Source organism: Agromyces mediolanus (assembly GCF_014648575.1).
In the GTDB taxonomy this organism is placed as follows: domain Bacteria; phylum Actinomycetota; class Actinomycetes; order Actinomycetales; family Microbacteriaceae; genus Agromyces; species Agromyces mediolanus.
Map to the genome: position 1 here is coordinate 1,605,758 of NZ_BMRJ01000001.1, position 50,951 is coordinate 1,656,708.

Here is a 50,951-nt window from a genome sequence, read left to right on the forward strand (position 1 = left end):
AACGAGACCCCGGCCCCGGCGTCCGCCGGCTGGGTCGCCCCGAACGCCCCCGCCGCGCCGCAGCCGACGCCGCAGGCCGCAGCGCCCCAGGCGTCCGTCCCGCAGGCCGCGGACCAGCCGGCCGCGCCGGCAACCGGCACGCTCTACGAGCCCGGCCGAGCGCCGCAGCCGTACCACGCGGCCCAGTACCCGCACCCGGCCGCCCCGCAGCCGACCCACCCCGCGACGCAGCCCACGCAGCCCCTGCCCGGCGCGCACCAGCCGCAGCCGGGCCAGGTGCCGCCGGGCCAGGTCCCGCCGGCGTTCGGCGGGCAGCCCGCCGCGGCGCCCGCGCCGAAGAAGCGTCCGGTCGGGCTCGGCATCGCCGCGGCCATCGTCGCGGCCGCCCTCATCGGCGGCGGCGCCGGCGCGGGCGTCACCGCCCTGGCCATGGCGAACCGCACGACCACGACCTCCGCGAGCGCCAACCCGCAGAACGTCGTCGTGAACGACACCGACTCCGTGAACCAGGTCACCGCGGTCGCGGCGAAGGCGAGCCCGAGCGTCGTCACCATCTCGGTGTCCTCGGCCGACGGCGCGGGCACGGGATCGGGCATCATCCTGTCCGACGACGGCTACGTGCTGACGAACACCCACGTCGTCACCCTCGACGGCGCGACCGGCACGCCCACGATCCAGGTGAAGACCGACGACGGGCACCTGTACACGGCCGAGCTCGTCGGCACCGACCCGCTGAGCGACCTCGCCGTGATCAAGCTGAAGGACGCCTCGGGGCTGACCCCGCTCGCCTTCGCCGACTCGAGCAAGCTCAACGTCGGCGACACCGCCATCGCGATCGGCGCCCCCCTCGGGCTGTCCGGCACCGTCACCGACGGCATCGTGAGCGCGCTGAACCGTTCGATCGAGGTCGCGTCCTCGGCGGCGCCGTCCACGCCGGACGACAGCGGCCAGGGCGACCAGCAGCAGGGCGGACAGCAGCCCTTCGACTTCTGGAACTTCGACATCCCGGGCCAGGGCGGTCAAGGGGGACAGGGCGGACAGCAGACGCAGCAGGGCGGCGGCAACATCTCGATCCCCGTGATCCAGACCGACGCCGCGATCAACCCCGGCAACTCCGGCGGCGCGCTGCTCAACAGCAAGGGCGAGCTCATCGGCGTCAACGTCGCGATCCTCGGCACCGGCGACTCGTCGTCCGGTCAGTCTGGCAACATCGGCGTCGGCTTCGCGGTTCCGTCGAACCTCGCCAAGCGGGTCTCCGACGAGATCATCGCGAACGGCTCGGCGACGCACGGCCTGCTCGGCGCGACCGTGACGGCCGCCCAGAGCGACGAGCAGAGCAGCACCGTCGGTGCGCTCATCACCGATGTTCCCGCCGGGGGCGCCGCGGCGAACGCGGGCCTGCAGAAGGGCGACGTCGTCACCCAGTTCAACGGGCTGCCGATCACCGACCAGACCGACCTCACGGCGCAGGTCCGTGCGCTCGCGGGCGGTGCCGAGGCGGAGATCACGTACCTCCGCGACGGCGAGGCGCACACCGTGACGGTCACGCTCGGCACCTTCGAGGGCTGATCCCGAGACCGACGCAGCATCCCGGCGAGTGGCCGGAGCCATCGCGGCTCCGGCCACTCGGCGTTTGCTAGGCTCGATCGACCCAGCAGCAGAGTGAGGAATCTTGCCCGATCAGCCCGACGGCACCACCCGGTCGACGCTCGGCGTCTCCTACGTGATGCCGGTGCTGAACGATGCCTCGCACGTCCGCGCCGCCGTGGAGTCGATCCTCGATCAGCACTACGACGGCCCCGTCGAGGTGCTCATCGCCCTCGGGCCGTCGATCGACGGCACGTCCGAGCTGGTCGCCGACCTGGCCGCGCGCGACGCCCGTGTCCGCGTGCTCGACAACGAGGTGGGCTCGACGCCCGCGGGTCTCAACCTCGGCATCCGCGCGGCCCAGTATCCCGTGGTCGTGCGCGTCGACTCGCACTCGATGCTGCCGGCCGACTACACCCGGATCGCCGTCGACACGCTCGAGCGCACCGGTGCCGACAACGTCGGCGGCATCATGGCCGCGCACGGTGAGACCGCGTTCGAACGGGCCGTGGCGCGGGCGTACACCACCCCAGTCGGGCTCGGCGGCTCCGCCTTCCACGTCGGCGGCACGGCGGGACCGGTCGAGACCGTCTACCTCGGCGTCTTCCGCCGTTCCGCCCTCGAACGCGTCGGCCTCTTCGACGAGACGATCAAGCGCGGCCAGGACTGGGAGCTCAACCGCCGTCTGCGGGCGAGCGGCGGCATCGTCTGGTTCACCCCGGAGCTGAGCGTGACGTACCGGCCCCGGTCGAGCCTCGAACGCCTCGGACGGCAGATGTTCTCCACCGGGCTCTGGCGCGGGGAGCTCGCCCGGCGCTTCCCCGCGGCGAACGGCGTGCGCTACTTCGTCCCGCCCGTCATGGTGCTCGGGGTGCTGCTCGGCCTGCTCGCGGGCCTCGGCGGCCTCATCCAGGCGCTCGCGGGCCAGACGCCGTGGCTCGCCGCGGGGCTCGTCGTCCCGATCGTGTACCTGCTCTTCGTTCTCGTCGCGGCCCTCCTCTACGGTCGCGGCCAGGGTGCCGCGTCATGGCTCTGGTTTCTCGTAGTCTTGCCGTGCATCCATGTCGCGTGGGGCGCCGGCTTCGTGCTCGGCTATCTCTCGCTGACACGGAACATCGCCAGTCATACGGGAAGGTAACGGATGTCGCACCCGCACTCGACGTCGTCGGAGCCGTCGAGAACGCACCCATCGAGCCTTGCCGAGTTGAAGGCGGTCACCCAGCCGCCGGAGGTCCGCGGGCGGCGCAATGCGGAGCACTGGACGGCATCGCTCTACCTGCGACGGCTCTCGCCGTACCTGACCTGGCTGCTGCTGAAGACGCCGATCTCGGCGAACGGCGTGACGGGGCTGATGATCCTGGTCGGCTGGTCGACGGCTGCGGCGCTGCTCATCCCCGGCATCTGGGGTGCGCTGCTCGCCGTGATCCTCGGGCAGTTGCAGATGCTCGTGGACTGCTGCGACGGCGAGGTCGCCAGATGGCGGCGCACGTCGTCGCCCGCCGGCGTGTTCCTCGACAAGGTCGGGCACTACTCGACCGAGGCGCTCATCCCGATCGCGCTCGGCATCCGCGCCGCCGCGTACCCGCTCGAGTTCCCCGCCGACTTCCTCTGGACGACCGTCGGCGCCCTGCTCGCGCTCGTCATCGTGCTGAACAAGGCGCTGAACGACATGGTGCACGTCGCCCGGGCGAACGCCGGTCTGCCGAAGCTCGCCGACACCCACGGCGAGACGGCGCCGCGCGGCGGCCTCGTCGCGAAGCTCCGCCGCGTCGCCCGCTTCGTGCCGTTCCACCGGCTCTACCACTCGGTCGAGCTCACGCTCATCGCGTTCGCCGCCGCCGTGGTCGGGCTCTTCGTCGGTCAGCCGATCGTGGACCGGGTCGTCGTGGCCGCCCTGCTGCCGCTGGCCGTGCTCGCCGTCCTCGGCCACTTCGTGGCGATCATGGCGAGCCGTCGTGTCCGCTCCTGAGCCGGCGGCCGGGGGCGTGACCCCCCGCTTCGGCGTCGTCGTGCTCACGATGGGCCGCCGTTCGGCGGAACTGCTGCGCGGCGTGCGCAGCGTGCTCGAGCAGCGCGGGGTCGCGGTCGACGTCGTCGTGGTCGGCAACGGCTGGGACCCGGCGACCGCGGAGCCGGCCCTGCCCGCCGGGGTGCGGACGCTCGCGCTCGCCGAGAATCTCGGCATCCCGGCCGGCCGCAATCGCGGGGTGCCTGAGGTCGAGGGCGAGCTGCTCTTCTTCCTCGACGACGACGCGTTCCTGCCGGACCCGGAGTTCCTCGCGAAGGGGGCGGCGCTGCTCGCCGCCCGGCCCGAGCTCGGACTCGTGCAGCCGCGGGTCGTCGACCCGACCGGACTCGCCTCGCCGCGCCGCTGGATCCCGCGGATCCGCAAGGGCGATCCCGCGCACTCGAGCGACGTCTTCTCCTGCTGGGAGGGAGCGGTGCTGCTGCCGCGCGCCGTGTTCGACCGGACCGGAGGGTGGGCGGACCCGTTCTTCTACGCGCACGAGGGGGTCGAACTCGCCTGGCGGGTCTGGGACACCGGGCATCGCGCCTGGTACGCGGGCGAGCTCGAGGCCGCCCACCCGGTCATCGACCCCGCGCGGCACTCGTACTACTTCCGGCTCAACGCCCGCAACCGCGTCTGGCTGGCCCGGCGCAACCTGCCCGCCGTGCTCGTCCCGTTCTACGTGGGCTCGTGGACGGCGATCCAGGTGCTGCGCTGGGCGCGCAGACCGGCGCAGCTGCGCGCCTGGTTCGGCGGCTGGCTCGCCGGCTGGCGCGAGGATCCGGGGGAGCGACGGCCGCTCCGCTGGCGGACGGTCTGGCGGATGACCCGCGCCGGTCGGCCGCCGATCGTCTGAACCGCTCTCGGATCGCTCGGTAACGATCGGCTCTCGGTGCGGCCGCAACGCTCGCCCCGGGGCATCCGCTCAGCCGGGCCTGGCTACCCTTGCCGAGTGGGATTGAAGACTGACGCTCGCCGTGCCGTGAAGCTCGCGAGGAACATCATCGCCTCGCGGCGCGCGCAGCGAGCGCTCGGCACGGCGCTCGCCCGGGTGGCGCCGCTCGAACCCGGCCGTTACCGGATCGGGGTGTACTTCGCCGACGGCAAGGTCAATCTCTACCAGCTGCGCCAGTGGTACAAGCCCCTCGCCGAGCTCGCGAAGACGCATCCCGTGGTGATCCTCAGCCGCGCCTCCGGTGCGGCGCTCGCCCTGCTCGACGAGTCGCCGGTGCCCGTCGCCTACGTGCGGCGCGTCGCCGATCTCGAGCAGCTCATCCACGATCAGCAGCTCCAGCTCATCCTCTACGTGAACCAGAACGCGAAGAACTTCCAGATGATGCGCTACGGGCGGCGCTGGCACGTGTTCATCAACCACGGCGAGTCCGACAAGATGTACATGACCACGAATCAGTTCAAGGCCTACGACTACGCCCTGATCGCGGGCGACGCGGCCAGGAGCCGGCTCGGCAAGGTGCTCTGGGACTACGACTTCGACAAGCGGGCGATCCCGATCGGCCGACCGCAGGCCGACCACTACCACGACGGGCGCGAGCTGCCCTACCCCGACGACGGGCGCGAGGTCGTGCTCTACGCCCCGACCTGGGAGGGCGACCGCGCGGCGGCCGCCTACGGTTCGATCGCCTCGCACGGCGTCGCGCTCGTCACCGCGCTGCTCGCGACGGGCCGGCACCGGGTGATCTACCGCCCGCACCCGCGATCCGGGGTGCTCGACCACGAGTACGCGGCCGCGAACCGGGCGATCATCGACGCCATCGGCGCCGCGAACCAGGCCGATCCGAGCGCGATGCACGTCTACGACGACGGCCCGGAGCTCGGCTGGCAGCTCGCCGCCGCCGACCTCGCCGTCGTCGACATCTCGGCGATGGTCTACGACCGGCTCGCGACCGGCAAGCCGCTGCTCATCACCCGGCCCCTCGCGGAGGAGGCGGAGATCGACACGGGCGGCTACCTCTCGGCGTGCGAGTGGCTGGTCGCCGAGCCCGGGAGGCCGCTCGCGCAGGCGGGCGCGGCGATGGTCGCGCGGGTCGACGAGGTCGCGCACGATCCGGCTGCGCTCGACCGACTCGGCCACTGGGTCGAGCGGTACTTCGGCGACACCGCCCCGGGTGCCGCGACCGCGCGGTTCCACGCCGCGATCGACCACCTCATGGCGGAGTGGGAGCGCTTCGCCGCCGAGCACCGGGACGACGAGGCCATCGACGAGCACGACGTCGAGGGCGAGCGGGCCGAGAGCCGGGCCGACGAGGACGCGCACGGCTGAGCTCCAGCGAGCCTTCGCGGTTCAGTAGAGCGTCGGCGCCCCGCCCGGGGTCGGCGCCGACAGCCGCTCCAGCTCGAGCAGCTCGCTCAACCGGCCACCACCGCGTCGCCAGGCGTCGACCGCCTCCTCGCCGAGCAGCACGTAGTGCCAGCGGCGACCGCTTCGTGCGGCGGCCGGCAGCCGGTTCAACGTCTCGACCCAGTCGAGCGCCGCGCGTCGCTTGCGCTCGACGTCCGGATGGGCGAGCGCGGACTGCGCCTTCGTCTCGACGACGTACACCGCCTCGGACGTGCGCACCAGGAAGTCCGGCGAGTACCAGGCCGGCAGGCCGTCGGAGCGGAGGTACGGCCGGCGCAGGAACGTGTGCGCGTACTCGTCGATCTTGATGAACGCCTCGACCCGGCCGTCCTGATCCGCCCATTCGATGAAGCGCCGTTCCAGCCCGCCGCCGCGGCTCGCGACCCGCAGCGCGGGGAAGACACATTTGCGGCTGGGCACCGCGTCGCGCGCCCGCATCAGCATGCTGCCGATCTCGGCGACGCTGCGCTGCTCGACGAGCGCCGTCGCGACGGTGCGGTGCTGCTGCGTCTCCACCAGTGCGGTCGAGAACACGCCGGCGACGTGCTCGGCGACGCCGGGGAGGAGGAGCACGCGCCATCCGTCCTCGAGCGTCGGGTCGAACGGCTCGCGGAAGAGCCGGTCGCGCACGTAGCGGTCCACCCAGGCGGCGATGCGGGCGCGGTGAGTGACGAGCAGCGGGTACCGGCTCGCCGCGCTGAAGCGCGCGGCCGCCGGCGTGAAGGCGCGCCCGACGACCGTGGCGATGCGCCGGGTGACGCGGGCGAGGAAGTCGTTGTAGCCGGTCGCGGTCATGACGCCGCCGTCGACCCGGTAATCGCCGTACTGCGTCCGCGTCTGCAGGTCGTGCGAGCTCCATCGCTCCCCGCGGCCGACCGCGCGGCGCAGGACCGCGAGCTCGAAGCGGCACGGCTCGAGCGAGCGGGGGTCGATCCGGGGCTCGACGAGCTCCTCCTCGTGCTCGCGCACGATCTCGGGCACGAAGAGGTCGTACTTCTGCCAGTCGGGTCGCAGCTCGACGCGCTCGAGGTCGCCGACGGCGGCGGTCCCGTCGTCGTCGACGATCGCGAGCAGGCCGTCGCCGAGCAGCTCGTCGTAGAACGCCTCGAAGGCCGGGTGCTCGACGATGAACAGCACGTCGAAGTGATTGGCCGGTTCGAGTCCGCGGCGCATGCGTTCTCGCGTCTCCCGTTTCAGCTCCTCCACCACGGGGTCGCCCCGCCACATCAGCCGGAGGCCGCGGCCGATCGTCTGTTCGAGCAGGATCCCAGAGCCCGCGGAGCGGAGCGGCACGACCACGCAGATGCTGTCGACGTCGAAGCCCTCGCGGAGCATCAGCACGCTGACGACGACGCGCGGCCGCGCCTGCCGGTCGAGGTCGAAGAGCCGGGCGCGGATCGGCTCCCACTCCTTCGGACCGAGCTCGCTGCGTCGGCCGCTGTCGACTCTGAGCACGTCCTCGGGGTCGAGCCGCTCGGCTTCGAGCAGGAACTCCTCGACGTGGCGGGAGACGATCGTGTCCTCGGTCACGATCAGGAGCTTCGGGCGCCGCTCGGGGTCGATCTCGGCGAACTGCGCCTCGAGGAGGGCGAGCTTGCTCAGCCCGGCGCGGATCATGGTGCGCTGGCCGGGGGAGAGCCCCACGACCGCGCCGTGCTCGTCGCGCTCGGCGGTGAAGTCGAGGGGGAGCGCGGCCAACTCGCTGCGCTTGTCGAGCGCGATCGCCTTGACCAGCCCCCTCCGCATCGCGGCGTGGAGGTCGAAGTCGACGACGATGTGCGGGAAGTAGCGACGGCGGGGCCGTCGACCGCCGCCAGTCTCGTCGAAGGGCGTCGCCGAGAAGTCGAGCTGGATGAATCGGCGGCCCTTCGTCGCGGCGATCGCCGTGAGGCTCTGCTGCCACTCCACGTCGCTCGCGTCCTGTCCGGCCCGCAGCGCGTGCACGTGGTGCGCCTCGTCGTTCAGGACCACGAGGTCGGGGAGGTCGACGAGCGACTGCAGCGGGCGGCCCCGCTGCGCCCGCCGGTCGAGCGCCTCCAGTGCGTGCCCGGCCGCGCCGGGGGAGAGCGGGAACATGCTCTCGACGGCGGCCCGCGACGGGTCGTCGGCGCTGCGCCCGCGGCTGCGCGTGCCGCCGTTCGCGTCGCCCGCGAAGTCGGGGTCCTCCGCGCCGGCGAGGAGGTGCCAGTTCGTCACGGCGATCATGCCGCCGGCGGGGACGCGGAGCCCGATCTCGTGCTTTTCGACGACGCCCGAGGCGAGCAGCGCGGCGATGGCGCGTTCGTGCCGGGGCGGAGTGAACAGCGCCCGCCTGGCGTGCAACTCGCTCGTGCTCGGATCCCGCACGCCGTCGACGCGTCGGCCGCGGAACGAGTCGAGGAGCCGTTCGTAGACGATGAGCCCGGGCGCCACGACGAGGAAGTTGCTGCTGAAGCGCGGGTCGGCGGGCGTCGCGAGATGGTTGAGGTGCTGCCAGACGAGCAGCGCGTTCATCACCCAGGTCTTGCCCGTTCCGGTGGCGAGCTTCGCGGCGTACTTGGGATGCCCGTGGCGTTCGTGCGCGAGCTCCTGGCGCTGGGCCGCCGAGAGCGCGCTCGGGGCGAGGCGCTCGTAGAGCTCGCGCAGATTCGACGCGCCCAGCACCTCGTGCGCGTAGACGATCGCGAGGATGGCGTCGCGCTGCCCCTCGTGGAAGGCATCCGGCCGCCCGGCGGAGAGCGAGGCGTCGAACCACCAGCGGAGCAGCTCGGCCGTCGTCGGGGTGACGGCCTCGAGGAGCGCCGACGGCTCGCCGGACTCGATCGCCCGGGCGTCGTCGGCCAGCCTGATCGAGATCTCCCTGGCGAGCGGCAGCTCCTCGTCGATCGGGATCCTCATGAGGCATCCGCCTCGACGGCGTCGAGCTCCAGCACGACCTCCGACTCGAAGCCGAAGACGTCGACCGCCCGGACGCAGATGCGACGGACCCCGGGGCGCCACGGGGCGCGCAGCGTCGCCGAGGCGACGACGCGCAGCGGGTCGTCGTCGTTCAGGGTGTTGCCGCGGTAGTCCTGCCAGGTGGAGCGGAAGAGCTCGCCGTCGTAGTCGGGGTCGACGGCCCAGTACTCGATGAGCGAGAGCGGGTCGCGGTTCATCAGCTGGAGCACCTTCTCGCGGTCCTCGGCGCGAAGGCTGATCGCCTCGGGGGAGAGCAGCACGTAGTTGTCGAGCCCGACCACGAGCTCGAGCTCGTCGCCGAGGCGTCGCGCCGTGCGGAGGCCCGCCTCGAGGTACTGGAGCGTGGAGAAGCGCACGCTGTCGCCGAGCCGCCCGCCCTTCTTCTTCAGCCGGTCGATGAGGTCGGGCGGGATGACGCGCACCTCGAGGCGGGCGTCGGCGAGCGCCTCGATGTCGTGGCCGATGCCGGCGGGGAAGTTCCAGCCGAGCACGACGACGCGTTCGAAGCCCCCGAGCGCCGAGTCGCGCTGCGACTGGGCGCGGCGCAGCGATTCGACGGTCGTGAGCCGGGCGGGGCTCTCCGCGACGACGAGCGTGCGGCCGCCCGGCAGGCTGCCGAGGGCGCCGTTCGGGTTCTGCGCCTCGGGCAGCGGCTCGGCGCCGTAGAGCCCGAGCACGGTGCGGGCGAGGTCGCCGACGCGGTAGCGGCGGCCCAGGCTGGAGCGCATCTGCTCGACCTGGTAGTCGCCGATCTCCTGGTAGAGGAACGGCCGCGCGTCCTGGTCGATGAGGCGCTTGCGGATGATCATCGCGGCCGGGCGGCCGAGGTCGCTGGTGATCCAGCGGCGTCCGGATGCCTCGGCCGCCGCGGCCGTCGTGCCGGAGCCGCCGAAGAAGTCGGCGACGAGCCCGCCCGGCGGGCAGGAGGCCTCGATGACCCGGTCGAGCAGGGCGCGCGGCTTCTGCGTGGCGTAGGCGACGCGTTCCTTGGCGACGGGGTTGATCATCGAGAGGTCCCAGACATCGGGCATCGCGACGCCCTTCGTGGCCTCCTCGCTCAGCACCGAGCGGCGCACGCCGTCATCGCCGATCGTGCTCACCCAGGCGCGGCCCTGCCCGCTCGACTTCTCGGACTTCGGGATGTAGAGCTGCTTGAAGTAGTGCTGCCCCTTGCGCTTCGCGTAGACGAAGAGGGTGTCGTGGTTGCGGGCGAAGCTCGTGCTCGCGATGTTCCAGCGCCGGTAGTACCAGACGACCTCGTTGAGGAAGTTCTCCCGACCGAACACCTCGTCGCAGATGAGCTTCACGTAGTGCCCGACGTGCCAGTCGATGTGGAGGTAGAAGCTGCCGGTGTCGGCGAGGAGCTCCCGCGCCAGCACGAGCCGGGGCGTCAGCATCGCGAGGTAGGAGGCGGTGCCGTCGGCCCAGGTGTCGGAATAGGCGAACTGCTCGACCGCCGTCGGCCGGGTCTCGACCTCGTGGCCGGGGAGGGTGAGCTTCGTGCGGTAGTCGGCCTTCGAATCGAACGGCGGGTCGAGGTAGACGAGGTCGACGCCGCCCGCCAGTCCCGGCGTCGCGTCGTCGCCGGCGAGGAGGGCCGACATCGCGAGCAGGTTGTCGCCGTAGATCAGCCGCCCGGACGGCTCGGGCTGCTCCAGCGCGGCGGCGTGGTGCAGCGGCAGACCGCTCGCCTCGCGGCTCGGCTGCACGAACTCGCGCGTGTGCAGGCGCACGCGCTGTTCTCCCGTGAGTTGCTCGAGCACCCGCGCGGCCTCGCGCTTGCCATCGGCGACGATCTTCGGCAGCTGATCGAGCAGCGATCTCATTGGTCTCCTCACGGCTGGATTGGCGGTGCTCTCAGAATAGAGGTAGAAACACTGGAGGTGAATGCACACTGGATCGGAGAACTCGGGGCGGATAGGCATGGAGCTATGCCTGAGCCTCAATCCCGTGCTGCGCAGATCCTCGGCGAGCGTCTGAAGGCGGTCAGGCTCGAGCGGGGCGTGAGCCAGGAGACGGTCGCGCATCTCGCCGACATGCACGTCACCAACCTCGGCAAGATCGAGCGCGGTCAGGCGAACCCGAGGATGACGACGATCGTGCGCATCGCCGGCGTGCTCGACGTCGATCCCGGCGAGCTGCTCGCCGGGATCGGGCTCGCCGAGCTCCCCGGCGTCGACCGGGTCAACGTGCGCGACCTGATCGAGGAGCTCAAGCGCCGGGGCAAATGAGCCGCGGTCGAGCGGCCCCGCGGCTCGACCGCCTCAGAACGCGATGCGCCAGAGGTACTCCTCGCCGCTCGCGCGGAACCACCGCAGCACCGCGACGCAGTCGCGGGCCGGGTCGTCGGCGCGGAGGACGAACGAGACGTGCTCGCCGGGTTCGACCCGAAGCAGCGGCTGCCAGAGCAGACGGCCGTCGCCGAAGAGCGAGAGGTGCACGCCGTGCGCCGCCTCGTCGCCGGCGTTGCGCAGCGTGTACCACGGGGCGCGGCCGCGATCGATGCGCCAGGGCACGCGGTAGGCGATGGGTGATGGGACGGGGTGGGCGTCGACGGCCACAGGCCGGGCCCCGTGCGGCATGGCTCCTCCTCGGGTCGGGATGCGGCACGACACCGTCACGGTACCCGGAACCACCGACGTCGAGCCGTCCGCGCGCCGCCGGCTAGCCGCGGTCGGAGGTGGACGCGTCGGGCGAGCCATCCGCGTCGGACGGGGCATCCGCGTCGGCCGCTGCATCCGCGTCGGCCGGGCCATCCACCGAGTCATCGGCTCGGTTCCGCGAGCGAGCGGCCGCCAGCCGGCCGAACGGCCGCCCTGCGGCGCGGCCGACCGCACCGACCGCGCCGGCGACGCGGCGACCGGCGGAGGAGAGCGTCGGGGCGTCGTCCCGCGGCTCGAGCTCGGACGGCACGACCGCCGGGGCCGCCCCGAACGCGAGCCTCGACTGCGCGAGCACCCGCCGGCCGAGCACGTGATTGCCGACCCCGCCGACGGCCGCGCCGATGCCGAAGGGGAGGGCCTTGCCGATGAACCCCGCGCCGCCGCGCACGGCGAACTGCTTCACGAAGGTGGCTCGCAGGCGGTCGACGACGGTGCCCATCATCGCCTTCGGGAGCGTGTTCGTGATGAGCTCGCCCCAGTACGCGCTGCGCGCGACGCCGCTGCCGCTCGCCTGCGCGGCGAACTGGCGCACGAGGTCGCTGCCCTCCGTGCCGAGCATGAGGGTCATCACGAGCGCGCGAGCCCGCTCCGGATTCTCCACCGGGATGCCGTGCACCTCGGCGACGGACTGGGCGAACAGGGCGGTCGCCTCGAGGAAGCCGGCGGTCTCGACGCCGGAGAGGGCCAGGGTGATCCCCGTGGAGATGCCCGGGATCACGGCCGTCGCGCCCACGGCGGCCCCGCCGGTGGTGACGGCGGCGAGGTAGCGCCGCTCCAGGATGCGCACGAGCTGCTCGGGCGTCGCCTGCGGGGAGCGACGACGGATGCTGCGCAGGTGCGCCACCACGACGGGGCGGTGGATCGCGAGGACGCGGTCGATGGTGCGCTCGACCCCGTGCGCCCGGCCTTCGTCCTGCGGCGCCGCGGCACCGTCGCCCGCGGGCGACTCGCTCGGGGCGTCCCGCCCCATCGAGGTGATCCGGTGCACGCGCTCGGGCATGCAGCGATTGTACGCACACCGGCCTGGACGGCCCCGGTGCGTGCGGCCTTCGAAGCCGCGCACCGCAGCGTCACGCATTCGTCCTGGTCCCGAGGGCCCGATACGATCGAAGCTCAGCGTCTCGTCGACCCGCAGGAGTCTCGTGAAGTACCGCTCGACCCGCGGCGGGCTGTCGCCCGCCCTCTTCACCGAGATCCTCATCGAGGGGCTCGCGCCGGATGGCGGCCTCGTCGTTCCCGAGGAGGTGCCCGCCGTCACCGCCGAGGAGCTCGAGGCTTGGCGCGACCTCGACTACGCGGGCCTCGCCGCCGAGGTCATCGGCCGCTATGCGAGCGGCATCCCCGCCGAGGAGCTCGCGCGGATCTGCCGGGCGGCGTACGATCCCGCCGTCTTCGGGGGCGACCCCATCGTGCCGCTCACCGCGCTCGGGGAGGTCACGCTCGTCGGGCTGTCCGAGGGGCCGACGCTGGCCTTCAAGGACATGGCGATGCAGTTCCTCGGCCAGCTCCTCGAGCACGAGCTCACCGCGCGCGGCACGACCCTGAACATCCTCGGCGCGACCTCCGGCGACACCGGCTCCGCCGCCGAGTACGCGCTGCGGGGCAAGCACGGCGTCGCGGTCTTCATGCTCTCGCCGCAGGGCCGCATGAGCGCCTTCCAGCGCGCGCAGATGTACTCCCTCACCGACGACAACATCCACAACATCGCCGTCGAGGGCGACTTCGATGACTGCCAGCACCTCGTGAAGGTCATCGCGGGCGACACCGCCTTCAAGCGCGAGCACCGGCTCGGCGCGGTCAACTCGATCAATTTCGCGCGCATCGCGGCCCAGCTCGTCTACTACTTCTGGGCGTGGTTGCGGCACAGCGACGCGGTCGCGCCCGAGCATCGCGCCGCGCACCGCGTGTCGATCACGGTGCCGTCCGGCAACTTCGGCAACATCTTCTCGGGCTGGCTCGCCCGCCGCATGGGGCTGCCGATCCACCGGCTCGTCCTGGCCACAAACGAGAACAACGTGCTCGACGAGTTCTTCCGCACCGGGGTGTACCGGCCGCGAACGGGCGAGTCGACCTTCGCGACGTCGAGCCCGTCGATGGACATCTCCCGGGCGTCCAACCTCGAGCGCTTCGTCTTCGAGGTCGTCGGCCGCGATCCGGAGGCGCTCCGCGAGCGCTGGAGCGGGCTCGAGCGCGACGGCGTGCTCGACCTCTCCGCCGAGCAGCCGCGCTTCGCCGAGGAGTTCGGCATCGTGAGCGGCTCCAGCACGCACGCCGACCGCGTGGCGACCATCCGGGAGATCCACCGCTCCACCGGCGCGGTCGTCGACCCGCACACCGCCGACGGGCTCGCGGTCGCCGCCCGGCACCTCGAGCCGGGCATCCCGATGCTCGTCCTGGAGACCGCGAAACCGCAGAAGTTCCCCGAGATCGTCGCCGAGGCGATCGGCGAGCCGGCGGAGCTTCCCGAGGCGCTGCAGGCGCTGCTCGAGGCCCCGCAGCACGTCGTCGAGGTGGCGAACGACGCCGTCGCCGTACGGAACCTGATCGCGCGCGACGCGGCGCACTGAGCGGCGCGGAGGCGGGCGCGCCTCAGCGGCTCGCGTGCTCCGCGTTGTAGCGGTCGAGCACGGCGTCGATCGTGGAGTCCAGCACGAGCCGGCCGCCGTCGAGGTAGAGTCCGCGGGTGCAGAAGCGACGCAGGTCGCGCTCGTTGTGCGAGACGAAGAACAGCGTGCGCCCGCCGGCGAGCAGCTCGTCGATGCGGCGGTAGCACTTCTCGCGGAACGCCTTGTCGCCGACGGCGAGCACCTCGTCGACGAGCATGATCGGCTCCTCCAGCTGCGAGATCACGGCGAAGGCGATCCGCACCTTCATGCCGCTCGACAGGTGCTTGTACGGAGTGTCGAGGAAGTCGCCGATCTCCGCGAAGCCGATGATCTCGTCGAACTTGGCGTCGATCTGGGCTTTCGACATCCCGTGCAGCCCCGCGGTGAGGTACACGTTGTCGCGCACCGTGAGGTCGTCGACGAAGCCGCCCGTGATCTCGATGAGCGGCGCGACACCGCCGGCCACGGTGACGGAGCCCTCGTCGGGCAGCAGCACCCCGGCCACGAGTTTCAGCAGCGTCGACTTGCCCTGGCCGTTGCGGCCGACGACCCCGATCGCCTCGCCCGGTCGCACGTCGAAGGTCACCTCGCGCAGGGCCCAGAACTCTCCCGGTCGGGTGCGGCGCTTCCGGCCCGCGAGGAGGTCCTTGAACGAGCGGCGGCCGCGGCGGTTGCGCCGGAACCGCACGCCGAGGGAGCTGACGCGGATCGCGAAGCCGCCCGAGGCGGACCGCTCGCCCGTGGTGCCGTCGGCGGTGACGGAGTGCGTCATCAGATCTCCTTCAGCATCTGGCGCTCGGAGGCGCGGAACACGAGGAGGCCGACGACGAGGAAGGCGATCGACATCAGCGCCGAGATCAGCACCTCGAACCAGATCAGCTGCTGCGGGAAGAACGCGGCGCGGTAGAGCGAGAAGATTCCGGAGAGCGGATTGAACGCGGCCCAGAACTGCACGCCGCTCGGCAGGTCGGTCGTCGCGTAGATGATCGGCGTCGCGTAGAACAGGAAGCGCAGGATGAGCTTCACCGCCCGCTCGAGGTCGCGGAAGAAGACGACGAGCGGCGCCGCGATGAGGCAGATGCCCGCGGTGAGCACGGCCTGGAGCACGATCGCGAGCGGGAAGAAGACGATCTCCCAGCTCGGCGCGGCGCCGAAGAGGACCGCGAAGAGCGCGAGCACTGGCAGCGCGAAGAGGAACTCGATGCCCTTGGAGAGCACGATCCGGTTCACCCAGATCGTGCGCGGGATCATCGTCGACCGCACGAGCTTCGCGTCCTTGAGGAACGCGCGGGTGGAGTCGGAGACCGAGCCGTTGAACCACATCCACGGCAGCAGCGCGCTCAGCAGGAAGACGATGTACGGTTCGAAGCCGGCCGAGCGGTCGAAGACCTGGGTGAACACGAACCAGTAGATGCCCGCCATCACCAGCGGGTCGAGCACCGACCAGACGTAGCCGAGCACCGAGGTCGAGTACCGCACCTTCAGGTCCCGCGTCGTGAGCAGCCACAGGGAATGCCGGTAGCTGGCGAGCGGCTTCCGGCGCAGCGGATGCACGTCGCCTCCGACGCGAGTGGTGGCAGCAGTCACGCTCTCATCGTAGAGGCGTTCGCCGGGAGAACCGTCCCGAGCCGGCGCGACGGTAGATTTGGAACGTGGCCCCTCGCACCAGCACCAGCACCCGGATCCTCCTGAGCTGCGCCGCCATCGGCGTGGCCGGCGGCGTCGTCGCGGGCGGGTCCGGGTACCTCGCGCTCGTGCTCGCGGCGATCGGGCCGATGTTCTACGGGGTGACCATCGGCGTGCACTTCCTGCCGAGCGTCGTCGCCTTCGCCCTGCTGCGCAGGCCCGGCACTGCGCTCCTCGCCGGCCTCATCGCGGGGCTCGTCGGCGCGGCGTTCGCCCCGCAGTGGCTGCCGCGGCTGATCGGCACGGCGCTCCTCGTCGGCGTGCTCGTCGAGCTGCCGTTCCTGCTCACCCGCTACCGCCGGTGGGAGCCCTGGCTCTACTACGCCTCCGGGCTCACCTCTGGCATCGTCATCGCCGTCGTGGTGTACCTCGCGCTCGGCGGGGAGCACTTCCCGGCCTGGATGTGGGCGATCGCGCTGCCCCTCTATGCCGGCAGCCCGGTGCTCTTCACCTGGATCGGTCGGGTCATCGCGCTCCAGCTCGAGCGGGCGGGCGTCGCCCGCGGGCTCCGCTAGCCCCCCAGCACACCACACGGGGCGGATGCCGTTCGGCATCCGCCCCGTGTCGCTGTGGTGCTGCAGGACGCAGCGTTCCGGATCACACGAAGTGGTTCGCGCGCTCCAGGTCTTCCGCGAAGTCGATCTCGACCGCGTAGAGGTCGGAGACGTCCATCGGCTCGATGAGCAGGCCGTTCTGCTCGATCGCGAGCTCGAGGCCCCGCTCGAAGTAGTCCTGCGCGCCGACGCGCTGCAGCTGCGCGAGGAACGTGGCCTTGTCGCGGCTCGAGATGTAGTTGATGCCGACCGCCTCGCCGAGGCCGCCCTTGACGGTCTTCGAGAGCTCCTTGATGTAGCCCTCGGCGGTGGTGGTGTACTTCACCTCTTCGTCGGACACCTTCGCGGTGTTCACCGTGACGAAGGACTGGTCGCGGGCGATCAGCGCGACGGCGCGGTCGAGGATGCGCGGGTCGAAGACCACGTCGCCGTTCATCCACAGCACGCCGCCGCTCTGCGACGCCTGCAGGGCGCGCATGAGCGACTTCGAGGTGTTCGTCTGGTCGTACTCCTCGTTGTAGACGAAGGACGCCTGCGGGAACGCCTCGATGATGTGCTCGAGCTTGTAGCCGACGACGATCGTCACGTCGGCGTCGCCGCCGAAGGCGTGGCCGATGTTGTCGAACTGCTGGCCCATGATGGTGCGGCCGTCGCCGAGCTCGGTGAGCGGCTTGGGGAGGGAACGCCCGAGCCGGCTCCCCATGCCGGCTGCGAGGATCACGATCTGCGTGGTCACTGCATCTCCTTCGGTGGTGCGGGTGCCGAGACGATCGGTCGCGATGGGCCCGCTCGGGGCCGATCGAAACCTCGTGTTCGCCTTCGGTTCACCCGGAAGTTCACATTGGGACACGCCGTTATGCCGGGACCAGCGTATCCGGTGTCACCCGTCCGGGGCGGGCCGCGCCGGGGAGTCGTAGTGCGATCGTGATACGCCGCACAGGGAATGCTCAGTTTTCGGCGGGGGTGCGAACCACCACGGGACACGGATCCGGCGCCGGCAGTTGGTAGGTTTGCTGGGTGACTTCCGTTTCTCGCTCCGATTCGACCGACGAGGCTCCCGAAGGCACCGGCACGGGGGTGTCCGCGCAGGCCGACCACGGGGAGTCGACGTCGGCCGCGCCCGCGCGGGCGAAGGGCGCCACCGCCCCGAAGCGACCTGCGGCCGCGAAGAAGACGGTGGCGAAGTCCACGGCCGCCGGCTCGGCCGAGGCCGCCGCGAAGAGCGCGAAGCGTTCGGAGGCGGCGAAGCGGGCCGCGGCGACCCGCGCCGCCCGCAAAGCGGAGGCCGCGAAGGCCGAAGCCGCCCGGCAGCAGCGCGGCGAGGAGACCGAGACCGCGAGCGAACCGGCACCCGCGTCGAAGCGTTCGGGCGCCTCGCGGAGCGCCTCGAGTCGAGCGACCGCCGAGCGCACGAGCGCGGCGGGCTCCGCGCGGGCCGCGAAGAGCGCTGCGAAGGCGGACGCTCCGGCGTCGCCCGCCGCTCGATCCCGCTCGACCAGCAGTGTGAGCGCGAAGCGCCAGGCGCTCCGTGCGGCCGCCGCGGTCACCACCGACACCACCGCGGCCGAGCGCCCCAAGAAGCCGGTCGAGCCCGAGGCGAGCGAAGCTGCCGCGGTCGTCGCGGTGGCCGAGACCATCCTCGAGCCCGAGACGGTCGCCGATTCGAGCGCGGTCGACGAGGAGACCCGGGAGCGGGTCCCCGCCGCCGCGCCGGTCGCCGATGCCGTGGTCGACGATCGCGTCGACGAGGAGACCCGCGAGCGCGTCGTCCCGGAGCCTCCGGCCGAGGCGGAGGCGGGCGAGCGCGCCGCCGACGTCGCGGTCGCCGTCATCCCCGCGCCGGCGAAGAAGGCGAGCCGCAAGAAGCGCACGCTCCGCGTCGCCCGCGAGGCGCCGTCCGAGAGCGCGGACCGTGTGCTCGTGGTCGACTCGCTCGTGAAGCGCTTCGGCGACAAGACCGCGGTCGACCGGATCTCGCTGCAGGTGCGCGCCGGCTCGTTCTTCGGCGTCGTCGGCCCGAACGGGGCGGGCAAGACGACCACCCTCTCGATGGTGACCGGGCTGCTGCGTCCCGACGAAGGCACGGTGCGCATCCACGACATCGACGCCTGGGCCGACCCCGAAGCGGCCAAGCGGGCGACCGGCGTCCTGCCCGACCGGCTCCGGCTCTTCGACCGCCTCACCGGTGGTCAGCTGCTCCACTACTCGGGCATCCTCCGCGGCCTCGACGCGCGCACGGTCCGCGAGCGCAGCGCCGACCTCATCGCGGCCTTCGGACTCGACGACGCCGTCGACCGGCTGGTCGCCGACTACTCGGCGGGCATGACGAAGAAGATCGCGCTCGCGTGCGCGATGATCCACTCGCCGCGCCTGCTCGTGCTCGACGAACCGTTCGAGTCCGTCGACCCGGTCTCGGCGGCGAACCTCACCGAGATCCTCGAACGGTACGTCGCCGGTGGCGGCACGGTCGTGCTCTCGAGCCACGGCATGGACCTCATCGAGCGGGTCTGTGACTCGGTCGCGGTCGTCGTCGGCGGCAAGGTGCTCGCCGCCGGCACGCTCGACGAGGTGCGCCAGGGCGAGACCCTGGAAGATCGATTCGTCGCGCTCGCCGGTGGGCGCAAGGCAGCGGAAGGCATGGAATGGTTGCACAGTTTCTCGGACTGAAGCTGCGCCTCCTCGCCAACATCTTCCGACGCAGCCCCTGGCAGGTCGTCGGCATCGTGGTGGGGCTCGTCTACGGGCTCGGCATCGCGGGGCTGCTCTTCTTCGCGCTCGTCGCTCTGCGGTTCGTCGACGACGTCTCGGTCATCCGCGACGCGCTCGTCGTGGCGGGCTCGGCGACGGTCGTCGGCTTCATCGTCTTCCCGCTGATCTTCGGGGTCGACGACACGATGGATCCGCGCAAGTTCGCGCTGTTCGGCATCCCCGGACGGCGACTGGCGATCTCGCTCGCCGTGGCCGCCCTCATCGGCATCCCCGCGTTCGTGCTCGGCATCGTGCTGCTCGGCAGCGTGGTGACCTGGTCGCGCGGCGTGGGGGAGACGATCCTCGCGGTCCTCTCGGCCGCGCTGGCCTTCGCGACCTGCCTGCTGCTCGCGCGCGTCGCGACGGCGGTCGCCTCGTTCCTGCTCGCCACACGCCGGGCGCGCGAGCTGACCGGCGTCCTCGGCCTGCTGCTCGTCGTGGCGGCCTCGCCGGTGATCGTCGCCCTGACGACCGTCGACTGGGCGCGTGAGGGACGGCAGGTGCTCGAGGGCCTCGCCGGATGGCTCGGCTGGACGCCGCTCGGCGCCGCGTTCGCGGTCCCGGGCGACGCGGCCAACGGCGACTGGGGCGTCGCCGTGCTGAAGCTCCTCATCGCCGCGGCCACGCTCGCCCTGCTCGGGCTCGGCTGGATCCGCCTCGTCGAGACGATGCTCGTCACCCCGGAACGCGAGGGGGCGTCGAAGAGCTACCGCGGGCTCGGCTGGTTCGATCGGCTGCCGCAGAACGCGAGCGGCGCGGTCGCCGCGCGCAGCTTCACCTACTGGTTCCGCGACGCACGGTACTGGGTGTCGATCGTCATGGTGCCGCTCGCGCCGGTCATCTTCATCATCGCCTTCAGCATCGTCGGCGTGCCGATGGAGTACCTCGGGCTCGCCCCGGTGCCGCTGATGTGCCTGTTCCTCGGGTGGTCCCTGCACAACGACACGGCCTACGACTCGACGGCGATCTGGTTGCACATCGTCTCCGGAGTCCGCGGCACCGCCGACCGGTTCGGCCGCCTCGTACCCGTGCTCGTGCTCGGCGTCGTCGTGATCGGGCTCGGCAGCGCGCTGACCGTGTTCGTGCTCGACGACTGGCGCCCGTTGCCGTCGCTCATCGGCGTGTCCACGGTGCTGCTCCTCTCCGGCCTCGGCATCGGCTCGGTCACCTCCGCACGCTTCCCGTATCCGGCGGTGAAGCCCGGCGACAGCCCGTTCCAGCAGCCGCAGTCGACCGGCAGCCTCTCCTCGCTCGTGCAGTCGATCACGATGTTCGGCTCCCTGATCGTGGCCGCCCCGGCCGTCGCGTTCGCGCTCCTCGGCGTCTTCGCCGATCCGAGCTGGCATCTGGCCTCCTTCCTTTCGGGCACCGTGCTGGGGCTCGTCGTGATCGTCGCGGGCGTCTGGCTCGGCGGTCGGGTCTTCGATCGTCGCGGGCCGGAGATCCTCGCCGCAGCCATCCGCGCGTAGCTCGCCCAGCGGCCCGGAGGCTCCGACGGGCGCGTAGAATCGAGCGCATGATCCACCCCGTGCACGCGAGCATCGCCGACCCCGGCCAGCCGGGAGGCGGCACCGACGTCCTCGACCGGGAGCTCGAGAAGCTCCTCGAAGAGGAGCTCATCGAGCCCGGCGACCACGAGCGCTTCTCGCACTACGTGCCGAAGGACAAGATCCTCGAGTCGGCGATCACCGGCAAGCCCGTCAAGGCGCTGTGCGGCAAGAAGTGGACTCCGGGCCGCGACCCGGAGAAGTTCCCGGTCTGCCCCGCCTGCAAGGCGATCTACGAGAAGATGCGCGGCGAGTAGCATCCGGCCGCGGCCGGTTGGGGCCGAGCGGCCTCGTCGCCGGCCTCAGCGGTAGTTCGTCGGGATGACGGCCTCGCCGCGCCCGAGCCGGAACGCCTCGATCGGCAGCTCCTGCATGACCTCGGCCCGGTGCGCCCGGGCCGCCTCGGTGCCCGCGCGGCCGGTGTACGCCGCATCCGCGACGCCGTCGACCATCAACGGCACCATCAGCGGTCGCAGCTCGTCGCCGGCTTCGAACTCGGCCTCGCCGCCAGGCCCGTCGCCGACGAAGACGAGCTCCTCGCGCGCCGTGCGCGTGGAGTCGAGCCGGCGCGCCGCGTTCTTGCGCCCGCCCACGCTCGCCTTCTGCGACGAGGCTTTCGCGACGGCGATCCAGTCGCCGGCGTCGTCCCGCCGCGCGACGAGCTTGTAGACCATGCCGGCGGCCGGGAAGCCGGAGCCGGTGACCACCGAGGTGCCGACGCCGTAGGAGTCGACCGGCGCGCCGGAGAGGCCGGCGATCGTGAACTCGTCGAGATCGCTCGTGACGGTGATCTTCGTGTTCACGGCGCCGAGCGAATCGAGCTGCTCGCGCACCGCGGCCACAACGGTGGGCAGGTCGCCCGAGTCGATGCGCACCGCGCCGAGCTCGGGGCCCGCGACGGCGACGGCGAGCTCGACGCCCTTCGCGATGTCGTAGGTGTCGACGAGCAGCGTGGTGGAGGGGCCGAAGGCGTCGACCTGGGCCTGGAACGCCTGCTCCTCCGTGTCGTGCAGCAGCGTGAACGCATGCGCTGCGGTGCCCATGGTCGGGATGCCCCAGGTGCGGCCCGCCTCGAGGTTCGAGGTGGCGTCGAAGCCGGCGATGTAGGCGGCGCGAGCGGCCGCGACGGCCGAGCGCTCGTTCGTGCGCCGCGAGCCCATCTCGGCGAGGGGGCGGCCGAGCGCGACGGAGACCATGCGCGCCGCGGCGCTCGCGACGGAGGAGTCGTAGTTGAGCGTCGACAGCACGAGCGTCTCGAGCATGACCGCCTCGGCGAAGCTCGCCTGGATCGTCAGCAGGGGAGAGCCCGGGAAGTACGCCTCGCCCTCGCGGTACCCCCACACGTCGCCCGTGAAGCGGTAGTCGGCGAGCCAGTCGAGGGTCGCCGGGCGCACGACCTCGTGCTCGCGGAGCCATTCGAGCTCGGCGTCCTCGAAGCGGAAGCGCTCGATGAGCTCGAGCAGGCGCCCGGTGCCGGCGACGACGCCGTAGCGGCGGCCGTCGGGGAGTCGTCTCGCGAACGCCTCGAAGAGCGACTCCCGGTGGGCGGTGCCGTCGAGGAGGGCGGCATCCACCATGGTGAGTTCGTAGCGGTCGGTGAAGAGCGCAGCTGAGCCGGTCACGAAGGAGAGCCTAGTTGCTCGCGCGGGGGATGCCGAGGCATCCGCTCCCGCTGGCGCAGCGCCGCGCGCGCCGCTCGCCTAAGCTTGGTCCTCGTGACGGACGCGCCGATCGGGATCTTCGACTCTGGGGTCGGCGGGCTCACCGTCGCCCGGGCGGTGAAGGATCAGCTGCCGAACGAGTCGATCCTCTACGTCGGCGACCTGGAGCACTCGCCCTACGGGCCCAAGCCGATCGCCGACGTGCGCCGCTACGCGCTCGCCGTGCTCGACGACCTCGTCGCCCAGGGCGTCAAGATGCTGGTCATCGCCTGCAACACCGCCTCCGCCGCCATGCTCCGCGACGCCCGCGAACGCTACGACGTCCCCGTCGTCGAGGTCATCCAGCCGGCGGTGCGCCGGGCGGTCGCCGCCACGAAGTCGGGGCGGGTCGGGGTCATCGGCACGGCCGGCACCGTGCAGTCCCGCGCCTACGACGACGCCTTCGCCGCCGCGCCGCACCTGCAGCTGTTCAGCCAGGCCTGCCCGCGCTTCGTCGAGTTCGTCGAGGCCGGGGTGACCACGGGTGAGGAGGTGCTCTCGGTCGCCGAGGAGTACCTGGCGCCGCTGAAGCGCGCCGACATCGACACGCTCGTGCTCGGCTGCACCCACTACCCCTTCCTGAAGGGGGCGATCTCGTACGTCATGGGCGAGGGCGTCACCCTCGTCTCGAGCGACGTCGAGACCGCGAACGACGTCTACCGGGTGCTCGTCTCGACGGCCACCGAGCGGCGCGCCGACACGCCGCCCACGCACCGTTACGAGGCCACGGGGGAGTCCACGAGCGCCTTCCTCGACCTCGCCAACCGTCTCATCGGTCCGGAGATCCCGAGCGTCGAGCTCGTGCAGACCGGCTCGATCGCCCTGCCGCACCGTTCCGAATGGAGAACCTCGTGACCGACACCTCAGCCATCGTCCGCGCCGACGGGCGCACGCCGGACCAGCTCCGCGAGGTGACCATCGAACGCGGCTGGAGCGCGCATGCCGAGGGCAGCGCGCTGATCTCCTTCGGCGGCACGAAGGTGCTCTGCACCGCGAGCTTCACGAACGGCGTGCCGCGCTGGCTCACGGGCAAGGGCACCGGCTGGGTCACCGCCGAGTACTCGATGCTGCCGCGCTCGACCAACACCCGCAACGACCGCGAATCGGTCAAGGGCCGCATCGGCGGCCGCACGCACGAGATCAGCCGGCTCATCGGCCGCAGCCTCCGCGCCGTCATCGACACGAAGGCGCTCGGCGAGAACACCGTCGTCATCGACTGCGACGTGCTGCAGGCCGACGGCGGCACCCGCACCGCCGCGATCACGGGCGCGTACGTCGCGCTCGCCGACGCGGTCGAGTGGGCCCGCACCAAGAAGTTCATCGGGCAGAAGTCGACCCCGCTCATCGACACGGTCTCGGCCGTCTCGGTCGGCATCATCGACGGCACGCCCATGCTCGACCTCGCCTACGTCGAGGACGTCCGCGCCGAGACCGACATGAACGTCGTCGCCACCGGCCGGGGACTCTTCGTCGAGGTGCAGGGCACCGCGGAGGGCGCGCCGTTCGACCGCCGCGAGCTCGATTCGCTCCTCGACCTCGCCCTCGGCGGCAACGCCGAGCTCGCCGCGCTCCAGGTCGCGGCGCTCGCCGCGGGCCGCGAGGCGGCCGGCGCGTGAGCGGCCCCGACGTGCTCGAGGTCGTGCTCGCGACGCACAACGCGCACAAGGTCGCCGAGTTCCAGCGCATCCTGGGGGAGCGGATGCCGCAGCTCCAGGTGCTCGGCTACGACGGGCCCGAGCCCGTCGAGGACGGCACGAGCTTCGCCGCGAACGCCCTGATCAAGGCGCGGGCCGCCGCCGAGCACACGGGGCGCATCGCGCTCGCCGACGACTCGGGCATCGCGGTCGACGTCATGGGCGGTTCGCCCGGCATCTTCTCGGCCCGCTGGGCGGGGCACGGGGCGGGCGACGAGGCGAACCGCACCCTGCTGCTCGCGCAGCTCGCCGACGTGCGCCGGCCGAACCGGGCGGCGTCGTTCCACTGCACCATCGCGCTCGTCGTGCCGGCCGCGCTCGCCGGCACCGATGAGCCGGTCGAGATCGTCGTCGACGGCACCTGGCCCGGCCAAGTGGCCTACGAGCCGCGCGGCTCGCACGGTTTCGGCTACGACCCGGTGTTCGAGCCCGAGGGCCACGAGATCACCGCGGCGGAGCTGCTGCCCGAGCAGAAGAATGCGATCAGCCACCGGGCGCGCGCGTTCGAGGCGCTCATCCCCGAGCTCGAGCGGATCGCCACGACGCTCGCCTGAGAACGCTATTCATTCCCACTTCTATCTTGGGCTGACCAGGGAATTCTCGCCTAAGCTCGGGGTGATGGCACACGATCACTCCCACGACCACGCCCAGGGGGCGAACCGCACGCGACTCATCGTCGCGATCGCGATCATCGGCGCATTCCTCGTCGCGCAGCTGATCGGCGGACTGCTGAGCGGCTCGCTCGCGCTGCTCGCCGACGCGGGCCACATGGCGAGCGATCTGCTCGGCCTCGTCGTGGCCCTCGTCGCGGCGATCGTGGCGGCCCGGCCGGCGACCGACCGGCAGACCTACGGGTTCCGGCGCTTCGAGGTCTTCGGGGCGCTCGTCAACGGCCTGATCCTCCTCGGCGTCGCCGTCTCCGTCGCGATCAGTGCCGTCGGTCGCCTGATCTCCGGAGCGGAGGGGGAGGCGCACGAGGTGCAGGGCGGGCTCATGCTCGTCGTGGCGATCCTCGGCCTCGCGGCGAACATCGCGGCGATGCTGGTGCTCCGCAGCGGAGCGAAGGACTCGATCAACCTGCGCGGCGCCTACCTCGAGGTGCTCGGCGACACGATCGGGTCGGCGCTCGTGATCGTCGCCGCGGTCGTCATCCTCCTCACCGGCTGGAACACGGCCGACGCGCTCGCCTCGCTCGCGATCGCGGCCCTCATCATCCCGCGGGCGCTCATCCTGCTGCGCGACGTCGCGCACGTGCTCAGCGAGTCCGCGCCGGCCGACACCGACGTGGCCGAGATCCGCGAGCACATCCTCCGCACGCGCGGCGTCGTCGCCGTCCACGATGTGCACGTCTGGCAGATCACCTCGGGGCAGCCGGTGTTCACGGCGCACGTCGAGGTGGAGCCCGAGGTCTTCGAGTCCGGCCGCACGGGGGAGCTGCTCGACGAGCTCGGCGGATGCCTCACCGCCCACTTCGACGTCGAGCACTCGACCTTCCAGCTGGAGCCCGCGGGACGCGCCGGGCAGGAGCAGGGCTCGCACCGCTAGTCGTGCGCGGCGAGGAGCCCCTCCGCCCTGCTTCGGATCGTGTCGAGCACGTGACGCGTCGTCTCCTGCTCGGCATCGTCGATCCCCTCGACGAGCCGCAGCGTCGTCGCGACGACCGCCGTCCGCGCGGCGCTGAGCTCGGCGGCGCCCGCCGCCGTCGGTCGCTCCTCCTGGTCGACGAGCCCCGCGGCCTGGAGGCCGGCGAGCACCTGCTCGATCTCCTCCGAGTCGGCCCTGAGTCCGTCGGAGGCGCGCCGCCGCCAGGTGCTGCGTGCGTCGACGGCGCTGATGGCGTTGAGGGCGACCCAGGCCGGGTAGCCCGGAATCGACGTGGGCGACAGGGTGCGGGCCAGCAGCTCGCGCAGGGCGTTCTCGGTGGGGCCGATCACGGTCGGCAGGGGGCGCGCGGATGGCATGGACTCTCCTAATATGTTGGTGAGACCAAAACTGTATTGGTAACACCAAGAGAAAGCAATGCCGTGGCCTCCGACTTCGCATCCCTCCCGACGTGGGTACTCAGCTCCGCCGCGACCCGGTCCCACCAGCTGCTGCACGCGGCGCTCGCGGAGGCGGGCGTGACTGGGTACGAGTATCGGTGCCTGTCCGCGCTCGCCGCCGCGGATCAGTTGAGTCAGACGCAGCTCGGCGCTGCCGCGGCACTCGATGCCCGGGACGTGACGCATACCGTGCGCGCCCTCGAAACCCGCGGGCTGGTCTCGCGGGTCCGGGATCCCGGCCACGGGCGCCGACAGCTCGTGTCCCTGAGTGACGCAGGGCGGCGGGCACTCGAACGTGCGGCGGAGGTGATCGCCGAGGTCCAGGAGACCGTGTTCGGCGGGCTGACGAGCGGCGAGCGCGTCACGCTGCTCGCCCTGCTCGAACGGCTCGCGCGCGCCTAGCGACAGGGCCCTGCGGCGGGTGCCTCGGAGCTACTGCTCCTCGTGGCGCGGGCCGCGCTCGAACACGTCCTGGTCGAGCACGAGCTGCTCCGCCTCGTCCTCGTCGGTGATGACGTCCTCGCCGGCGGCGGCGGCGCGCTTCGCCTTCCGGGCCGACTGGAAGTAGTGCCAGAGCGTCGGGATGAGGGTGAGCACGACCGCGCCGATGAGGATGACGTCGATGTAGCTCTGCACGAAGTCCGCGACCGGCGGGATGTAGCCGATCAGGAAGCCGAAGTACGTGAGGCCGACACCCCAGATGAGGGCGCCGATGAGATTGTAGAGGGTGTACTTGCGGTAGTTCATGTGGCCGACGCCGGCCGCGACGGGCGTGAACGTGCGCACGATCGGCACGAAGCGCGCGAGGATGACCGCGAGGGCGCCGAACCGGTCGAAGAAGGCGTTCGTGCGTTCGACGTTCTTCACGCTGAACAGCCCCGACTCTTTTCGTTCGAAGATGCGGGGACCGAACTTGTGCCCGATCAGATAGCCGACTTCTCCGCCGACGAATGCCGCGAGGCCGATCGCGAGGCAGACCCACCAGATGTCGACGCCGAACACGAGACTCGTGTGCGTGAGGAGGCCCGAGATGATGAGCAGCGTGTCGCCCGGCAGCAGGAAGCCAACGAGCAGGCCGGTCTCGGCGAACACGATCAGGCACACGACGACGAGCGCCCAGGGGCCGGCCGCGGCGATGATGTTCTCCGGGTCGAGCCAGGGGATGAGTGCGGTGTGCATCACGGGAAAGCTCCAGTCGTCGGGCACGGGTCGACGTGCCGCGGCGTGCAGTGTCGATGCAGTCTACCCACGCGGCCCGCTCACCAGCCGCGTACGCGGTGGGAAATCATCCCCTCGTAGGGGTGCGGGGTCGTCCCGTCGTATGAGGGCGGGCGATCAGGCGTCGAGCGCCTCGAAGATCGCCCCGTTGAAGCGGAACGAGGCGCGCACCTCGTCGATGAGGGCGTCGACCTCTTCGGCCGAGAGGCGGAGCTCGTTCATGGCGGTGCGGTAGCGGCGCTTGTACTGCACCGGTCCACCCTCGAGGTCGAAGGAGTAGAAGCCGAGCTGCTCCGGGGTGGCGCCGTAGTGGCGGGCCACGAGCGCGGCGATCGCCTGGCCGCCGGAGAGGTCGCCGAGGTAGCGCGTGTAGTGGTGCGCGAGGTAGCGCACGTCGTCGTCGGCGAGGCCGCGGAGGTGCGCCGCGTAGTCGGCGGTGGCCGGCAGCGCGGGGTGCGTCTCGCGCCAGTCCGGGGCGCCGAGCGCGGCGAGGTCGGCGTCGATCGCCGCCATCCGGGCGAGGGCCGGGTCGAAGACCTCCGGGTCGTCGGCGCGGGCGCCGCGGGCCTCGAGCGCCTCGTAGATCCAGGCGAGCTGGGCGAGGTAGCGCGTGTAGTCGTCGAGCGAGCGCTCGCCGCGCATCAGTTCCACGATGAAGCCGCGGGTCTCGGTCGCGCGGTGGTCGTCGGCCGAAGCGGCGCGGACCAGAGCGGCGACGTCGAGGGGCTCGGCGGCGGTCTCGCGGTCGATGACGGGCGTAGCAGTCGACATGGTGACCCTCGGGTTTCTCGAAAGGATAGGCAAGGATTACCTTACCGCGCGGGACTCGGGATCGCACCCGGATGTCGGTGGGGAGCGATAGCTTCGCCGCATGCGCTACGGATTCATCTTCCCCGGCACCGATCCCGAGCTCGCCGTGGAGCTCGCCGAGCTGGCCGAGCAGCACGGCTGGCACGGCTTCTTCGTGTGGGAGGGCATCTGGGCGCCCGACCCCTGGTCCATCCTCGCCGCTGCGGCCGTGCGCACCTCGACGATCCGCCTCGGCACGATGCTGACGCCGGTGCCGCGCCGCCGACCGTGGGAGCTCGCGGGGCAGACGATGACCGTCGACCGGCTCTCGAAGGGCCGCGTCGTGCTCTCGGCCGGGCTCGGCGTGCCCGAGGAGGTCGAGGAGCGGTTCTGGATCTTCGAGCACGACCCCGGCCGACGCGTGCGCGCCGAGCAGCTCGACGAGACGCTCGAGCTGCTGCCGAAGCTCTGGCGCGGCGAGCCGTTCTCCTACGAGGGACGCCACTTCACCGCCCGCCGCACGGAGGAGATGCTGCCGCCGCCGACGGTGCAGCAGCCCGGGGTGCCGATCTGGGCGGTCGGGCTCTGGCCGAGCCAGAAGTCGATGCGCCGGGTCGCCCACCTCGACGGTTGGCTGCCGAACTACGCCCCGCCGGGCGAAGGGGTCGCGGGGCCCGACACGCAGCAGCAGGTGTTCACGCCCGAGATCGGGCGAGAAGCCTACGAGTGGCTGCTCGCCGAGCGCGAGCGGCTGGGTCTCGGCGACCGTCCGTTCGACTGGGTGCAGGAGGGCACGACGGGCGGGATCGATGCGGCGGCGGATGCCGAGATCGTGCGACCCTGGGCCGAGGTCGGCGCGAGCTGGTGGCTCGACACCGACTGGTCGGTGCCGGCCGAGCAGATCGAACAGTATGCGCGAGCGCGCATCGCCGCGGGCCCGCCGGCCGGCTGAGCGAATGACGCGCGGGCGACTAGGCTCATTGCTCGTGCACAGCGCGCGCGCCGCCCGCACCACGCGGGGACTCCTGGTCGCGTCTTCGTCGACCCTGCTCGCCTCGCTCGCGCACACCATCGGCGGGGGCGGCCCGCCCGGCTTCGTCGCCCTCGCGGTGGCCCTGGCGTTCTCGGTGCCGTTCGGCATCCTGATGGTCGGTCGCGGTGCGCGCTGGCCCGGCGCCGCGATCGCCGCGGTGGCGGCGCAGCTCGCCCTGCACGTCACGTTCTCGCTCTCGGCGGGGAGTTCGCCGAGCGGCATCGTCGCGGGCGCCGACCCGCACGCCCTGCACGGCGCGGCCGGGGCCGTCAGTCGTGACGCTTGGCTCGCCGCGGCGGGTACCGGCCAGCTCGGCCATGGCGAGCACTTCGGCGCGGCCATGCCCGTCGCTCACCTCGCCGCCGCCGTGCTCGCGGTCGTCAGCATCGCGGTGGCAGACCGCGCGGTTCGGGCGCTCGGCCGGGTGGCGCGCGGCGTCCTCGTCGCCGCCGCCCTGCTCGTCGTGCCGCCCGTGGAGGCGCCGGCGCGGGTCGCGAGCCCGGCCGAGCACCCGTGGCGCCTGCCGGTGCTGCGCCGTCTCGCCGCGATCGTGGTGCGGCGTGGGCCGCCGTGCGGAGTGGGCGCCGCCTGATCGGCGCACGCTTCCATCTCCCACTTCGCACGAAAGCACCCATCATGACTCCGAAGACCCACGTCCGCCCTGCCTTCCTGACCGCCGCCGCCCTCGGCGCTGGCGCCCTGCTCGCGCTCGGCGCTCCGCTCGCCGCGAGCGCCCACGTCGGCGTCGACTCCACCTCGACCGCCGCCGGCTCCTATACCGTGCTGAGCTTCGGCATCCCGCACGGCTGCGGCACGAGTCCGACCACCACGCTCACCTTCACGATGCCCGAGGGGATCGACCGTGTGACGCCGACCGTCAACGCCGGCTGGACCATCGAGACGGTCGTCGAGCAGCTGCCCGAGCCGAAGATCGATTCGCACGGCGCGAGCGTCGTCGACCGGGTCGCGCAGGTCGTCTACACCGCGACCACACCGCTGCCCAGCGACCTTCGCGACGTCATCGAGCTCTCACTGCAGCTGCCCGCCGACGCCGAGGGGGAGACCCTCGCGTTCCCGGTGCTCCAGAAGTGCCTCGAAGGTTCGACCGACTGGAGCGAGCCCACCGCCGAGGGCGAGGAGGAGCCGGAGCACCCGGCGCCCTCGATCACCGTCACCGCCGCTGAGGAGGGTGGTCACCACGGCGCCGCGAGCCCCGAGCACGGCGACGAGCACGAGGCGGCCGACGCCGCTGCGAGCGACGACGGCACGGCGCGCGCGCTCGGCATCACCGGCATCGCGGTGGGCGTACTCGGACTCGGCGCCGCCATCGCGGCGCTCGCGCTCGGGCGTCGCTCCCGCAAGGCGGACTAGCGCTCAGGCCGCGCCCGGCCGGTCGGACTCGGGCGCGGCCTTCCGCGTGACGTTCCCGTCGCCGCAGCGCGCTCGGTATCGAACGAGCAGGTGGTGCGGAAGGAGGGACTCGAACCCTCACGCCCGAAGGCACAGGAACCTAAATCCTGCGTGTCTACCGATTTCACCACTCCCGCGAGTGCCCGACCAGTCTAGGTGCGCGTGGCTGCGGGGACGGTCGTCGAGTTGTGGATAGATTCCGACCCGCCGACGCCGCGCTCTGGAGGATGGCTGGCATGCCAGATGCCGTCCGCACCCTCTCCCGCCTCGTCCGAGAGCGCGCGATCCGCGAGGGCGTCGATCTGTCGGCCGACCCCGCCGCCGCCGGCCGTGTCGCCCGCGAAGAGGTGCGCCGCTACGGCGAGCGGGCGTTGGCGAGCGGCGGTGAGCCGCTCGGCGACGAGGGCGTGGCGACCGCGGGCGTCCTCGCCGAGCTCACCGGCTACGGGCCGCTGCAGTCGTACTTCGACGACCCCGAGGTGGAGGAGATCTGGATCAACGGGCCCGATCGAGTCTTCGTCGCTCGCAACGGCGTCGCCGAACTGACGCCCGTCACGCTCGAGCAGCGCGAGGTGCGCGAGCTCGTCGAGCGCATGCTGCGGCCGTCCGGTCGCCGCCTCGACCTCTCCCAGCCGTTCGTCGACGCTGCACTTCCCGACGGCTCTCGGCTGCACGTCGCGATCCCGGAGGTGACGCGGGCCTGGTCGGTCAACGTGCGCAAGTTCCGCCGGGGCCTGCACTCGTTGCCGGCGCTCGTCGGGCTCGAGACGCTCAGCCGTGAGGCCGCCGAGTTCCTGCGTATGGCGGTGCTCGCGGGCGCGAACGTGCTCGTGTCGGGCGCGACGCACACCGGCAAGACGACGCTGCTGAACGCGCTCGCGGCATGCGTGAGAATCGGCGAGCGCGTGGTCACCGTCGAGGAGACCTTCGAACTCGATATCGCGGCGCGCGATCTCGTCGCGATGCAGTGCCGTCCGCCGAACCTCGAGGGCGCGGGCGAGATCACGCTCCGCAGGCTCGTCAAGGAGTCGCTCCGGATGCGCCCCGACCGCCTGATCGTGGGGGAGGTTCGCGACGCGGAGAGCCTCGACCTGTTGATTGCGTTGAACTCCGGCATCGCGGGCATGTGCACGATTCACGCGAACTCGGCTCATGACGCGCTCGTGAAGCTCTGCACGCTCCCGCTGCTCGCCGGCCGCAACATCGACGCCGGATTCGTGGTCCCCACCGTCGCGGCCAGCGTCGACGTCGTCGTCCAGCTCGGCATCGACCGCCACGGGCGGCGTCGCGTCCTCGAGATCGTGGCGACCACCGGCGCCCACAGCGAGGCCGCGATCGAGACGGTGCCGATCTTCCGGCGCGTCGATGGCCGGCTCGAGGCGACCGGAAATCGGATGCCTCGGCCGGAGAAGTTCACCGCCGCCGGCTTCGACCCCGGCATCGTGCTCGGCGGTCGCGCATGAGCCTTCCGCCGATCGCCGCGCTCCCGCTGAGCGCGGTGCTCGGGCTCGCCTTCAGCGCCGGCGTGATCCTGGTCCTCGCACCGTGGTTCTGGCCGAAACCCGCAGTGTCCGCGCCGATGGGCACCGCATCGGTCGCACTCGCGCGCGTTCGCGACGAACTCGTGCTCGCCGGCCTCGGCCGAGTACCACTCGCCGTGGCCGTCGCTGCGAGCGGGTGCATGGCCCTGCTGTGCGGGGCGGTCGCCCTCGGCCTGTTCGGCGTGCCGGCGCTCGCCGCGGCCGCAGCCGGCCTCGGGCTGCTGCTCCTCCCGATGTCGGTCCGCCGACGGGCCAACGCGAGACGGCTCGAGTATCGGGCGATCTGGCCGGACGTCGTCGATCACCTCCTGGCCTCGGTCCGGGCGGGCCGCCCGCTTCCCGATTCGCTCGCCGAGCTCGCCCGCCGTGGGCCGGCCGGCCTGCGCGCGGCGTTTACCTCGTTCGCGGAGGGCTATGCGCGCACCGGGGACTTCGGCGGGGAGCTCGAGGCGCTGAAGCACCGGCTGGCCGACCCGACGGCCGACCGCCTGCTCGAGGCCGTCAGGATGGCGCGGGAGGTCGGCGGGACCGAACTGCCGCAGGTGCTGCGCGCGCTGTCCAGCGCGCTCCGCGAAGAGGGGGCGGTCCGCGCGGAAGTGCACGCGCGCCAGTCCTGGTTGCGCAACGCGGCTCGGCTCGGCGCTGCCGCGCCGTGGTTGTTGCTCGGCGTGCTCGCGACCCGCCCCGAAGCGATCCGCGCGTACGACTCGCCGGCGGGCGCGCTGGTCATCGGCGGAGGCGTCGTCGTCACCGTGCTCGCGTATCGGTTGATGCTCGCCATCGGCCGGCTCCGGCCCGAGCGCCGGTGGTTTCGGTGACGCCGTACGCCTTCGCCCTCGGGGTGCTGCTGGGCATCGGGCTGTGGCTCGTCCTGGCCAGCACGCCTCGATTCGGGCGGCGCTCGCTCGTCGAACGCGTCGCACCGTTCGTCGCGGATGTGTCTCCCGGGGCACGCACCGTCCTCGATCGTCGCGCGAGCGATCCCGCGATGGTGTTCGCCGCGATGATCGAGCCGTGGAGCGCGCAGCTGCGGCGGATCCCGACCATGTTCGCGGGTACCCAGACGGTGGCGCTGCGCTTGCGGCAGGCGGCGTGGCGCCGCGGGGCGGAACGATTCCGTTTCGAACAGCTGAGCCTCGCGGCGGGCTCGGCGGTGGTGACGGTCGCGGTGCTGCTGTTCACCCCGCTTGACGCCGCGACGCCCTGGCTCGCCGTGGCGGCGCCCATCCTCGTCGGGACCGCCGCGTCATCGCTCGCCGAGCTGGTCCTCCGGCGCGCGGCCGGCCGACGGCTCGCCCGAATCGACGAGGAGCTGCCCACCGTGCTCGAGTTCCTCACGCTCAGCCTGACGGCCGGCGAGTCCCTCCTCGATGCCGTGCGTCGCATCGCCCGATCCGAGGGCGGCGAGTTGAGCGGCGAGTTCGCACGGGCGGTGGCGGACGCCGGCGCCGGCGCCCCGCTCACCGAGGCGCTCGCCGGGATGCGGGATCGGCTCGCGCATCCGCCGCTCACGCAGGCGATCGATCAGGTGATCGGTGCGGTCGAGCGAGGGGCTCCGCTCGCGTCGGTGCTGCGGTCGCAGGCCGCCGACGCGCGCGAAGCGGCGAAGCGCCGACTCATCGAGTCCGCCGGGCGCAAGGAGATCGCGATGCTCGTGCCGCTCGTGTTCCTCATCCTGCCGGTGACCGTGGTGTTCGGGCTCTTTCCCGGCTATCTGGTGCTGCAGGCGGGCTTCTGAACGGCGCAGCGGAAGACACGTGCCGAGCCGGCACCAGGAAGGGACGACTGATGAGAGATGGGAAGGGAACACGATGGGGATGAATCGGATGCTGCAGCGGCTCGGGAGGCTCGCACGGGAGGAACGGGGCGACGTTCCCGGATGGGTGCTCATCACGCTGATGACCGCGGGCCTCGTCGCCGTGATCTGGGCGCTCGCCGGGCCGGCGCTCGGCGGCATGTTCGAGCAGGCGATCGAGCGGGTGAGCGGGCTCTGAGCGAGGAGATCCGGCGTGGCAGTCCGGACACCGGGCGGTTTCGGGAAGGGGCGCTCGCCGATGAGCGCGGCTCGGCGGTCGCCGAGTTCGCGATGGTCGCCATGCTGCTCACGGTGCTCGCACTCGCCGTCATCCAGCTCGCCCTTGCGCTGCACGTGCGGAACACCGTGCTCGACGCCGCATCCGAGGGCGCCAGATTCGCCGCCCTCGCGGGCGCGGCACCGGACGCGGGTGCCCTGCGGACCCGGGAACTCATCACCACCGCGGTCGGCGCGGCGTACGCCACCGAGATCGAGCAGCTCCGCGTCGAACGCAAGGGCGTCGAACTCGCCCGCGTCACCGTTCGGGCGGCGCTGCCGGTGCTCGGCCTCCTCGGGCCGCCGGGGAGTCTGGAGGTGTCGGGCCATGCGGCGGTCGAGACGATCGAGTGACCGGCCGGGTCGCCGGGCGCGCCCGCACCGGACGGGGAACGAACGCGGCTCGGCCTCGCTCGAGTTCCTCGGGGCCGCGCTCCTGCTCATGCTGCCGATCGTGTACCTCGTGCTCGCACTCGCCGAGCTCCAAGCGGCGACGTTCGCCGCGGAAGGAGCGGCGCGGCACGCAGCTCGGGTCGCCGTTCGCCAGGGCGAGGCATCCGATATCCACCTTTCGGCGAACGCGGCCGTGGAACTCGTGCTCGACGACTTCGGCCGTTCGGACGACGAACGAACCGTTGTCGTCGACTGCGGTGGGGCGCGCTGCGGGATGCCCGGCACGCGGCTGCGGGTGACGGTCGAGCTCGAGGTACGGCTGCCGTTCGCCCCACCGGTGCTCGGACTCGATCGGGTGCTCGTCGTGCCCGTCGAAGCCAGCGCCCTGCAGCCGGTCTCCCGATGGGCGTCGATGGAGGGGGAGAGATGAGCCGGCGCGCGGGCCGATGCGGCCGCGATGCGGAACCGACCACCCCGGCTCGCACGCCGGCGAGCTTCGCCGACGAGCGCGGCTCCACGCTGCCGCTCGTGTTCGGGTTCGCGCTGCTCGCGCTCGCCGTGGTGCTCGTCGTCGCCTCGGCCAGCTCGCTCTACCTGGAACGGAAGCGTCTCCTCGCTCTCGCGGACGGGGCCGCGCTCGCCGCGGCCGACGCCTGGGCGATCGAGGATGCCGTCGCTCAGCTCGACGGGGTGCGCGTCGAGGCCGAGCAGCGTGCGATGCAGGAAGCGGCCGAGGGCTACCTCGCCCAGATCGCGCCGACGGGCGTCGAGCTCGCAGCGGTGGAGTCACGCGACGGCACGAGTGCGACCGTTCGGCTTCGCGGCCTCTGGCGGGCGCCGGTGAGCAGTGAGCTGCTGCCGATCGAAGTCGAGCTCGAGGTCGAATCGACCGCGCGTTCGGTCTTCAGCGTGCCGGCGGAGCCGGAATGAAGCGAGCACGCGCAGACCGAGGCGAGCTCAGCCCGCCAGCGGCGAGGTCAGCTTCGAGGAGCGGTAGCCGTCGCGCGCTCGGGTCGGCTGCCACCGTCGCCAGTGCTTCGTCGACAGCCGGAACGGCAGATGGTCCTGCAGGTGGCGCGCGGCCGGGGCGAGCCGCTCGTCGGCGGGCAGGTTCAGCCAGAGCGAGAGGGCGGAGCCCGCCGTCCCGTAGCTCGCGCGGATTCCGGAGACGCCGAGCCCCCGGCCGTAGCCGTCGACCGCGAAGCCGCCGAACGCCGTCGGCGAGAGCCCGGCGAAGGGGTCGCCCGTTGCAGGGTCGATGAGCTGTACCGGCAGGCTCTGCGAGAGCGTCGCGAGCGATGCCCCGTACTTCGTGGTCGCACCGCTCTCGGCGGCGATCGCCTCGAGCACCTCGGGCACGGCCTCGGGACGCACGTTCCAGTCACGTCGGATCCGCTGCGTCCGGCGTGGCCCGCCCAGCAGCTCGGCCGCGAAGGCCGCCAACCGTTCCGTCGCCGCCGGGTCGCCGCCGGCGGAGATCGAGAAGGTCCACGTCGCGGGCCCGGCCGGCACCGTGCACGCCGCGAGGAAGCGCTCCACCCGCTCATGGGCGTCGGCCGGGCGCTTCACCCGCAGGGAGTGCGCGCCGCCCGCCGCCGCGGGCAGCCCGTCGTACGTCACGACCTCGGGCATCGAGGGCTTCGCTCGGTCCGTCATGACGTCGCCTCCGGCGAACGCGAGTGGAACCACCCGCTCGCGCGCCGCGCGGCGACGAGCTCGGCGAGCGCGGCGAAGGGCGCAGGGTCGTCGATCACGACGAACTCGACCCCCGCGGGCACGTCGGCCGCCGAGGCATCCGTCCCGCCGAACGCGACCACGAGCCGCAGCGACGGGAAGGCGAGTTCCGCCTCGCTCGCACCGGCCCCCGCTGGGAGCACGAGGACCTGCGCCGGGCCGCCGCGGAACGCCCCGGGCGCAGCCGTGCCCGCGAGCGTGGCCGCGAGTCCGCCGTTCAGCGACACGGAGGGCAGGAGCTCGGCGTAGCCGGACAGCGTCAGGCCCTCCGCGGCGAGCGCTTGCCGCAGCCCGAGCATCGGCAGCGCCACGACGACCGTCGGACCGTCGGCGGGAGCGGCGACGATCGTGGTGGGGATCGGCGGGCCATCCGCCGTGATCCCGTCGCCGAGCTCCTCGGCGGCGATCGACCAGAACGACTCCGGCTCCGCGAGCTCGGCGGCGACGACCCGCACCGCCGCGAGCAGCGCGCCCTCGATCACCCGCAGCTCGTGTTCGCTCGCCCCGGCCGAGCGCGCGACGGCGTCGGCGTACGCGTCGCCGAGCACGGCGAGCGCGGCCGGCGACGGCGCGATCGTCTGCGCTGCACCGCTGGCGAGCTCGATGCCGAACACCCGTCCGCTCTCGCGATCGACCCGGAGCTCGGAGAGCCCGGCGTCGCGCGCGACGAGCGCCTGCCGCTCGCCGTCGAACGGGGGCTCCAGCCACTCGCCGGGATACGGCACGGCGCGGGCGGATGCGGTCAGGGACGCGACGATCTCGGCATCGGTGAGCACCACTGCAGGCTAGCCGAGCCCGGCGGGATGAGCCGAGGCGGATGAGTTGAGCCGAGGTGATTGACTGGTGCCCATGACGATCGAGATCCCCGAGCACCTCCTCCGAATCCTCACCGCGCCGGTCTACGGCCACCTCGCCACCGTGCGCCCGAACGGTGAGGTGCAGGTGAATCCCATGTGGTTCGAGTTCGACGCCGAGGCGCAGGTGATCCGCTTCACGCACACCACGAAGCGCGCGAAGTTCCGGAATCTCCAGAACAACCCGGTCATGACGCTCGAGGCGCTCGACGCCGAATCGCCGTTCAAGTACGTCGAGGTGCGCGGCCGCCTCGTCGAGACGGTCGCCGACCCCACCGGCGAGTTCTACGCCCACCTGGGTCGCCGCTACGGCGACGCCGACGCGCAGCCGCCGGCCGACAAGGCCGACCGGGTCATCCTGGTGATGTCCGTCGAGAAGGTCGCCGGGCAGTAAGCGCCGGCAGGTGCCGACGAGGCATCCGAACTCTGGGGGAGCGGCGCCTCAGCCCGTTCCCTCGGCCGGACCCTCGCCGCGGCGTCGCCCTCGGCGACCGGGCACGTAGCGCGGGATCCAGCGCAGCAGCATCCCCGCGCCCACGAAGCCGAGCACGCCGATCGCCGCGCTCGCCGCGGCGAGCGAGACGAGCGAGGTCACCGCGGAGACGACGAGGGGAGCGGCGGCCTGCCCGGCGTCGCCGATGGTGCGGTACGCGCCGAGGAAGGCCGCCGGATGCCGCTTGGGCGCGAGGTCCGCGCCCACCGTCAGGATGACGCCGCTGGAGACGCCGTTCGCGACGCCGAAGAGCACGGCGACCGCGATGAACCAGGCCTCGTTTCCCGGCACGTCGTGCGTGAAGGCGAGGATCAGGTGCCCGGTCGAGAGGCCGACCAGGCCGGGGATCGCGCCCCACAGGCGGCCGAAGCGGTCCATCACCTGCCCGCTGACGTAGAACAGGCAGAAGTCGATCGTCGCGGAGACGCCGATGACGAGCGCGGCCGCCTCGGGCGGCATGCCGATCGACACGGCCCAGAGCGGCAGGATGATCGTGCGACTCGCGCGGACCGCGGCGAGCAGGCCGATGCCGGAGCCCACCCGGGCGAGCACGCCGCGGTGCTCGACGATGGCCCGGAATACGCCCTGCGGCGCCTCCTCGCCGGCGTCGGTCGCGGCGCCGCGGCCGACGCCGAAGACGCGCTCGGGATCCGGGAGCAGCACCAGGACGACGACGACGGCGAGGCAGGCCGCGACGAGTACCCAGAACACCGGCTCGGAGCTCCCCGTCCACGCGATGATCGCAGCGGCGACGAAGGGGCCGACAGCCCAGCCCGCCCGGAAGACGCCGGCGAGCGTGGAGAGCGCCCGGGCGCGCACCCGCGCGGGCACGTAGCTCGTGAGGAAGGCGTGCCGGGCGAGCCCGAAGACCGCGGTGGCGAGTCCGAGCAGCAGGATGCCGATCGCGAGCGCCGTCACGCTCGGCAGCGCGAGCGCCACCACGACGCCGATGACCGCGAGCATGGCCGCGCCGATCATGGCGTTCCGTTCGCCGATGCGGGCGACGAGCCAGCCGGCGGGCAGGTCACCGAGCAGTTCGCCGATCATGAGCATCGCGGCGACGAGGCCGGCGAGCGCGATCGAGGCGCCTCGCTCAGACGCGACGACGGGGATGACCGGGATGATCGCGCCCTCGCCGAGCGAGAAGAGCAGCGTCGGCAGGTAGGCGGGGAGGACGATCGAGCCCCACGAGAACTGGGGCTGGGAGTCGGTCATCGTCTCCGACGCTACACCCGGCGGCGGGACCCGCTGCGCGCCCCGGCGCTCGGGACGATCCGGCTCAGAGCTCGTTGCGGCGGAAGTCGGCCGCGGTCTCGGCGGGCCCGCTGGCGAGGAAGATGCGCGAGGTGTCGCCCGGGTCCGCCGGGTCGTAGAGCACCGTGACCGGCGCGCCGACGGGCGGCACCTCGGCGGCGCGGTACTTCACCGTGCGCTTCACCCAGCGGTCGGTCCCGCTCGCGTCGGTGAACTTCACGGTCAGGGAGAAGAGCACCGAGCTCGCCTCGCCCGACGGCAGCGTGCTCTCGGTGACGACCCCGGGGGCGCGCCGACCGGTGACGAGCATCCGCTCGATGAGCGCGGTGCGACCGGCGCTGCGGCGTCGGCCGGCCACTCCGGCGAAGTACGCGGCGACCGCGAGCACGCCGACGAGGGCGGGCAGCCACCACTGTGCGGCGTAGAAGATCCAGGCGCCGGCGCCCCACGCTTCGTCCTCGCCGAAGGTGGGGTCGATCTGCATGCCGGGCTGATCGGGCGCGGTCCAGGAGGAGCACCCGATCCAGAGGCCGATCGCGAGCCCGAGCAGCACGAGGGTCAGCGGTCCGACGCCGACGAAGCGGGTCGTGTCGCCCGTGAAGCGGTGGTTCCACTTGGCGTAGAGCGCCCAGGCGGCGATGGTCGCGACGATGCCGACCGGGAGCCCGAATGCCGTGTTCGGCATCTGCGATTCCCAGGTGGAGAACACGCTGTTCAGCTCCATGAGCCGGAAGGTGTCGAGGATGCCGGCGAAGCTGTAGCCGATGACGGCGGAGGTCGCGACGAGGAGCAGCGCGAAGGCGGCCGCGGCGAGGGCGGCGCCGGTGCTGCCCTGCTGCCGTTCGAGACGTGCGCGGCGTGCGGCGGCGGGATCGATCGTGCTCACCGCGTCAGCCTAGCGACCCTCGCACGGGGGAGGCGGTGGTTCGTGCACGACGGCGGGCCCGGCCACGACTAGGCTTGGGGACGCCATGTTCGAACTTGACCTGTCGACCGAGATCTCCGCGCTCCGCGCGACCTTCCGTGAAATCCGCGCCGTCGTCGACACCGACGCGCTCGAGGCGGACATCGCCCGCCTCTCGGAGGAGGCCGGCGCGCCCGATCTCTGGGACGACCCCGCGAACGCGCAGAAGGTCACGAGCGCGCTGAGCCACCGTCAGGCGGAGTTCAAGCGCATCACGGGCATCGAGTCGCGCATCGACGACCTCGAGGTGCTCGTCGAGCTGGCGAACGAGGCCGGTGACGAGGACAGCGCCGCCGAGGCGCGCGCCGAGGTCGCGGCCCTGCAGAAGACCATCGGCGACCTCGAGGTGCAGACGCTCCTCGACGGCGAGTACGACGACCGCGGCGCGGTCGTGACGATCCGCTCCGGTGCGGGCGGCGACGACGCCACCGACTTCGCCGAGATGCTCATGCGCATGTACCTGCGCTGGGCCGAGCGTCACGACTACCCCGTGAAGGTGCTCGACATCTCCTACGCCGAGGGCGCGGGCATCAAGTCCGCCACCTTCGAGATCGACGCCCCGTACCTCTACGGCACCCTCTCGGTCGAGGCCGGCACCCACCGCCTCGCCCGCATCAGCCCCTTCGGCGGCGCCGACAAGCGCCAGACGAGCTTCGCCGCGGTGGAGGTCATCCCCATCATGGAGGAGGCGAAGGAGGTCGAGGTCCCCGAGAACGACATCCGCGTCGACGTCTTCCGCTCCTCCGGCCCCGGCGGTCAGTCGGTCAACACGACCGACTCGGCCGTGCGCATCACGCACATCCCGACCGGCATCGTCGTGTCGATGCAGAACGAGAAGTCGCAGATCCAGAACCGCGCCGCGGCCATGCGCGTGCTCCAGACCCGCCTGCTGCTCGCCAAGCGCGAGGAGGAGGCGGCGCAGAAGAAGGAGCTCGCCGGCACGATCACTGCGAGCTGGGGCGATCAGATGCGCTCCTACTTCCTCTACGGTCAGCAGCTCGTCAAGGACCTGCGCACCGGGTACGAGGTCGGCAACCCGGCGGTCGTCTTCGACGGCGACCTCGACGGGCTCATCGCGGCCGGCATCCGCTGGCGCAAGCAGAAGCCGACCGACTGATCAGCTGCGCGCGGCGCGTCAGCCGCGCGACCACTCGGCGCGGAGCCCGCTGAGCAGTGCCCGCACGCCGAGCGCGAAGCTGCGGTCGGTCGGGCGGATGCCTTCGGCGGATGCTCCGGCCGAGCGCGCCGCCTCGGCGGCGGCGAACACCGGCGAGCCCGCTCCCGCGTCGCCCGGCGCCATGATGTCGTCGGGCGCGGCGGCGTCGAGCGCGGAGCCGATGATGAGGGCCTCGAAGGTGACGAGCGCGTCGACGGCCTCGTCCTCGGGGCAGCCTTCGGCGATGAAGCGCCGCACGATGGCGTCGTAGTTCTGCACGGAACGCTCCTGCCCGTCGATCGGGGTCGTCGCGAGCAGCTCGATGCCGGCCGGATGCGCGGCGGTGACGTCGCGGTAGGAACGCGCCCACCTGACGACGGCGGTGTCGAGTGGGACCGCGTCGTCGGCGAACCCGCTCACGTCGAGCTGCTCGGCGAGGGCTCCGCGCATGGCGCGGACCACATCGGCCTTGCCGCCGAAGTAGTGGTAGAGCGCGGGCGGACGCACCTCGAGCGAGCGGGCGAGCGCGGTCATCGTGAAGCCGTCCGGGCCGGCGGTGCGTGCGAGCTCGAACGCCGCGTCGACGATCTGCTCGGCGCTCAGGACCCGGGTCCGCGGACGGCCCGCGCGTCGGGCGCTCGTTTCAGGCAAGAGTCCTCCGGTTTTGCAGTGGCACTTCAGTGAGAGTAGCGTGTGCGCTACAAATTTAAGCACCTTAAATAAAGCGGTCGCAGTCGACCGCTCGGAAGGCGGCGACATGCACTGGAGCTTCGCGGACACCGTGCTCGTGGGCGGGCGCATCATCACGATGGACCCCATGCGTCCCACGGCGGAGGCGATCGCGATCCGCGACGGCCGCATCGTCGCCGTCGGCGACGAGTCGGTGGTGCGCGACTTCCGCGGCGCCGCGACGGAGGTCGTCGACCTCCGCGGCGGCGTCGTCACGCCGGGCCTGATCGACGCGCACATGCACCCCATCCAGGGCTTCGAGCTCGCCGTCGGCATCGACTTCGGCGGCGTCCGCGACGCCGAGACGTTCCTCGCCATGCTCCGCGCCGAGGCGCGCCGCGTCGCCGACGGCCGTGCCGCCGGCGGTTGGGTGCGCGGCTGGAACATCGACTACGACGTCTTCAGTCGACTGCCGATGACGGCCGCCGCGATCGACGACGCCGTCGAGGGGGCCCCGGCCTTCCTGATGTTCTTCGACGGGCACACCGCGCTCGCCTCGAGCGAGGCGCTGCGGCGGGCCGGCATCACCGGGGGGCGCCGCTTCGGCGACACCTCCGAGATCGTCGTGGACGAGCAGGGCCGACCCACCGGCGCGCTGCGCGAGGACTCCGCCTTCGACCTCGTGCTCCGCACCGCGCCGGAGCACAGCGCCGCCGAGATGCGCGAGCTCGTGCGCGGCCTGCTCGGCGGGCTCGCCGAGAGCGGCATCACCGGGGCCTGCATCATGGACGGCAACCCGGGCACCCTCGACCTGCTCGACGACCTCGACCGGACCGGCGCCGGCCTGCCGCTGCGGCTCGTCTCCGCGATGGCGCACAACCCGGGCTACGACGAGGAGCGCACCCAGCACTACCTCGCCCAGCGCGACCGGCACGGCCGGCGCTGGCGCGGCGGGCTCGTGAAGCTCTTCAACGACGGCGTCATCGACACGGGCACCGGCTGGCTGTACGAGCCGGACACGCACGGCGAGGGCCTCAACTCCTTCTGGGCCGACGGCGCCGAGTTCGAGCGCGTCGTGCAGCGGTACAGCGAGGCCGGCTTCCAGATCGCCACCCACGCGATCGGCGACCGAGCGATCGGCACCACGATCGACGCATACCTGAAGGCCGGCGTCCAGTCCGGCCGCGGCGCCCCGCACCGGATCGAGCACCTCGAACTGCTCGCCGACCGCGACCTCGCGAGGCTCGGCCGGACCGGCATCACCGCCTCGGTGCAGCCGCTGCACATGCAGTGGCGCAAGGCCGACGGCTCCGACTTCTGGGCCGAGCGACTCGGCCCGGAGCGCGCCGCGCTCGGCTGGCGGGTGCGCGACATGATCGACGCCGGGGCGATGGTCGCCCTCGGCTCCGACTGGCCCGTCGCGCAGACCGATGCGCGCATCGGCCTCGCCTGGGCGCGCCTCCGGCGCGAGCCCGGCGCCCCCGACGCCCCGGTGTTCGAGCCCGACCAGCGGCTCAGCCCGTACCAGGCCCTACAGGGCTACACGGTCTGGGCGGCCCTCGCCCAGGGCGACCGCGACCTCGGCGTCATCGCGCCGGGCTACCGCGCCGACCTCGTCGTCTGGGAGGACAGCCCGCTCGACGTCGACGCCGACGAACTCCTCGACCTGCCCGTCCGGACCACGATGGTCGACGGGCGCCCCGTGTACGCGGCATCCGCCGCCTGACCCCCACCGAATCAGAGGCCCCCAATGCAAGACGTCGGCGCGCTCGCGCTCCTCCCCGTCGTCACCATCCTCGTCATCGCCGTCGCCACGCGGCGCACGCTCTTCGCGATGCTCTGCGGCACTCTCGTCGGCGCCGTGCTGCTCGGCGGCTGGGAGTTCTTCGACTCCTGGATCGGCTACTTCGGCACCGCCATGGCGGACGAGACCCTGCAGTGGCTCATGCTCGTCGTCGTGCTCTTCGGCATCCTGATCACGCTCTTCGAGCGCTCCGGCGCCGTCAGCGAGTTCGCCGCCTGGGCCGAGCGCTTCGTGAACTCCCGCCGGAAGTCGCTCGTGCTGAGCTTCCTGCTGGCCGTCGTGCTCTTCGTCGACGACTACCTGAGCGTACTCACCGTCGGCACCTCGATGAAGGGCATCACCGACCGGTACCGCGTGCCGCGCACCCAGCTCGGCACCATCATGAAGCTCACGGCGGCGCCCGTCGCGGTGATCGTGCCGTTCTCGACCTGGGCGCTGTTCTTCGCCGGCCTCCTCGAGGCGCAGGGCGTGACGGCGAACGGCTCCGGCTTCGGCGCCTACCTGCAGGCCATCCCGTTCATCTTCTTCGGCTGGATCGCCCTCGCCGTCGCCGCGCTCGTCGCGCTCGGCTGGTTCCCGAAGCTCGGCGTGCTGAAGAAGGACGTCGCGCGGGCGGAGGCCACCGGCGACGTGTTCCCGCTCGGCACCACTGAGGAAGAGCGCGCCGCCGAGGGCGCCGCACCCGTCGACGTCGAGGTCGGCGAGTTCGCCGCGCAGGGCGACGCGGGGGAGCGGGCCGCGGTCGCGGCCCCCGTCGCCGTCGCGACCCGCGCCCCCGGCATCGCGAAGCCGCGGCCCTGGAACTTCGTCGTCCCGATCGCGGTCATGATCGCCGTCACGATCCTCACCGAGGTCGACGTGCTGAAGGGCACCGTGGCCGCGCTCCTCGTCGCGATCATCATGTACACCGCGCAGCGCCGGCTCGGCATCCGCAAGGTCTTCGACGCGGCGTTCGACGGCGTCGGCAGCATGCTCTTCGTCATCGTGCTCACGGCGCTCGCCTTCATGGTGCAGCACATGAACATCGACCTGAAGCTCGCCGACTTCGTGATCGACTCCACCGAGCCGTACATGTCCGGCGCGCTGCTGCCGGCGGTCGTGTTCCTCGTCTGCGGCGTCTACGCCTACGCGACCGGCTCGTTCTGGGACCTCGCCGCCGTGATCACGCCCATCGTCATCCCGCTCGCATTCGCGATGGACGTGAACCCGATCATCGCGGGCGCGGCCGTGTTCTCGGGCGCCGCACTCGGCTCGACGACGTGCCTGTACGGCGACGGCATCATCCTGGCCTCCCGCTCCACCGGCATCAAGCCGCTCAACCTGATGACGGCGATCCTGCCCTACGCCGCGATCGCGGCGGCGCTCTCGCTCGTGCTGTACCTCGTGGTCGGCTTCGCCGGAATCTGAGGCCGACGCGGCCGATCGTCCCGAGTGCGGGCGGCGCGCTGGCGAAATCCAGTGTCGCTGCCCGCATTCGGCGCTCCGCTGCTTAGGCTCGAACACGATGATCCGCTTCGATTCCGTCACCAAGACCTATTCGGGCCAGGCGAGGCCCGCCCTGAACGACGTCGGGGTCGAGATCCTGCGCGGCGAGTTCGTCTTCCTCGTCGGCGCCTCGGGCTCCGGCAAGTCGAGCTTCCTGCGGCTGATCCTCAAGGAGGAGAAGCCGACGAAGGGTGAGATCCACGTCCTCGGCCAGCACCTCGGCTCGATCTCGAGCCGCAAGGTGCCCTACTTCCGTCGCAACCTGGGCGTCGTCTTCCAGGACTTCCGGCTGCTGCCGAACAAGTCCGTCTACGACAACGTCGCGTTCACGCTGCGCGTGATCGGCAAGTCGCGCGGGTACATCCAGTCCGCCGTGCCCGAGACGCTGAAGCTCGTGGGCCTCGACGGCAAGGAGAAGCGGATGCCGCACGAGCTCTCCGGCGGTGAGCAGCAGCGCGTCGCCATCGCCAGGGCCATCGTGAACAAGCCGCAGATCCTGCTCGCCGACGAGCCGACGGGAAACCTCGACCCGGTGACGAGCGCGGGCATCATGACACTGCTCGAACGCATCAACGCGGGCGGCACGACCGTCGTCATGGCGACGCACGAGGCCGGCATCGTCGACCAGATGCAGCGCCGCGTGATCGAGCTCTCCGCCGGTCAGATCGTGCGCGACGAGCTCGACGCGGGCTACGACGGGCAGACCGTGCGCGACGTGAACCTGCCGCCGCGCACCGTGCCCGCCGCGGTCGTCGCCTCGGCGCTCGAGCCCGAGGGCGAGGCGCGCGCCGCCGAAGCCGCAGGCGAGACGCCGCAGCGTGCGCCGCTCGAGCCGATCGCCGACACCGGGATCAGCCCCGCCGCCCCGAAGGTGACGGCGGAGATCATGCGCGAGGCGCAGCCGCTGTACATCGAGCCGGAGGAGACGCGCGTCGCCGTCACCGAGGAGGCCGCGGCGATCACCGCCGCCGCCACCGGGCAGATCGACGTCGACCCCGAGCGCCTCCGCGCCCAGGCCCCGCCACCGGCGGAGGATCCTGAGGGCCCGCCGCTCACCCTCGCCGAACGACTGGGCCTCCGCGCGCCCGGCGGCCCGCGCGCCGATGACGACCAGCAGGAAGTGGGGCCGACGAAGTGAGGATCGGACTCGTACTCGGTGAGGCCGCGAACGGACTTCGCCGGAACGCCTCGATGGTGGTCTCGGTGGTGCTCGTCACCTTCGTGTCGCTCACCTTCGTCGGCACGGCCGCGCTGCTGCAGCTGCAGATCGCGCAGATGAAGAACTACTGGTACGACCGCGCCCAGGTCGCGGTGTACCTCTGCACCTCGCTGTCGAGCACCGCGGGCTGCGTCGACGGCGAAGCGACCGAGGAGCAGAAGTCGGCGGTCGAGGCGCAGCTGAACAGCAGCACCCTCGCGCCGTACATCGACAAGTACTACTTCGAGGACCACCAGCAGGCCTACGACAACTTCCAGGAGCAGTTCAAGGGCAGCCCGGCGGCCGACTACGTCACCCCCGAGGTGCTCAACGAGAGCTTCTGGGTGAACCTGAAGAACCCGGACCAGTCCGACGTGCTCGTCGAGGCGCTCGCGGGGATGCCGGGCGTCGAGTCGGTGAGCGACCAGCGGCGCCTGCTCGACCAGATCTTCGACGTGCTGAACGCGGCGAGCTACTCGGCGATCGCGGTCGCCGCGATCATGCTCGTCGCCGCGGCGCTGCTCATCGCCACGACCATCCGCCTCTCCGCCTTCTCGAGACGCAGGGAGCTCGGCATCATGCGGCTCGTGGGCGCCTCGAACCGCTTCATCCAAACCCCGTTCGTGCTCGAGGGCGTCTTCGCGGGCCTGATCGGATCGTTGCTGGCGGGCGGGGCGGTGGTCGCGATCGTGCAGTTCTTCGTGCAGGGTTACCTGGCGCAGAACCTCGCGTTCACCTTCGTCGACCTCGGCGACGCGCTGCTCGTGGTGCCCTTGCTCATCGTCGTGGGCGTGCTGCTCGCGGCGGTCTCGGCCGGCATCGCGATCACCCGCTACCTCAAGGTCTGATCACGGCACCGGGCCGGGTGGTCTGCGCCACCCCGCCCGGGCCGGTAGACTGAACGGCTCGCCGCGCGCAGTTCGCGGCATCCGTCATTCGCAGCAGACCGTGAGGAGAGGGCCGTGCCCAGGGAACGCGGACAGAAGGTCGTCGCGACCAACCGCAAGGCGCGGCACGAGTACACCATCGAGGACACCTACGAGGCCGGCATCGTCCTCCAGGGCACCGAGGTGAAGTCCCTCCGCGAGGGGCGCGCCTCCCTCGTCGACGGCTACGCCTTCATCGACGGCGGCGAGATGTGGCTCGACGCGGTGCACATCCCCGAGTACACCGAGGGCACCTGGAACAATCACACGCCGCGCCGCAAGCGCAAGCTGCTGCTGCACAAGCAGGAGATCGTGAAGATCAGCCATCGGGTGAAGGACGGCGGCTACACGCTCATCCCGCTCTCGATCTACTTCAGCGACGGCCGGGCGAAGGTCGAGCTCGCGATCGCGAAGGGCAAGCGCGAGTACGACAAGCGGCAGGCGCTGCGCGAACGGCAGGACAAGCGCGAGGCGGATCGGGCCATGTCGAGCCGCCGCCACCTCGGCGAGTAGCGCCGCTCGGGCAGCGCAGGGCGGAGCGGGCAGGGCGGATGCCCAGTGGCGCCCGCTCGGCGTCCGGCCGATGCCCTGGCGGCTCGGGGTAGGCTCGGCTCGATGGAGACTTCGCTTCGGATCCCCGTTCCCGGCACCTACAACTTCCGCGACGTCGGCGGGCTCGTCGCCCGCGACGGGTTCGTGCGGCCCGGGGTGCTCTTCCGCTCCGACGGGCTGCACGCCCTCGGCGACGCGGGCAAGGCCGAGCTGCGCCAGCTCGGCGTCGGCGTCGTCATCGACCTGCGCGACGAGCAGGAGGTGGCGCGCATGCCCGACGACCTCGCCGGGCTCGACGTCGAGGTGCTCCGGCTGCCCGTCTTCGAGGGCTCGGGCGCCTCGCAGGGCATGGCCGGCATCTCGCTCGACGCGCTCTACGAGCGCATCGTCGTGCAGCACTCCTCGGTCGTCGTCGATGCGGTGCGCGAGATCTCCTCCGCCCGCGACCGTTCCGTCGTCGTGCACTGCACGGCGGGCAAGGACCGCACGGGCGTCGTGATCGCGCTGACGCTCCTGGCGGTCGGGGTCGACCGGGATCTGGTGGTCGCCGACTACGAACGCACCGAGCAGAACCTCGCCGGCGAGTGGCTCGAGCGCATGGTCGGCCTCGCCGGCCAGTACGGGGTGCCTGACACCCCGGCGCTGCGCGTGCTCATGGGCGGGAGCCCGCCCGAGGCCATCGACGGCATGATCGAGCTCGTCGAGCGCGACCACGGCAGCGCGCGCGAGTACCTGCTGTCCTCCGGGCTCGCGCTCGAGGAGCTGGCGACGCTCGAGCGGCAGCTCGTCGAGCGCGACTGAGAGCGCGGTTCGCCCGGGAGCCCGGTACCCGACCTCGCTAGCCGGCCGGGGGAGCGTCGAAACGCGCCTCCACGGTCGCCGCGACGACCAGCTCGGCCGGCACGAACTCGGTCGCGGGCTGCGACGCGTCCGCGGCGAAGGCGAGCGAACGCGCGAGGTGCCCCTTCGGCATCGGCGTCGGCCGGGCGTCGAGCAGGCCCGAGTCGGCCAGCTCCACGGGGGAGGGCGCGCCGAGCCCGAGCGCGGAGGCGTACACGCCCGCCTTCGCGACCGCCTCGGCGACCGCGCGCCGCTGCGCCGTCTCGCGAACGCGGGCGGCGGTCGCCTCGGTGAGCCGCCAGTCGACGCCGCCGAGCGAGAGCTCCTCACCGGCCGCCTGCTCGCTCACCCAGGCGGAGAGCGCGGCGAGGTCGCGGAAGACGAGCTCGAGCTCGCCCCTCGCCTCGTGGACCACGGGGAGCTGACGACCCTCGGCGTTGAACGGTCGCTGCGACCAGACCCGCAGCTGTCCCGCCGACCACTGCTCGAGCGCGCCCTCGGCGTCGAGCCGGCGCACCTCGGCGAGCAGCCGCTCGTGCGCGGCGGCGGTGCGGTCGACGACCTGCTGCCGATCGGCCCCCGAGGCGCCGACGGAGAGCTGCACCGCGCCGAGCTCGGGCCAGGCGCGCTCCTCGGCGGTGGCGGTGACGGTGATGAGCGTGCCCACGGGCGACCTCCAGCTGGTTCGGCGTCGACGGGGCCGACGCGGCCGGGAATGGCGGAAGCATCCCGCCTGTTCTAGACTGTAAGGCCGCGCACCCCTCGCCGTCCCGGCGAAGTGCGCGGAACATGGCAACTCCACAGCGTGCGACAACGGCCCTCCGAACGGACGACTCCTCACGGAGGACTCCGGCGGTGCTCATGGGGATGATCGGTTTCGACATCGCCTGTGCGCCCACGAGAAGCGGGCCGAGGATGCAGGGTTATCTCGTGAACGCTCCCTGCGAACAAATAACTGCCAATAAGAAGCAGTCCGACTTCGCCCTCGCTGCCTAAGCGAGTCCGATAGTCCGTCAGTCCGGGTTGGTTCCCGCCCCGGTCCCTGGCGTCATTTAGGGAACTTGCTGCGCGTCGTCGCCTGAGCGACGTGCGGGACTTTTTCAGGCTGGGCTCGTCGACCGAGGTGCCTGTGACAACGGTCGGGGCCGAGCAGAACGCTCCACAGGATGCGCCCGGAGAAGGCGTGGAAACTCAGCGATGGACGGGGGTTCAATTCCCCCCATCTCCACCACCGGTCGTTGTCGCACGCGAATGCCAGCAGACGGGCCGCCCCTCGGGGCGGCCCGTCGTGCGTTCGCCGCCGCGGCATCCCCGTGGCGTGGCATCCCCTAGGCTGGCGATCGTGCGTCCGGCCCTCGACACCACCGCGCTCACCGCGCCGTTCGGGCCGGAGGAGGAGCGCCAGCTCGCGCTCGCCGCCAGGGCCGACCGGCCGTCGCCGCTGGGACTGCTCTGGCGGGCCCTCGGCGCCGGCTTCCTCGCGCTCGTGTTCACCGCGACGTTCCTGGGCGTCCTCGACGAGTGGGTCGAGCGCGGGCCGTGGCCGGCGGCGTTCTTCCTGCTCGTGCTCTGCGGCATGGCCGCGTTCGTCGTCGCGATCAGCATCTCGTCGCTCGGTGCGGCACAGCGGCGGCGGGCGCGTCACCTGCGGCTCGAGCGCTTCGCCCGGGACAACCGGCTGTACTGGATGCCGGAGGGCAACGCGCCCCAGTACCCGGGGACGATCTTCTCGGTCGGAACCACTCGGCTCGTGCGCGACCGGCTGTTCGCCGGCTCGGGCGAGTTCTTCGACGTCGGCGTGCTGCAGGCCATGACCGGCAGCGGCAAGGATCGGCGCACCGTCGAGTGGTCGTACCTGGCGCTGCGGCTCACCCGTGATCTGCCGCATCTCGTGCTCGACTCGACCCGGGACAACGTGCTCGGGCAGAGCTCGCTGCCGGAGACGATGCACCGGGCGCAGCGGCTCTCGCTCGAGGGCGACTTCGACCGGCACTTCGCCCTGTACTGCCCGGCGGGCTACGAGCGCGACGCGCTCTACGTGTTCACGCCCGATCTGATGGCGCTGCTCATCGACGAGGCGGGCGACTTCGACGTCGAGATCGTCGACGACCGGATGACGCTGTTCACCCGTCGCTCCGTCGATCCGCTCGACCCGGAGACCTGGCGGCGCTACGAGCGGATCATGGAGCTCGTGCTGCCGAAGGCCAGGCGGCAGACGCGCCGTTACCGCGACGAGCGCGCCGACGCGGGGGAGACCATCGCGCTCGAGGGGCGCCGGCTCCGCACGGGCGTCCCCTGGAGCGGCCTCGCCATCGGCGTCGGTGTGTTGGCCGGCTGGGTCGTGCTGCGCTTCGTGCTCGGCGGCGGCTGACGCGAGCACGCCGCCGCGTCGGGCGCGGAGCGCGGATGACTCGGCCCGGCGTCGGGGGGCGCCCC

Annotated in this window: 53 protein-coding genes, 1 tRNA gene and 1 other RNA gene; 36 read left to right on the plus strand and 19 right to left on the minus strand. The window is 72.0% G+C overall.

What is annotated here, in order from left to right; genetic code table 11:
• The 5 genes from IEY71_RS07585 to IEY71_RS07605 form a co-directional block, all read left to right on the plus strand.
• Positions 1–1,569, plus strand: a 1,569-nt coding sequence (locus IEY71_RS07585; RefSeq protein WP_229781573.1) for a S1C family serine protease, incomplete at its 5' end; no start/stop codon positions are given.
• A gap of 157 nt (positions 1,570–1,726) precedes the next feature.
• Positions 1,727–2,725 (plus strand): glycosyltransferase family 2 protein, encoded by a 999-nt coding sequence (locus tag IEY71_RS07590; protein WP_189085123.1) that lies wholly within the window; start codon positions 1,727–1,729, stop codon positions 2,723–2,725.
• A gap of 3 nt (positions 2,726–2,728) precedes the next feature.
• Positions 2,729–3,556 carry a CDP-alcohol phosphatidyltransferase family protein gene (locus tag IEY71_RS07595; protein ID WP_189084626.1) on the plus strand — a complete coding sequence of 276 codons (828 nt, stop codon included), beginning with the start codon at positions 2,729–2,731 and terminating at the stop codon, positions 3,554–3,556.
• Positions 3,557–3,605: 49 nt separating this feature from the next.
• Positions 3,606–4,451: a glycosyltransferase gene (locus tag IEY71_RS07600; RefSeq protein WP_229781645.1), complete on the plus strand. Its 846-nt coding sequence runs from the start codon at positions 3,606–3,608 to the stop codon at positions 4,449–4,451.
• Between the two features lie 96 nt (positions 4,452–4,547).
• A complete protein-coding gene (locus tag IEY71_RS07605; RefSeq protein ID WP_189084628.1) occupies positions 4,548–5,876 on the plus strand; it encodes a CDP-glycerol glycerophosphotransferase family protein in 1,329 nt (442 codons plus the stop codon).
• Positions 5,877–5,897: 21 nt separating this feature from the next.
• On the opposite strand, the gene IEY71_RS07610 is transcribed toward IEY71_RS07605, so the two are convergent.
• Both IEY71_RS07610 and IEY71_RS07615 read right to left on the minus strand, forming a co-directional pair.
• Positions 5,898–8,831, minus strand: a complete 2,934-nt coding sequence (locus tag IEY71_RS07610) for a DEAD/DEAH box helicase family protein (protein ID WP_189084629.1) — start codon at positions 8,829–8,831, stop codon at positions 5,898–5,900.
• Positions 8,828–10,717, minus strand: coding sequence for a site-specific DNA-methyltransferase (locus IEY71_RS07615; RefSeq protein ID WP_189084630.1), 1,890 nt, complete (start codon positions 10,715–10,717; stop codon positions 8,828–8,830). The genes IEY71_RS07610 and IEY71_RS07615 overlap by 4 nt, the downstream gene beginning before the upstream one ends.
• 105 nt (positions 10,718–10,822) lie before the next feature.
• Here IEY71_RS07615 and IEY71_RS07620 point away from each other — a divergent pair, with 105 nt between their 5' ends.
• The gene (locus tag IEY71_RS07620) at positions 10,823–11,122 is read left to right on the plus strand and encodes a helix-turn-helix domain-containing protein (protein WP_189084631.1); all 300 of its coding nucleotides are present in this window, start codon (positions 10,823–10,825) and stop codon (positions 11,120–11,122) included.
• A 33-nt stretch (positions 11,123–11,155) separates the two neighbouring features.
• Here the strand turns inward: IEY71_RS07620 and IEY71_RS07625 are convergent, their stop codons facing one another.
• The gene (locus IEY71_RS07625) at positions 11,156–11,473 is read right to left on the minus strand and encodes a hypothetical protein (RefSeq protein ID WP_189084632.1); all 318 of its coding nucleotides are present in this window, start codon (positions 11,471–11,473) and stop codon (positions 11,156–11,158) included.
• A gap of 82 nt (positions 11,474–11,555) precedes the next feature.
• A complete protein-coding gene (locus tag IEY71_RS07630; RefSeq protein WP_229781574.1) occupies positions 11,556–12,554 on the minus strand; it encodes a hypothetical protein in 999 nt (332 codons plus the stop codon).
• 142 nt (positions 12,555–12,696) lie between these two features.
• Between IEY71_RS07630 and thrC the strand changes: the two genes are divergently transcribed.
• Complete coding sequence (gene thrC, locus IEY71_RS07635) at positions 12,697–14,121, plus strand: threonine synthase (protein WP_189084633.1); 1,425 nt, start codon at positions 12,697–12,699, stop codon at positions 14,119–14,121.
• A gap of 22 nt (positions 14,122–14,143) precedes the next feature.
• Here thrC and IEY71_RS07640 read toward each other — a convergent pair whose 3' ends face one another.
• Both IEY71_RS07640 and IEY71_RS07645 read right to left on the minus strand, forming a co-directional pair.
• Positions 14,144–14,932, minus strand: a complete 789-nt coding sequence (locus IEY71_RS07640) for an ABC transporter ATP-binding protein (RefSeq protein ID WP_189084634.1) — start codon at positions 14,930–14,932, stop codon at positions 14,144–14,146.
• Entirely contained in the window at positions 14,932–15,705 is a 774-nt protein-coding gene (locus IEY71_RS07645; protein ID WP_229781646.1) for an ABC transporter permease, read from the minus strand. The genes IEY71_RS07640 and IEY71_RS07645 overlap by 1 nt, the downstream gene beginning before the upstream one ends.
• 107 nt (positions 15,706–15,812) lie before the next feature.
• Between IEY71_RS07645 and IEY71_RS07650 the strand changes: the two genes are divergently transcribed.
• Positions 15,813–16,361, plus strand: coding sequence for an ECF transporter S component (locus tag IEY71_RS07650; protein WP_189084635.1), 549 nt, complete (start codon positions 15,813–15,815; stop codon positions 16,359–16,361).
• A gap of 82 nt (positions 16,362–16,443) precedes the next feature.
• On the opposite strand, the gene IEY71_RS07655 is transcribed toward IEY71_RS07650, so the two are convergent.
• Both IEY71_RS07655 and IEY71_RS07660 read right to left on the minus strand, forming a co-directional pair.
• A complete protein-coding gene (locus IEY71_RS07655; protein ID WP_189084636.1) occupies positions 16,444–17,136 on the minus strand; it encodes a phosphocholine cytidylyltransferase family protein in 693 nt (230 codons plus the stop codon).
• A gap of 211 nt (positions 17,137–17,347) precedes the next feature.
• Complete coding sequence (locus tag IEY71_RS07660) at positions 17,348–17,947, minus strand: hypothetical protein (RefSeq protein WP_189084637.1); 600 nt, start codon at positions 17,945–17,947, stop codon at positions 17,348–17,350.
• Between IEY71_RS07660 and IEY71_RS18355 the strand changes: the two genes are divergently transcribed.
• From IEY71_RS18355 to IEY71_RS07675, 3 genes are read left to right on the plus strand one after another with little or no spacing between them, the layout of a single operon-like run.
• On the plus strand, positions 17,904–19,067 hold the full coding sequence (locus IEY71_RS18355) for an ABC transporter ATP-binding protein (RefSeq protein WP_229781575.1): 1,164 nt from the start codon (positions 17,904–17,906) through the stop codon (positions 19,065–19,067). The two genes, IEY71_RS07660 and IEY71_RS18355, sit on opposite strands and share 44 nt — an antisense overlap.
• Positions 19,043–20,617: a hypothetical protein gene (locus IEY71_RS07670; RefSeq protein ID WP_189084638.1), complete on the plus strand. Its 1,575-nt coding sequence runs from the start codon at positions 19,043–19,045 to the stop codon at positions 20,615–20,617. The genes IEY71_RS18355 and IEY71_RS07670 overlap by 25 nt, the downstream gene beginning before the upstream one ends.
• Positions 20,618–20,664: 47 nt before the next feature.
• Positions 20,665–20,952 carry a DUF3039 domain-containing protein gene (locus tag IEY71_RS07675; protein ID WP_189084639.1) on the plus strand — a complete coding sequence of 96 codons (288 nt, stop codon included), beginning with the start codon at positions 20,665–20,667 and terminating at the stop codon, positions 20,950–20,952.
• 45 nt (positions 20,953–20,997) lie between these two features.
• Here the strand turns inward: IEY71_RS07675 and IEY71_RS07680 are convergent, their stop codons facing one another.
• On the minus strand, positions 20,998–22,317 hold the full coding sequence (locus tag IEY71_RS07680; RefSeq protein WP_189084640.1) for a nicotinate phosphoribosyltransferase: 1,320 nt from the start codon (positions 22,315–22,317) through the stop codon (positions 20,998–21,000).
• A gap of 93 nt (positions 22,318–22,410) precedes the next feature.
• Here IEY71_RS07680 and murI point away from each other — a divergent pair, with 93 nt between their 5' ends.
• The 4 genes from murI to IEY71_RS07700 all read left to right on the plus strand — a co-directional run bounded on the left by murI (position 22,411) and on the right by IEY71_RS07700 (position 25,634).
• Complete coding sequence (gene murI / locus IEY71_RS07685; protein WP_189084641.1) at positions 22,411–23,250, plus strand: glutamate racemase; 840 nt, start codon at positions 22,411–22,413, stop codon at positions 23,248–23,250.
• A complete protein-coding gene (rph, locus tag IEY71_RS07690) occupies positions 23,247–24,011 on the plus strand; it encodes a ribonuclease PH (protein ID WP_189084642.1) in 765 nt (254 codons plus the stop codon). Before murI ends, rph begins: the two co-directional genes overlap by 4 nt.
• A gap of 11 nt (positions 24,012–24,022) precedes the next feature.
• Entirely contained in the window at positions 24,023–24,643 is a 621-nt protein-coding gene (rdgB, locus tag IEY71_RS07695; RefSeq protein WP_189085126.1) for an RdgB/HAM1 family non-canonical purine NTP pyrophosphatase, read from the plus strand.
• Positions 24,644–24,707: 64 nt separating this feature from the next.
• Positions 24,708–25,634 (plus strand): cation diffusion facilitator family transporter, encoded by a 927-nt coding sequence (locus IEY71_RS07700; RefSeq protein ID WP_189084643.1) that lies wholly within the window; start codon positions 24,708–24,710, stop codon positions 25,632–25,634.
• On the opposite strand, the gene IEY71_RS07705 is transcribed toward IEY71_RS07700, so the two are convergent.
• Positions 25,631–26,050 carry a hypothetical protein gene (locus IEY71_RS07705; protein ID WP_189084644.1) on the minus strand — a complete coding sequence of 140 codons (420 nt, stop codon included), beginning with the start codon at positions 26,048–26,050 and terminating at the stop codon, positions 25,631–25,633. The genes IEY71_RS07700 and IEY71_RS07705 overlap by 4 nt on opposite strands.
• A gap of 63 nt (positions 26,051–26,113) precedes the next feature.
• Here IEY71_RS07705 and IEY71_RS07710 point away from each other — a divergent pair, with 63 nt between their 5' ends.
• Entirely contained in the window at positions 26,114–26,533 is a 420-nt protein-coding gene (locus IEY71_RS07710; RefSeq protein WP_229781576.1) for a MarR family winged helix-turn-helix transcriptional regulator, read from the plus strand.
• A gap of 30 nt (positions 26,534–26,563) precedes the next feature.
• On the opposite strand, the gene IEY71_RS07715 is transcribed toward IEY71_RS07710, so the two are convergent.
• Together IEY71_RS07715 and IEY71_RS07720 are read right to left on the minus strand one after the other, a co-directional pair.
• Positions 26,564–27,310: a DedA family protein gene (locus IEY71_RS07715; RefSeq protein WP_189084645.1), complete on the minus strand. Its 747-nt coding sequence runs from the start codon at positions 27,308–27,310 to the stop codon at positions 26,564–26,566.
• A gap of 156 nt (positions 27,311–27,466) precedes the next feature.
• A complete protein-coding gene (locus IEY71_RS07720; RefSeq protein WP_189084646.1) occupies positions 27,467–28,120 on the minus strand; it encodes a biliverdin-producing heme oxygenase in 654 nt (217 codons plus the stop codon).
• A gap of 100 nt (positions 28,121–28,220) precedes the next feature.
• Here IEY71_RS07720 and IEY71_RS07725 point away from each other — a divergent pair, with 100 nt between their 5' ends.
• From IEY71_RS07725 to IEY71_RS07735, 3 genes are read left to right on the plus strand one after another with little or no spacing between them, the layout of a single operon-like run.
• Positions 28,221–29,090, plus strand: a complete 870-nt coding sequence (locus tag IEY71_RS07725; RefSeq protein WP_189084647.1) for an LLM class flavin-dependent oxidoreductase — start codon at positions 28,221–28,223, stop codon at positions 29,088–29,090.
• A 34-nt stretch (positions 29,091–29,124) separates the two neighbouring features.
• Positions 29,125–29,763 (plus strand): hypothetical protein, encoded by a 639-nt coding sequence (locus tag IEY71_RS07730; protein WP_189084648.1) that lies wholly within the window; start codon positions 29,125–29,127, stop codon positions 29,761–29,763.
• Positions 29,764–29,807: 44 nt separating this feature from the next.
• On the plus strand, positions 29,808–30,542 hold the full coding sequence (locus IEY71_RS07735) for a YcnI family copper-binding membrane protein (protein ID WP_189084649.1): 735 nt from the start codon (positions 29,808–29,810) through the stop codon (positions 30,540–30,542).
• A gap of 91 nt (positions 30,543–30,633) precedes the next feature.
• On the opposite strand, the gene IEY71_RS07740 is transcribed toward IEY71_RS07735, so the two are convergent.
• A tRNA-Leu gene (locus IEY71_RS07740) sits at positions 30,634–30,718 on the minus strand.
• Between the two features lie 99 nt (positions 30,719–30,817).
• On the opposite strand from IEY71_RS07740, the gene IEY71_RS07745 reads away from it, so the two are divergent.
• From IEY71_RS07745 to IEY71_RS07770, 7 genes are all read left to right on the plus strand, one after another.
• Positions 30,818–32,044 carry a TadA family conjugal transfer-associated ATPase gene (locus tag IEY71_RS07745; RefSeq protein ID WP_189084650.1) on the plus strand — a complete coding sequence of 409 codons (1,227 nt, stop codon included), beginning with the start codon at positions 30,818–30,820 and terminating at the stop codon, positions 32,042–32,044.
• Positions 32,045–32,304: 260 nt separating this feature from the next.
• Complete coding sequence (locus tag IEY71_RS07750; protein ID WP_229781577.1) at positions 32,305–32,940, plus strand: type II secretion system F family protein; 636 nt, start codon at positions 32,305–32,307, stop codon at positions 32,938–32,940.
• Positions 32,937–33,860, plus strand: a complete 924-nt coding sequence (locus IEY71_RS07755; protein ID WP_229781578.1) for a type II secretion system F family protein — start codon at positions 32,937–32,939, stop codon at positions 33,858–33,860. Before IEY71_RS07750 ends, IEY71_RS07755 begins: the two co-directional genes overlap by 4 nt.
• Positions 33,861–33,948: 88 nt before the next feature.
• Positions 33,949–34,116 carry a hypothetical protein gene (locus IEY71_RS18360; RefSeq protein WP_229781654.1) on the plus strand — a complete coding sequence of 56 codons (168 nt, stop codon included), beginning with the start codon at positions 33,949–33,951 and terminating at the stop codon, positions 34,114–34,116.
• Positions 34,117–34,124: 8 nt separating this feature from the next.
• Positions 34,125–34,547 carry a TadE family protein gene (locus IEY71_RS18365; protein WP_268243560.1) on the plus strand — a complete coding sequence of 141 codons (423 nt, stop codon included), beginning with the start codon at positions 34,125–34,127 and terminating at the stop codon, positions 34,545–34,547.
• A 232-nt stretch (positions 34,548–34,779) separates the two neighbouring features.
• Positions 34,780–35,016, plus strand: coding sequence for a hypothetical protein (locus IEY71_RS07765; protein ID WP_189084653.1), 237 nt, complete (start codon positions 34,780–34,782; stop codon positions 35,014–35,016).
• Entirely contained in the window at positions 35,013–35,516 is a 504-nt protein-coding gene (locus IEY71_RS07770) for a pilus assembly protein TadG-related protein (protein ID WP_189084654.1), read from the plus strand. The genes IEY71_RS07765 and IEY71_RS07770 overlap by 4 nt, the downstream gene beginning before the upstream one ends.
• A gap of 27 nt (positions 35,517–35,543) precedes the next feature.
• Here the strand turns inward: IEY71_RS07770 and IEY71_RS07775 are convergent, their stop codons facing one another.
• Together IEY71_RS07775 and IEY71_RS07780 are read right to left on the minus strand one after the other, a co-directional pair.
• Positions 35,544–36,242 (minus strand): hypothetical protein, encoded by a 699-nt coding sequence (locus IEY71_RS07775; protein WP_189084655.1) that lies wholly within the window; start codon positions 36,240–36,242, stop codon positions 35,544–35,546.
• A complete protein-coding gene (locus IEY71_RS07780) occupies positions 36,239–37,096 on the minus strand; it encodes a hypothetical protein (RefSeq protein ID WP_189084656.1) in 858 nt (285 codons plus the stop codon). Before IEY71_RS07780 ends, IEY71_RS07775 begins: the two co-directional genes overlap by 4 nt.
• Before the next feature lie 73 nt (positions 37,097–37,169).
• Here IEY71_RS07780 and IEY71_RS07785 point away from each other — a divergent pair, with 73 nt between their 5' ends.
• A complete protein-coding gene (locus IEY71_RS07785; protein WP_189084657.1) occupies positions 37,170–37,568 on the plus strand; it encodes a PPOX class F420-dependent oxidoreductase in 399 nt (132 codons plus the stop codon).
• Positions 37,569–37,616: 48 nt separating this feature from the next.
• Here the strand turns inward: IEY71_RS07785 and IEY71_RS07790 are convergent, their stop codons facing one another.
• A complete protein-coding gene (locus tag IEY71_RS07790) occupies positions 37,617–38,882 on the minus strand; it encodes an MFS transporter (RefSeq protein ID WP_189084658.1) in 1,266 nt (421 codons plus the stop codon).
• A gap of 64 nt (positions 38,883–38,946) precedes the next feature.
• Positions 38,947–39,807 (minus strand): DUF3592 domain-containing protein, encoded by an 861-nt coding sequence (locus tag IEY71_RS07795; RefSeq protein ID WP_189084659.1) that lies wholly within the window; start codon positions 39,805–39,807, stop codon positions 38,947–38,949.
• Positions 39,808–39,892: 85 nt separating this feature from the next.
• On the opposite strand from IEY71_RS07795, the gene prfB reads away from it, so the two are divergent.
• Positions 39,893–41,002: a peptide chain release factor 2 gene (gene prfB / locus IEY71_RS07800; RefSeq protein WP_189084660.1), complete on the plus strand. Its 1,110-nt coding sequence runs from the start codon at positions 39,893–39,895 to the stop codon at positions 41,000–41,002.
• Positions 41,003–41,020: 18 nt separating this feature from the next.
• On the opposite strand, the gene IEY71_RS07805 is transcribed toward prfB, so the two are convergent.
• Positions 41,021–41,692, minus strand: coding sequence for a TetR/AcrR family transcriptional regulator (locus tag IEY71_RS07805; protein ID WP_189084661.1), 672 nt, complete (start codon positions 41,690–41,692; stop codon positions 41,021–41,023).
• Between the two features lie 106 nt (positions 41,693–41,798).
• On the opposite strand from IEY71_RS07805, the gene IEY71_RS07810 reads away from it, so the two are divergent.
• The 6 genes from IEY71_RS07810 to IEY71_RS07835 all read left to right on the plus strand — a co-directional run bounded on the left by IEY71_RS07810 (position 41,799) and on the right by IEY71_RS07835 (position 48,476).
• Positions 41,799–43,436: an amidohydrolase gene (locus tag IEY71_RS07810; protein ID WP_189084662.1), complete on the plus strand. Its 1,638-nt coding sequence runs from the start codon at positions 41,799–41,801 to the stop codon at positions 43,434–43,436.
• A gap of 24 nt (positions 43,437–43,460) precedes the next feature.
• On the plus strand, positions 43,461–44,921 hold the full coding sequence (locus tag IEY71_RS07815; protein WP_189084663.1) for a Na+/H+ antiporter NhaC family protein: 1,461 nt from the start codon (positions 43,461–43,463) through the stop codon (positions 44,919–44,921).
• Positions 44,922–45,018: 97 nt separating this feature from the next.
• Positions 45,019–46,137, plus strand: a complete 1,119-nt coding sequence (gene ftsE, locus IEY71_RS07820) for a cell division ATP-binding protein FtsE (protein WP_189084664.1) — start codon at positions 45,019–45,021, stop codon at positions 46,135–46,137.
• A complete protein-coding gene (ftsX, locus tag IEY71_RS07825) occupies positions 46,134–47,045 on the plus strand; it encodes a permease-like cell division protein FtsX (RefSeq protein WP_189084665.1) in 912 nt (303 codons plus the stop codon). Before ftsE ends, ftsX begins: the two co-directional genes overlap by 4 nt.
• 114 nt (positions 47,046–47,159) lie before the next feature.
• A complete protein-coding gene (gene smpB, locus IEY71_RS07830; protein ID WP_189084666.1) occupies positions 47,160–47,636 on the plus strand; it encodes an SsrA-binding protein SmpB in 477 nt (158 codons plus the stop codon).
• Between the two features lie 102 nt (positions 47,637–47,738).
• Positions 47,739–48,476, plus strand: a complete 738-nt coding sequence (locus IEY71_RS07835) for a tyrosine-protein phosphatase (protein ID WP_189084667.1) — start codon at positions 47,739–47,741, stop codon at positions 48,474–48,476.
• A gap of 37 nt (positions 48,477–48,513) precedes the next feature.
• Here IEY71_RS07835 and IEY71_RS07840 read toward each other — a convergent pair whose 3' ends face one another.
• Positions 48,514–49,182 (minus strand): SIMPL domain-containing protein, encoded by a 669-nt coding sequence (locus IEY71_RS07840; RefSeq protein ID WP_189084668.1) that lies wholly within the window; start codon positions 49,180–49,182, stop codon positions 48,514–48,516.
• A 196-nt stretch (positions 49,183–49,378) separates the two neighbouring features.
• On the opposite strand from IEY71_RS07840, the gene ssrA reads away from it, so the two are divergent.
• Together ssrA and IEY71_RS07850 are read left to right on the plus strand one after the other, a co-directional pair.
• Positions 49,379–49,746: a transfer-messenger RNA gene (gene ssrA, locus IEY71_RS07845) on the plus strand.
• Between the two features lie 111 nt (positions 49,747–49,857).
• Positions 49,858–50,886, plus strand: coding sequence for a hypothetical protein (locus tag IEY71_RS07850; RefSeq protein ID WP_189084669.1), 1,029 nt, complete (start codon positions 49,858–49,860; stop codon positions 50,884–50,886).
• Positions 50,887–50,951: the final 65 nt, after the last annotated feature.

Coding starts and splice junctions, on each gene's coding strand:
- IEY71_RS07775 (WP_189084655.1), bottom strand. CDS start 36,242: ATGACGGACCGAGCGAAGCCCTCGATGCCCGAGGTCGTGACGTACGAC.
- IEY71_RS07705 (WP_189084644.1), bottom strand. CDS start 26,050: ATGCCATCCGCGCGCCCCCTGCCGACCGTGATCGGCCCCACCGAGAAC.
- IEY71_RS07590 (WP_189085123.1), top strand. CDS start 1,727: ATGCCGGTGCTGAACGATGCCTCGCACGTCCGCGCCGCCGTGGAGTCG.
- ftsE (WP_189084664.1), top strand. CDS start 45,019: ATGATCCGCTTCGATTCCGTCACCAAGACCTATTCGGGCCAGGCGAGG.
- IEY71_RS07785 (WP_189084657.1), top strand. CDS start 37,170: ATGACGATCGAGATCCCCGAGCACCTCCTCCGAATCCTCACCGCGCCG.
- IEY71_RS07630 (WP_229781574.1), bottom strand. CDS start 12,554: ATGCCCGAGCGCGTGCACCGGATCACCTCGATGGGGCGGGACGCCCCG.
- IEY71_RS07720 (WP_189084646.1), bottom strand. CDS start 28,120: ATGTCGACTGCTACGCCCGTCATCGACCGCGAGACCGCCGCCGAGCCC.
- IEY71_RS07595 (WP_189084626.1), top strand. CDS start 2,729: ATGTCGCACCCGCACTCGACGTCGTCGGAGCCGTCGAGAACGCACCCA.
- IEY71_RS07745 (WP_189084650.1), top strand. CDS start 30,818: ATGCCAGATGCCGTCCGCACCCTCTCCCGCCTCGTCCGAGAGCGCGCG.
- IEY71_RS07735 (WP_189084649.1), top strand. CDS start 29,808: ATGACTCCGAAGACCCACGTCCGCCCTGCCTTCCTGACCGCCGCCGCC.
- IEY71_RS07610 (WP_189084629.1), bottom strand. CDS start 8,831: ATGAGGATCCCGATCGACGAGGAGCTGCCGCTCGCCAGGGAGATCTCG.
- IEY71_RS07810 (WP_189084662.1), top strand. CDS start 41,799: ATGCACTGGAGCTTCGCGGACACCGTGCTCGTGGGCGGGCGCATCATC.
- IEY71_RS07725 (WP_189084647.1), top strand. CDS start 28,221: ATGCGCTACGGATTCATCTTCCCCGGCACCGATCCCGAGCTCGCCGTG.
- IEY71_RS07715 (WP_189084645.1), bottom strand. CDS start 27,310: ATGCACACCGCACTCATCCCCTGGCTCGACCCGGAGAACATCATCGCC.
- IEY71_RS07790 (WP_189084658.1), bottom strand. CDS start 38,882: ATGACCGACTCCCAGCCCCAGTTCTCGTGGGGCTCGATCGTCCTCCCC.
- prfB (WP_189084660.1), top strand. CDS start 39,893: ATGTTCGAACTTGACCTGTCGACCGAGATCTCCGCGCTCCGCGCGACC.
- IEY71_RS07675 (WP_189084639.1), top strand. CDS start 20,665: ATGATCCACCCCGTGCACGCGAGCATCGCCGACCCCGGCCAGCCGGGA.
- IEY71_RS07600 (WP_229781645.1), top strand. CDS start 3,606: ATGGGCCGCCGTTCGGCGGAACTGCTGCGCGGCGTGCGCAGCGTGCTC.
- IEY71_RS07700 (WP_189084643.1), top strand. CDS start 24,708: ATGGCACACGATCACTCCCACGACCACGCCCAGGGGGCGAACCGCACG.
- IEY71_RS07835 (WP_189084667.1), top strand. CDS start 47,739: ATGGAGACTTCGCTTCGGATCCCCGTTCCCGGCACCTACAACTTCCGC.
- IEY71_RS07670 (WP_189084638.1), top strand. CDS start 19,043: ATGGTTGCACAGTTTCTCGGACTGAAGCTGCGCCTCCTCGCCAACATC.
- IEY71_RS18360 (WP_229781654.1), top strand. CDS start 33,949: ATGCTGCAGCGGCTCGGGAGGCTCGCACGGGAGGAACGGGGCGACGTT.
- IEY71_RS07640 (WP_189084634.1), bottom strand. CDS start 14,932: ATGACGCACTCCGTCACCGCCGACGGCACCACGGGCGAGCGGTCCGCC.
- IEY71_RS07625 (WP_189084632.1), bottom strand. CDS start 11,473: ATGCCGCACGGGGCCCGGCCTGTGGCCGTCGACGCCCACCCCGTCCCA.
- IEY71_RS07815 (WP_189084663.1), top strand. CDS start 43,461: ATGCAAGACGTCGGCGCGCTCGCGCTCCTCCCCGTCGTCACCATCCTC.
- IEY71_RS07615 (WP_189084630.1), bottom strand. CDS start 10,717: ATGAGATCGCTGCTCGATCAGCTGCCGAAGATCGTCGCCGATGGCAAG.
- IEY71_RS07620 (WP_189084631.1), top strand. CDS start 10,823: ATGCCTGAGCCTCAATCCCGTGCTGCGCAGATCCTCGGCGAGCGTCTG.
- IEY71_RS07770 (WP_189084654.1), top strand. CDS start 35,013: ATGAGCCGGCGCGCGGGCCGATGCGGCCGCGATGCGGAACCGACCACC.